The following is a 57,102-nucleotide window of genomic DNA, read 5'->3' as shown; positions in this document are numbered from 1 at the left end:
TGGCGGCGACCTCATCCTCGCCGGCCTCTTCGTCCTCGCCGAAGGCGCGCGCCTCGCCAAGTGCCACGATCACCGCGTCGCGCAAATCGGGCAGGCCCTGGCCGTGTTCGGCCGAGACCGGGATCGGTTCGCCAAGGCCGAGCTCCCAGGCCTCCAGCATGCCGCCCTGGGCGCCGCGCGCCTCAGCCTTGTTGGCAACGACGACAACCGGCTTGCCGGACTTGCGCACGATCTCGGCGAACGTCTTGTCGTCGGGCATCAGCCCGGACTTGGCATCGATCGTAAAAAAGATCAGGTCGGCCTCGCGGATGGCGATCTCGGTCTGGGCGCGCATGCGGCCGGGCAGCGTCGAGGCAGCCGCATCCTCGAAGCCGGCGGTGTCGATGACGTCGAAATGCAGGTCGTAGAGCTTTGCGGCATGGACGCGGCGATCGCGTGTGACGCCGGGCGTATCGTCGACAAGCGCCAGCTTCCTTCCCACCAGCCGATTGAAAAGGGTCGATTTGCCGACGTTAGGCCGGCCGATGATGGCGACTTTGAAGGTCATCCGACCCTACATCTGCTATGCATGTCGTTATCCCAAAACCGCTGCGCACTTTTGGGCGACATGCATTACGACACGCCGCCCGAGCCGCGGATCAGCTCGGACATCAAAGTCGCCCGCTCGCGTGTGTTGCGCGGGGCGCCGTCGTCCGCGGCGATCTGGTCGAACAGCTTCAATGCATCCGCCGCCTTGCCTTCCTTCCAGGCGGCAAGGCCAAGCGCCTCGCGCGCCGTATGGCGCAGCGTGTTGGTGTCGGCGGTGAGCGCCTCGACGCGGCTGGAGACATCGGCGAAAGAGCCGTGATCGACCAGAAGCAGCGCTGCCCTGAGGCGCGCCATGTCGCGAATGCCGGAGGGGATCTTGGTGTCGGCGGCGACCTCGTCGAAATCCTTGACGGCGGCGTCGACGTCGCCCTTGTCCGCCTTGACGGTTGCCGCGCGCATGCGGGCGAGCAGCGGATAGGCGCCGTAGCCGTCCTTCTCCAACGCCTCCAGAGCGGCAAGCGCCTCGTCGTTCTTGCCGTCATTGGCAAGCTTCAGCGCCTGCGAGAAGGCATCGCCGGAGCGGTTGGCGCGGGTCTCGTCCCAATAGCGGTAGCCGACGAAAGCAGCAGTGCCGAGCACCACCAGCACGGCCAGCACGAGCAAGGCGGGACCGAAACGGTCCCACAGCGCATGCGCCTGGTCGCGACGAATCTCTTCGTTGACTTCGCGGATAAAACTGTCGTCCGACATGGATCAAAACCATTTCCTGCCCCGGGCGGGGCGGTTGATGAGCCCGCGTTTTAGCGAAATTTTGCCGGCATGGAAGGGGTTCGGCAGGAAAATCGCCTATTCACGAGGCAGTCGCCGTCAACGGCGGCCGTACAGGTCGATCCTACCCGTGCCATATTTCATCGGTAGGCGTCGCTTCTACATTCCCTAAATCAAGTCAGATGCCTTTGCCCCGTTTGTCCCGCGTTATTGCGTTTTCCATTGCCGTGTTTGCTGCCGGCGCGGCTTTTGCCGACCCGCCGGCGCCGCCGGCAAAACCGAAGCAGATCGTCATTATCTCATTCGACAGCGCCCGCGACATTTCGCAGTGGCAGCGCAGCCGGGCGCTGGCCGAGCGCACAGGTGCGCACTTCACCTATTTTGTCTCCTGCGTGTTCCTGCTGTCGCCCGAGACACGCAAGGAATACACCGCGCCCGGCAAGACGGAAGGCAAATCGAACATCGGCTTTGCCGCCTCCAAACAGGAAGTCGCCGAGCGGCTCGAGCAGATCAACCTCGCCGCCTCGGAAGGCCACGACATCGGCAGCCATGGCTGCGGTCATTTCGACGGCAAGGACTGGAGCAAGGCCGACTGGCTGAGCGAGTTCGGCTCGTTCAAGCATATTCTCCAAAACGCCTATTCGATCAACGGCATTGCTCCTGAACCGAAGGGCTGGCGCGATTTTGCCCGCAAATCGGTGGTCGGGTTTCGCGCGCCTTATCTGTCGGCAAACAAGGCGCTCTACGAGGCGCTGCCCGCGGCCGGTTTCCTGCTCGACGCAAGCGGCGTTTCGCGTGGGCCGGTTGAGCCACCGACCGTCAACGGCATCACGCGCTTTTCGCTGCCGCAGATCCCGGAAGGGCCGAGCTCAAGGCGGGTGATCGCCATGGATTACAATCTCTATGTCAGACATTCCGGCGGCTTCGAGCGGCCGAGCATGGCGGAAGAGTTCGCTGACCGGACCTATAACGCGTTCCGCGCCGCCTTCGATGCGCAATACCAGGGCAAGCGCATTCCGCTTGAGCTCGGCTTCCACTTCACGCTGATGAATGACGGCGCCTACTGGAACGCGCTGGAACGCTTTGCCGGCGAGGTCTGCATCAAAGCGGACGTCGAGTGCATCAGTTTTCACGATTATGTTTCGCGGCGAGGCGAAAGGCAGGCGGCGGTGGGCGGCTGAGCCGCAAGCGCCCGCCGCCCGCCAGTCTTAGCTTGCCGGCTGGTCCTCAGGACGCAGCCCGGCTTGCTCACGTTCCAGATAGTGCTGATCGATCACCGGCAGCGGCTCGCCCTTGATCGTGGCTTCGAACGCTCGCAGCCGCTTGTGGACTGACAAGAGCTCAACGATCGTTGACCAGGAATTAACAAGATATTGGAACGAGCTGGTCACTTGGCTGAACGCGGAATTGACCTGGTTGACGAGACCCAACGTCAAGGTTCCGGCGACCAACGAAGGAGTCATCAAAAAAAGAGGGAATATGGTATTTAGTTGCAAGTAGAGATAGCGGACCACATTGAAATAGACGTAGTGGAAATAGAGCCGGAAGTAGTTCTGGCGCACATTTCCGAACAATTCGGAAACGGTCGGCGGCTGCGCTCGGGACTGATCGTCCTCACCATAAACAAGTTCCTTGCGGTAAGCGGCTTCGACGCGCTGGTTGCGAAACTGCAAGCCGGGCAGCTTTATGCCGGCGGTGGCAATGCATACCGTCCCAAACATCGCCCAGAAGATCGCAGCCAAAACCAACGGCTGCGGCACCTGACCGATGAAAGGCAATGCCGTAATGTGCTTTGAGTAGGCAAGCAAAATCGGCATGAAGGCGATCAAAGTCATTATCGAATCAATAAAGCTGGTCCCAAGATCTTCCATGATCTTTGAAAAGCGCATCGTGTCTTCCTGCACGCGCTGGGAAGCTCCCTCGATGCTCCGCACCCTAGGCCAATAGGACATGTAGTAGTCGTTCATCGCTGTCCGCCAGCGAAACACCCAATGGCTGACAAAGAAATTTGTCAGAACGTAAACAGTAACAGCCACCAGAGCGATGCCGAGGAAAGTTATTAACTGCGCATAAACATCATACTCTGTCGCCTTCACACTTTTGCTCACAATGCCCTGGATCAGATCCCAGAACGGCCCGTACCAGGCATTGATCGCTACACTCACCTGAACCTGAAAATAGGTCGTGAACAAGATCAGCGAACTGCCAAGGATCGACCAGCGGTCCCACGGGTGCGGGGAATACCAATGCCAGAAGGCGTAAAAGAGCAGCACACCAAGTGTAAAATAGATGTAGAACCAAAGGAACGGAGGCGACCAGAAAACGGAAACGCCAATGATCGGCGCCGCGTCCGCTGCAGGGAGGGGAAATCCGACCAAAGCGCCTAGCTGGTCGCCGCCGAGAAACCACACGGCCACCATGACCGCACTCCAGACGGCGGCCGAGGTGAAAAAGAGCTTCGGCTGCGGAAAAAACGATACGAACACTGTGGCGAAATCCTCGGTCGGCGCAAATCAGCGGCGTTGGTCAGCGGGCATAAAGTCACACATTAGTGGGAAAGAAAATGCCCGTGCCCGATGCCCGCAACCGAGCAAGACCATAATCATGGCGATTTTGGCGCAGCCGACCAGGCGATCGCGCCGGAAGCGAGCAGGACGGCGGCCGCCACGATCGAGGCAAGGAAAAAGTTGCCCGAGGCCTGCGCGAGCAGCCCGGCGACGATCGGGCCGATGATCTGGCCAAGGCCGAAGGCGGCCGTCATCAGCGCCAGCATCCGGCGTGGTGCTTGCGGAGCAAGCTGCCTGCCGGCCTGCAGGCCAAGCGCGGTGATGGCGATGAAGGTGCCGCCGACAAGAAGGCCGCCGAGCAGCGGCCCGGTGCGCCCGCCCATGACGACACTGGCGCTGACGCCGACCACCTCGACCAGGCACCCCAGGGCATAGGTGGCATAGAGCCCGATCCTGGCCGTAAGCTTCTGCCACAGCCAGACCGAGGGGGAACCGGCAAGGCCGGTGACCATCCAGACCACGGCCTCGAAGACGCGGCCGCCGCCGCCCTGGCGGACGATGGCGACCAGGAACGTTGCCGTGACGATGTAGCCGAAGCCGAACAGGCCGTAGGCGACGATGATCTTCACCAGCGACCGGTGCTTCGGCAAGGCCGGCTCGCTCCCGGTGGTGCTGTTCGCGGCCGAGGTGCCGCCGGCCAGCAAGGCGACGGCGGCAAAGCCGCAGGCAGAAATCACCGCCGACCACAGCCAGCCCGCCGCCCAGCCCGCATGTTCGGTGACGAGGAGCGCCAATAGCGCCGAGGACGCCGCGATGCCGAGGCCGACACCGCCGAAATACAGCGCCTGCAGGTCGTTTCGACCGGCCGCGGCGAGATGACCGAAAACGATGCTGGTCATGAAGACCAGGACAAAGGCGCTTGCAACGCCGGCAAGAAAGCGGATGAGGAGAAAGCCGGGCATGGTACCGGTCAGGCCCATCAGGCCGGCGAGGATCGCGGTGGCGGCAAGGCCGGCCAGCATCAGCTGGCGCTCGCGGCCTTGCGCCCAGCCGCCGGTGGCGGCAAGCGCGCCGACGAGGTAGCCGAGATAATTGGCCGATGCGATCCAGCCGGCATCGGCCGGCGACAGGCCGAGCTCTTCCATCATGCCGGGCAGGATCGGCGTATAGACGAAACGGCCGATGCCCATGGCGACGGCCAGGGCGATCATGCCGGCGATTGCCAGGCGCAAGGGCGAAGCGATGTTCATCGCGGTGCACCATAGGTGCGCCTGCCGGCGAGACAATCCGCCTTTTATTGGGCCAGAAGGGCTGCGCAGCCGCGTCGGCGGCCGGCTCACCTGAAGTGCCAGCAAGTCCTTGTTCAGCCGCAGCAGGTCCTTGGCGGGGCCGTCTCGAAGCGGGTACGACGCGCGGTCAGCCTGAACGGCATGTCGGCGAGTTCGCGCTCCGACATGGTGTCGAGCACCGGATGCGACAGCGGATCGGTCACCCAATTGATGGCCTCGCTGTCATGCCGGTGCGGCTGCGTTCCGATCGGGGAAAAGGCGCCGAGCCATGATAAAATCTTCATCGGATTTGCCTCCTCACTCTGCGTAACCCACTTAGAATCTGCCGTTCGTTAGCGTCTGGCAATTGAGATTTCCGCCGCTCCAGTTTAGAAAAACTGTATGGCTACTCTGAACCGCGTCCATCTCAACGGCTTGCGCGCCGTGGAAACCGTTGCCCGCCTGGGCTCGCTTGCGGCGGCGGCCAGCGAGCTCAACGTCTCGGTCAGCGCCGTCAGCCAGCAGATCAACCGGACAGAAAAGCAGCTCGGCCGGGCGCTGTTCGAACGAACGCCAGCTGGCCTGGTGGCGACCGAATTCGGCACCGTCTTTAGCGTGCGGCTCAGCGCAGGCTTCCGCGAACTCGCACAGGCGGTGGCGCTTGCCGACGAAAGCTCGGAGTGCACGCTGGTGGTTTCGGTGGCGCCGGCTTTCGCCTCGAAATGGCTGCTGCCGCGGCTGTCGCGGCATTTTGCCCGCCATCCGAACGTGCTCCTGCGCATCGATGCCTCGGTGCGGCTTGCCGATCTCGATCGTTCGGACATCGACGTCGCCATCCGGCTCGGCGACGGCAAATGGCCGGGCGGGCGGGCCGAATTGCTGCTGGCGCAGGAGGTGTTTCCGGTCTGCGCACCGGTGATCGCCAGCAAGCTGAAATCGATCGAGGACCTTGCTTTGACCTGTGCGATCACGGACGAAAGGTCGATGATCAGTTGGGAGAGCTGGTTCGAAGCGGCCGGAGTGGAGCCGGTCACCTTCATGAAGGGCGCGCGCTTCACCGATCCGATGCTGTGCCTGGAATCGGCGATTGCCGGTCACGGCGTCATGCTCGGCTGGCAGTTGCTGGCCGCCGACGCACTGGCCGACGGACGTCTCGTCGCGCGGTTCGGCATACGCGCCCAGAGCGGGCTCGGCTATTGGCTGGTGACCTCGGCCAGCAAGAGCGAAAGCCGCAAGGTCAGGGATTTCAAGACCTGGATGCGCGAAGAGATCGAGGCGACGATGGCGCAGTTCAGGTCGCTCGAGAGCGCCAGCTGAGCCTGCCAGCACATCACGGTGGAAAGGTCGGCAGCGCCGGTCTATGTAAGAAACAGTCCCCAATCACGGCAGGCAGGATCATGACCACACATTCGCGCGGCGTTTCCGCAAGCATCGACCCGGTGAAGCTCGACAGGCTGGCGGAGGTCGCCGTCAAGGTCGGGCTGCAACTGCAGCCGGGGCAGGATCTGGTGCTGACCTCGTCTATTGCCGCGCTGCCTTTGACGCGGCGGATCGTCGAGCACGCCTACAAGGCAGGTGCCGGCCTGGTGACGCCGATCTTCAACGACGATGAGATCACGCTCGCGCGCTTCCGCTACGGCGCCGACGCCGGTTTCGACCGCGCCGCCGGCTGGCTCTACGAAGGCATGGCAAAAGCCTTCGCCAACAATGCGGCGAGGCTCGCCGTGCGCGGCGAGGATCCGTCGCTGCTTTCTTCTCAGGACCCGGCAAAGGTAGCGCGTGCCAACAAGGCGAATTCGATGGCCTACCAGCCGGCGCTGGAGAAGATCACCGGCTTCGACATCAACTGGAACATCGTCGCCTATCCCGATCAGGCCTGGGCCAAGCAGGTATTCCCGGACGACGCCGACGACGTCGCGGTGGCCAAGCTTGCCGACGCCATCTTTGCCGCCTCGCGGGTGGATGTCGAAGACCCGATCGGCAACTGGACGGCGCACAATGCGGCGTTGAAGAGCCGCACCGAATGGCTGAACGGCCACAATTTCCACGCGCTTCATTTCACCGGCCCCGGCACCGACCTGACCGTCGGGCTGGCCGACGGCCACGAGTGGATGGGCGGCGCCTCGACCGCCAAGAACGGCATCACCTGCAACCCCAACATCCCGACCGAAGAGGTTTTCACCACGCCGCATGCAAGGCGAGTCGAAGGCCATGTCACCAGCACCAAGCCGCTGTCCTATCAGGGTACCCTGATCGACGGCATTGCGGTGCGTTTCGAGGCGGGCCGCATTGTCGAGGCCAAGGCCACGAAGGGCGAGGATGTGCTGCAAAAGGTGCTCGACACCGACGAAGGCTCGCGCCGTCTCGGCGAGGTGGCGCTGGTGCCGCATTCCTCGCCGATCGCCAAGAGCGGGCTGCTGTTTTTCAACACGCTGTTCGACGAGAACGCCGCCTGCCACATCGCGCTCGGCCAGTGCTATTCGAAGTGCTTCGTCGACGGCGCCTCGCTCAGCCAGGACGAGATCGCGGCGCGCGGCGGCAACAAGAGTTTCATCCACATCGACTGGATGATCGGCTCGGACAAGATCGACATAGACGGCGTCCATAAGGACGGCAGCCGCGTGCCGGTGATGTGCAAGGGCGAGTGGGTTTAGGCCCGGGATCTCTAAACGAAGGCCAGCAAGCAGCGGCGCCTGCTGGCCCATGCGGAGTTGGCAATGGGGCTCGCGGTAAAGCGCATCTATGAGCCGCCGGCGCCCGATGACGGGCAGCGGGTGCTCGTCGACCGCATATGGCCTCGCGGCGTCCGCAAAGAGGACGCGGCGCTGACGTTATGGCTAAAGGACATCGCGCCAAGCAATGGGTTGCGCAAATGGTTCGGCCATGAGCCGGCGCGCTATGCGGAGTTCCAGCGGCGATACCGCGATGAGCTCGACCGGAACGGCGAGGCGGTGGCGGAACTACGTGCCTTGCTCCGTGAAGGCAAGGTGACGCTGCTCTACGGCGCCCATGACGAGGCGCACAACAATGCGGTGGCACTGGCGAGCTATTTACGTGGGATCAATTAGTCACGCCGGCGGGACAGCCCCCCTCTGGCCTGCCGGCCATCTCCCCCACTTGGGAGTGTTTGGACCGGAGACATCGCGAACAGGTGTGCGAGGACATCGCGAACAGTTTGGCGCGCTTTGCGCCGGGAGGTTCCGGATGCCATTCGAGGACACGAGCGCGATGTCTCCGGTCCAAACAGGGGGGAGATCGGATGTCGCCGGCTTTCGCCAATCTCCAAGGTCGCAGTGGCGAGCGGAGCGCCTAAGCTGCCAATCTCCACCCTTGTGGGGGAGATGTCCGGCAGGACAGAGGGGCGCGCGACGGATCATGGCGGGTCGGTTCTATTTCCCACTCACCGCCTGCTGATAAACATCAGGCTTGAAGCCAACGAGAACCCTGTCGCCAAGTTCCAGCACCGGACGCTTGATCATCGTCGGTTTGGCCAGCATAAGCGCCTTGGCCTTGTTCTCGTCCAAGCCCAGTCTGTCCTCCTCCGACAGTTCACGGAACGTTGTGCTCGCCTTGTTGAGCAGGATTTCCCAGCCGACCTTGCCTGACCAGCCGTTCAGCCGATCCGCTTCAAGCCCGTCTGCCCTGTAGTCGTGAAAGCGATAGGCAACATCATGGCTCGCCAGCCAGGAACGCGCCTTCTTGACCGTATCGCAATTGGTAATGCCGTACATGGTGATCGTCAAAACGGATCCTCGGACCGGTCGATTCTAGCGGCACCGTAAAACCGCGCCTCTGACTTTTCCAGCGGCCTCGCCGGCCGTCGGCGATTTTCACGCTTGCCACGAGGAGATGGGCTTTCACGACGGCTGGGGCACGGTGGCGGATCAGTTGGCCGGCTATCTCAAGACGATCTGAGGCGACCCTGCTTCGCACTCACATTGTGGCCACGGAGCCGTCGTGGCCGTTCAACCGAACGCCGGTGCCGAGGCACCAACGCTCGCAACAAACTTGACGGTTGGCGTAATGCCAATGTTGAACGCTCAGGCGCCGTAGCCGATGATGCCCTTGATCTCGAGGAAGTCGTGGATGGCCCAGTCGGCGTATTCGCGGCCGTTGCCGGACTGCTTGTAGCCGCCGAAGGGCGCGAACGTGTCCCATTCCGGATAGTTGATCGAGACCTGCCCGGCGCGTAGCCGGCTGGCAATCTTGCGGGCGTGGTCGATATCCCCGGACTGCACATAGGCAGCCAGGCCATAGACGGTGTCGTTGGCGATCTTCACCGCATCATCATCGTCATCGTAGGAGATGACCGACAGGACCGGCCCGAAAATCTCCTCCTTCTCGATGGTCATGCCAGGCCTGACGTGGCCGAAAACGGTCGGTCGCACATAATAGCCACGGTTGAGGTGTTCCGGCCGGCCGGGGCCGCCGGTGACCAGCGTCGCACCCTCGGCGATACCGGCCTCGATCAACCGCTGGATCTTGTCGAACTGGACGTTGCTGACCACCGGCCCGAGCTTCGTCTCCTCCGAGCGCGGGTCGCCGACCTTGTACCGTTCGGCGGCCTTCCTGGCGATCGTCAGCGCCTCGTCGTGACGGGCGGCCGGTACCAGCATGCGGGTCGGCGCATCGCAAGACTGGCCGCTATTGCCGAAGCAGGCGTTGACACCCTTGCGCACCGCCGTCTCGAAGTCAGCGTCGGGCAGCACGATGTTGGCCGATTTGCCGCCCAGCTCCTGCGCGACACGCTTGACGGTCTCGGCCGCCGTCTTGGCGACGATGATGCCGGCCCGGGTCGACCCGGTGAACGAGACCATGTCTACGTCGGGATGGCCAGCCATGACCTGGCCGACATCCGGACCAGTGCCATTCACCATATTGTAGACGCCCTTCGGCGTGCCGGCGGCGTCCATCACCTCGGAAAAGATGATGCCGCTGATCGGCGCGATTTCGGAAGGCTTTAAAACGACGGTGCAGCCGGCGGCGATGGCCGGCGCCACCTTGCAGGCTATCTGGTTGAGCGGCCAGTTCCACGGTGTAATCAGCGCGCAGACGCCGATCGGCTCCTTGACCACCATGGTGGTGCCGCGCTTCTCGCTGAATTCGTAATCCTCCAGCGCCTTGATAGTGGCTTCCATATGCGCCCTGCCCGCCCAGGCCTGCGCCTCGCGCGCCCACCTGATCGGCGCGCCCATTTCCTGGCTGACCGCCTGGGCGATGTCCTCGTAGCGCTCATTGTAGACTTCGAGGATACGCTTCAGCAGCTTCAGGCGCTCGGCCTTGGTCGTTTGCGAAAAGGCCGGGAATGCCGCCTTGGCTGCAGCCACGGCCTTGTCGACATCGGCTTTCGAGCCGACCGAGATTTTGGTGTAGGCCTCTTCAGTGGACGGATCGATCACATCCAGCGTTGCCGGAACCACGGGGCCGACCCATTTGCCGCCGATGAAAAAATTGAGATGATTGCTCATGGGCCGTGCTCCGGTTTTCTGGAAATGAGTGAGACTAGCTAGGCAGCATAGGGCAGTTGGCACCACGGCGCAGGCTGATATGCGCCACGTCGCCGACGCTGAATTGAAAACCCTCTGTCCGGCGCGGCGCGTCGATCACCACCTGTGTCCCCTGCCCCAACTCTGCATGAAGGCGCAAGGTGCGGCCGTGAAAGACGATGCTGTTCACCCGCACCGGTACAGTGCCGGCCGTGGCCTCGGTCGTCGCCAAAAGATCCTCCGGACGCACGCCGATGGTGCGCACCGTGCCCTCGCCAGGCAGTTCGCCCGTCTCCGAAACCGCTTCCAGCGGCAGGGCGCCGGCGGCGAACCGCAAGCGCTCGCCATCGCGGCCGACAAAGCGCGACTGCAGAAGGTTCATGGTGCCGATGAAGCTGGCGACGAATTTGGTGGCGGGCCGGTCGTAAAGGGTCGCCGGCGGCGCAATCTGCTCTATGCGGCCCTTGTTCATGACGACGATGCGGTCTGAGATCGACAGCGCCTCGGTCTGGTCGTGCGTGACCATGACGAAAGTGGTGCCAAGCCGTGACTGCAGCCGCTTCAGTTCGACCTGCATCTGCTCGCGCAGATGCGCGTCGAGCGCCGACAGCGGCTCGTCGAGCAGCAGCACACGCGGCTCGCAGACGATGGCGCGGGCAAGTGCGACGCGCTGGCGCTGGCCACCCGACAATTCGGACACGCGGGCGCCGAGCTTCTCGGCAAGGCCGACCATGTCGAGCGCTGCGCCGACGCGCTTTGTCTGTTCGGCACCGGAGAGCTTGCGCAGCGACAGACCGAAGCCGACATTTTCGGCAACGTTCATGTGTGGGAACAGCGCGTAGTCCTGGAACACGGTATTGACAGGACGGTCGAAGGGCCTGAGCGCCGTGATGTCGCGGCCTTCGAGCAGGACCTTGCCGTTCGACGGGCTCTCGAAGCCGGCGATGACACGCAGGCTGGTGGTCTTGCCGCAGCCGGACGGTCCGAGCAAGGTCAGGAACTCGCCGCGGGCAATGTCAAGATCGACGGCGTCGAGCCCGACGATGCCGCCGGGGAATATCTTGGAGACCTTGTCCAGCCGGACGAGCGGATCAGGCGCCATCGCGAACCTCGGACGGTTTGGTCGTGTTGACCCACAGGATCTGGCAGCGCTCGCTGCCCGGATTGCGGAAGGCATGCAGCAACGTGCTCTTGAAGGCGAAGCTGTCGCCGGCCTTCAGCCCGTATCTGGTCGAATCGACCACCAGCTCGACCTCGCCCGACAGGACGAAGCCGAATTCATGGCCGGCATGGGAGTAAGCTTCGGCGGTGCCGCCACCGGCGTCAACGGTCACCAGCATGCCGGTCAGCGTGGCGGCAGGCGGCGACAGCAGCGCCTTGGCGATGCCTTCCGACTTGACCGGGATCTGACGCCGGCTGTTGGCGCGCACACAATAGAGATCGTTGCCGACATCCTTGCCGTCAGCGATCAGCGCTGACGGCTCTATATCGAGGGCGGCGGCAAGCGGCCAGATCACGCGGACCCGCAATGACGACATGCCGCGCTCGATCTGGCTTAGCGCACCTATCGAGACACCTGCCTTGGCGGCAAGTTCGGCCAGCGAGAGATTGCGCTCCAGCCTGAGCGCTCGCACGCGCCGGCCGACCCTGACGTCGGCGTCGTCCTTCGGCTTCTCAGCCGCTTCGTCCAGCATGTCCATTCGTTCGTCCTTGTTACAGTATTTTTGGCCGGCGCCGCGCGGTCTTCCCTTCTCTCCTTGTGGGAGAAGGTGGCCGAGCGAAGCTCGGTCGGATGAGGGGTGTTCCAGAAAACACCAACGCCTCATTCCTTCCAACACCCCTCAACCGTCTTGGCGCTGCGCGCCAATCCACCTTCTCCCACAAGGGGAGAAGGCAAGAGCGAACTCAGCCGCCTGCCTTGACCTTCTCGAACATCTTGGCGAGTTCGTCATTCTGCTTCATCGGTCCGGTGAAGATCGTGGTCTTCAGCATCACCTCGGGATCGGAAGGCAGCTGCAGTTTCTCCAACTCCTCCTTCGGCACAGCGGCGAAAGCCGAGCTGGTCGAGCTGCCATAGCCGTAGGCCTGGATCAGATACTTTCCGGAATCCGTTTCCAGCCGGCTGTTGATGAAGTCATAAGCAAGATCGACGTTCTTGGCGTCCTTGAGCATGACGAAGCCGCAAGCCCAGGTCAGCATGCCTTCCTTCGGCTTCATGAACTCTACAGGCACGCCCTGCTTCTTCAGCGAGGTGGCCGAGGCGTTCCAGGTCATGGCCGCGACCAGCTGGCCGCTCGCCAGTGCCTGTTCGACCGAGGTCATGTCGGTGGTGTAGTTCGAGAGCAGCGGGCGCTGCTCGCGCAGTTTCTCCGCCACCTTGTCCATCTGTTCCGATGTCATGTCGAATGGATTGACGCCGGCCAGAAGGGCCGCCACCACCGGTGTGTCGTGGACGGCATCGATGGTCGCCATGCGCCCGGCATACTGCTTGTCCCAGAGCAGGTTCCAACTGGCTTCGGGGTTCTTCACCAGATCAGTGCGGTAGAGGATCGAGGTATTGCCCCAGTCCCACGGCACCATCCAGACCTTGCCGTCGCCGGCCTGCAGGTCGGGCAGGTTCTTGAAGACCGGGAAGATCGAATCCCAGTTTTTGATGCGCTTGGTGTCGATCGGCTGCAGCAGGCCTTCCTTGTTCCAGCGCGCCACCTTGTCATAGCAAGGGTGCGCGACATCGGGGCGGAAGCCGGCCTTGACCTTGGTGAAGGCGTCATCGTCGTCGCCGAACATCGAGGCTTCGACACCATCGGGGTGCGCGGCGAGGAAGCTCTTGTTGAAGTCGGGCAGTTCATAGCCCGACCAGGTGAAATATTGCAGCTTGTCGCCGGCAAAGGCGGCAGTCGATGCAAGCGCCAGCGCGAAGGCAGCCAGTCCGGTTTTCGCTGTCTTTGCCGTTATCGATTTCAGGTCGAATGCCATTGCAGTTCTCCTCTTTCAGTTTCTTCTGGTTTTGACAGGCTGGCGGGCGCTGGCCGCCGGGTGGCGGCAAGCCCGCGATGGCGCAGGATTTCGGCGAGTGCGGCGATGACGAACGACACGGCCAGGATCGCCGTGCCGAGCGCCATGACGGTCGGCAGCGATTTCGGGAAGCGCAGCTGGCTCCAGATATAAAGCGGCAGCGTCGGCTCGGTGCCGGCAAGGAAGAAGGCGACGATGAACTCGTCGAACGAGGTCAGGAAGGCCAGCATGAACGCCGAAATAATGGCGGGCAGGCTGAGCGGCAGCATCACCCGTCTGAAGGTCGTCCAGTCCGAGGCGCCGAGGTCGAGCGCTGCCTCACGGATGGTCTTCGGGATGGCGGCGAAGCGGCTGCGCATGACCACCACCGTCGTCGGCAGCGCCACCAATACGTGGCCGAGCACAATGGCAATGCGCGACGGCCCGAGACCGGCGAGATTGACCAGGATCAACAGCGAGATGCCGACGATGACGCCGGGGATCAGGATCGGCAGCCGCGCAATGGCACTGATCGTGGCGGCCAGCGGCGAGCGACCGTAGAGGTCCATATAGGACACGGTGATGCCGCAGAGTGTTGCGCCGGTGGCGGCAATGGCGCCGATGACGAGGCTGGTGGCAAGCGCACCGGACAGCGCCGAATTGCCGTAAAGTGTGCCGTACCACTCCAGCGTGAAGCCTTGCAGCGGAAATGCCGCCTGGATCGAATTGTTGAATGAAAACAGCGGGATCAGCAGTATCGGCAGATACAGGAACACCAGATAGGCAAGGACATAGACACCCAGCCAGCCGCCGCCTTGCTTTGCGTCCAGGCGCGCCGTGTTCATGTGCGGCTGCCGTATCGGCGGTCGGCGAAGCGCACCACCAGCACCACGGCGAGAATGACCAGCATGACGGCGACGGCGAGTGCAGCGCCGAACGGCCAGTCATTGGCCTTGCCGAACTCGGCCTGGATCAGTGTGCCGATCATTGTACTGGCAGGGCCGCCGACCAGCGCCGGCGTCACATAATCGCCGACGGTCGGCACGAAGACGACGAGAGCAGCCGCCAGCACGCCCGGCATCGAATTGGGCAGCACGATGCGACGGAAGCTGGTGAACGGTTTTGCGCCGAGATCGGAAGCAGCTTCGAGCAGCGATTTCGGGATCGTGTCCAGCGCCACATAGATGGGCAGGATCGCGAACGGCGCATAAGCGTGGGCAAGCGTGACGACGACCGCTGCCGGCGTATTAAGGAAGGCCAATGTCGGCTCCGACCAGATGCCGCTTTCGATCAGCGCCGAGTTCAGCACGCCATTATAGGCAAGCACGATCTTCCAGGCGAAGACGCGCAGGAGATAGCTGGTCCAGAACGGCAGGGTCAGCAGGAACAACAGCAGCCCGCGCCGCCGCCCGGCATGGAAAGCCAGATAGTAGGCAACGGGATAGGCGGTGACGACGGTTGCCAGCGTCACCAGGCCGGCGATACCCAGCGAGCGCAGCGTCACCGTCCAGTACAGCGGATCGGTGGCCACAGTGACGAAATTCGCAAGGGTGAAACCAGCCCCCAGCAGCGAGCCGTCATTGCCGCGAAAGGCGAGAAAGAACACCAGGCCAAGGGCGAAAAGGATCAGCAAGAAGGTGACCAGCCCGCCGGGCAGCAGCATGGCGAAGCGGAAGGCCGGCGAAGACCGGGTTTCCGGCAGCAACTGCGTTACGACGATGGTCGACATCGGCTGTCCATCGAAATTTGAAATCGATTAAGCTTTTTTCATATTTGTGAAATTGTCAAGCTATTTCATGCTTGGGCATGAACGTCAGCGTTCGAACGCGTCCAGCATCCGGTACCAGGCGATCGTCGCGGCGACGCCGACCTGCCGAAACGCATGAAACGGAATCGGCCGGATCGGCGAGACCGGGAACGGCAATTGCCTGGTGTCGCCGCTCGACAGGTAGGAGGCGATGCGCTCGCCAAGCGCGGTCATCAGGCCGATGCCGCGGCCCTGGCAACCGACGACCGCCAGCAGACCCTTCTCTGGCTCGTGGATATGCGGGAGATGGTCCGGCGTCATTGCCACCCGGCCGAACCACCGCTTTTCAATGGCAATGTCTGACAGCGCCGGATAAAGCCGCAGCAGCGCGCGCTCCAGATGCGCCCAGTCGGCCGGGCCGTTCGGCAACGCCATGCGGCCGCGTCCGCCGAGCACCAGCCGGCCATCGGCACTCTTGCGGTAATAGACGAGGATGCGGCGCGAATCCGACACTGCCTGCCCTTCCGGCAGGATAGCCGCCGCGAGATTGGACGATAGCGGTGCTGTCGCGATCTGGAAGGAATGCAGCGGGACGATCGTCTCGGCGAGGCCGGGAAGCAGGCCGCCGGTATAGGCGTTGGTCGCCAGGACAATCGCCTTGGCCTTGAGTTCGGCGCCGCTTTCTGTAGAAACGTGCCAAATGCCAGCATTCTGGCTGATCTGCATCACGTTCTGGCGTTCGGCGATTTTCACGCCCGCCGCTACAGCGACGCGCGCCAGTTCCGACGTGTAGGCGAGCGGATCGATGACACCGGCGCGGCGATCGAGCCAGCCGCCGAGATAGCCTTGCGCGCCGGTCATCGTCGCGATCTCCGTCGCGCTCAGCAGCCGGACATCGGCGCCGCGGGCGCGCCACTGCCGGTCCCGGTTCGCCGCCGCTTTCAGCGCGGTCTCGGTATGCGCGGCCTGGATCCAGCCATTGCGGACGAACGGCACCGCCAGTCTTTCGTCGCGGATCAATTCGAAGACGGTGTCAGCGGTCGAGGCGGCAAAGTTGACGAGCGCTTCGCCGCGTTCGAGACCAAAATGCTCCAGCAGCCAGTCCGGATCGTATTTCAGGCCGGGAATGACCTGACCGCCGTTCAGGCCGGATGCGCCATTGCCAATTTCGCCGGCCTCCAGCACCTGGACGGCAAGGCCGAGCCGGGCAGCGTGCAAGGCTGTCGATAGCCCCATGATACCGCCGCCGACGATAACGACATCCACGCATTGGCCGGCGGGAAAAAGCGACTGGAACGCGGTGGCTGTCCGCGGCTTCTGCCAGATTGGATCGGAAAACCGTACGGGCAAGCGTCACCTGGAGATTTCAGTAGGTGAAAACCCTAGCGACGGTTTCATTATTTTGAAAGAGCGTTTTCCGTCGCCGTTGGCGCACGTCGGGCTCGATCAAGGTCCAGCGATGTGAAGACCGCTTGAAAGAATTGACAAAGCTCGCCCTGCAAGCGGGATAGACCTTTGGCGGGAATTTGTTGAAAGTGCCGCGGCCGAAGGACAAGACAACAGGAAATGTAAGCCATGACGAACGCCACACATTTGCCCGCCGAAGGCCTCTTCGTGGGCCGCGCCCGGGCGAGCGATGCTTCCCATCCGCTGGTGGTCACGGTGCGTGACGGCACAGTCTTCGACATCACGTCAGATGTGGCACCGACCGTACGCGACGTTTGCGAATTGCCGGATCCGGCAGGGCACGTCCGCTCGGCCAAGGGGCGGCCGATCGGCCCGCTCGGTGCCATTGCCGCCAACAGTTTCGAGACAGCGCGCGATCCGGGGAAACCGTACCTGCTGTCCCCCGTCGACCTGCAGGCGATCAAAGCGTCTGGCGTCACCTTTGTCGTCAGTCTGCTCGAACGGGTGATCGAGGAGCAGGCGCGCGGTTCGGCGGAAAAGGCCGACGCCATTCGCGCCGACATCGCCGGGCTGATCGGCCACGATCTGTCGAAGCTCAAGCCCGGCTCGCCGGAAGCGATGGAGATCAAGGCCAAGCTGATAGCGCGCGGCGCCTGGTCGCAATATCTGGAAGTCGGCATCGGCCCCGATGCCGAGATCTTCACCAAGTGCCAGCCGATGGCCTCGGTCGGCTTCGGCGCCGATGTCGGCCTGCATCCGGTTTCGACATGGAACAATCCGGAGCCGGAGATCGCCATGATTGCCGCCAGCAGCGGCAGGATTGTCGGGGCGACGATCGGCAACGACGTCAATCTGCGCGACGTCGAGGGGCGCTCGGCGCTGCTGCTCGGCAAAGCCAAGGACAACAACGCTTCGGCAGCACTTGGCCCCTTTATCCGGCTGTTCGATGAGACATTTTCCATTGGCGACGTAAAACAGGCGATCGTACGCCTGAAGGTCGAGGGCGAGGATGGGTTCTCGCTGGAGGGCGCCAGTTCGATGGCCGAGATCAGCCGCTCGCCGGAAGAGTTGGTCGCCGCCGCCATGGGGCCGCATCATCAATACCCCGACGGGCTGGCGCTCTATCTCGGCACGATGTTCGTGCCGTCGAAGGATCGCGGCGAAACAGGCAAGGGCTTTACCCACAAAGTCGGCGACATCGTCACCATCTCGTCGGAGAAATTCGGCGCCTTGGTCAACCGCGTGCGGCTGTCACCCGACTGCCCACACTGGACCTACGGCGCCAGCCACCTGATGCGCGACCTCGCCAGGGCCGACCTCATCTAGTCCCCCAGCCTAACATCCGATAGATTCTAGAATTCTCTGATTGGAAATTACCTGCTCGTCGGCATTCGGGAGAGTCCATTGATCGTCGCTCTTGAGGGCAAGACCCTTGTCGTTACCGGCGGAACGCAAGGGCTTGGCGAGACCATCGCCCGGCTGGCCTCAGCCGACGGCGGCGAAGGGATCGCCATTGTCGGCCGCAATGCCGAGCGTGGCAGACGCATCGCCGAAGAGCTTTCACGACCAAGCCGGCCCGTCGTCTTCATCCAGGCCGACCTTGGAGATCCGGCCGCGCCTGCAGCTGTCATGGCGGAAGCGATCAAAAGACTCGGCCGCATCGATTGTCTGGTGAACGCCGCGGCCCTCACCGACCGGGCCTCGCTGGAAACTGGCACAATCGACGACTGGGACAGGTTGTTTTCCGTCAATGCGCGCGCGCCGTTCTTCCTCATGCAGGCGGCCGTAGCCGACATGAAGACACGGCGGGCGGCGGGGGCTATCGTCAACATACTGTCGGTGAATGCGCATTGCGGTGCGCCGGACCTTGCCATCTATTCCGCAACCAAGGGCGCGCTTTCGACGCTGACCAGAAACATTGCCAACGCGCATCTTTCCGATCGCATCCGCGTCAACGGCATCAACATGGGCTGGGTAGCGACGCCGGCCGAACAAGAGATGCAGGCGCGCACGCTGGGCAAGGGCGAAAACTGGGAAAAGATTGCCGCCGCCGGCCTGCCGCTTGGTCGATTGCTGACCATGGACGAAGTCGCCCAGCTAACGCTGTTCCTGCTCAGCGACGCCTCCGGGCTGATGACCGGGACGCTTATCGACCTGGAGCAATACGTGCTCGGCGCGCCGCCGCGCGGGATTGCATGACGGTCGCAAGGCCGATCGTCGGCCGCCTGGAAAATATCAGCCAAACTGATGCAATCTGATGGGATTGCTGATGGCGCGGTGCCTTGCGCCAACGTCCATTGGCAATCGAGGCTTGCCATCGATCAAAAAAGGGAATGCTCTAATGCGCCCAGGTCGACGCTGGCAAATGCGATCACGGCTTTGGCCGCGCACGGTTTTTGGCCGCGATCGTCGTCGGAGGAGGAGTTCGGTTCAAATGGGAGGAAATCAAATGCTGACGAGGCTAAGACTGCTTGTACTTGGCTTGGTGGTGGCCCTGGCCATTCCGGCCGCGGCACAGGCCAAGACGTTCTACTGGATTTCGCATGGCGGCCCGGCCGATCCGGTCTGGACCTACTTCCTTGCCGGCGCCAAGCAATGGGCGGCGGACACCGGCAACACCGTCAACACGTCGTTCCACAATGGCGACGTGGCGTCGCAGCAGGAGGCTGTTCGCGCCGCGATTTCCGCCAAGGCCGACGGCATCACCACGACCAGCCCTGATCCGGGCAGCCTTGTCGAGATCGCCAAGGAAGCGCGGGCGGCGAACATCCCGATCATCAACTTCAACACGCCCGACCCGAAGGCGGACTTCAACGCCTATGTCGGCGGCGACAACGTCACCTTCGGCAAACATTGGGCGCAGTATCTGGTCGACAAGGGCCTTGTGAAGAAGGGCGACTTCGTCTGGATGCCGGTCGAGATTCCCGGCGCCACCTATGGCGTCCAGGAAGAGGAAGGCATCAAGAGCGTGTTCGAGCCGCTCGGCATCACCTACGAAATCACCGAAGCGACGCTCGACCAGGCCGAAGTGATCAACCGCATGGTCGATTACCTCACTGCCAACAGGGCCAAGGTCAAGGCGGTTATCGGCCTCGGCGACCTTGTCACGGGTTCGATCAAGCGGGTGTTCGACCAGGTCGGCGTCAAGCCGGGCGAAATCCCGGTCGTCGGCTGGGGTAACTCGCTCGACACCACCCAGGAAGTGCTGAACGGCTACGTCAATGCCGCGCAATGGCAGGATCCGCAGGCGACCAGCTACGTCGCGCTCTCGCTCGCCAACATGGCGGCGAGCGGTATTCCGCCCGGCTTCGACGTGATCACCGGCGCGCTCTACGAGAAGGACACCGCGGCAGTCTACGACAAGATCCTGTCCGGCAAATAAATCCGCGATCGAGTTGGTCACGGCCGCTTCTGCGGCCGTGACCGTCTCAGCATTCCGCCGAAGCCGGTTGCGGTCGCGGCCAAATCCAATCCTATCGCGGGTCCAAGGTGGAAAATCGTTCTCTTATCCAACGCTCGATCGCGCGGCCCGAGTTCGGGCCGTTTGTGCTGCTCGTCGTCGAGATCGCCGTGTTCTGGGGCATCAACCACGACTTCCTGTCGCCGCAAAACATCTCGAACACGCTGGCCTTCACGGTCGAGCTCGGGCTGATCGCGCTGGCGATGACGCTGTTGATGACATCAGGCGAATTCGATCTCTCGGTCGGCTCGGTGTTCGGTTTCTCGCCGGTCCTGATGTGGACGTTGTTCAACAGCGGCGTCGCCTCGCTGGAAGCCGCCTTCGTCATTGCGCTGGTGATCGCTGCGTTCATTGGACTGGTCAATGGCTGGTTCGTGACGCAGCTCAAGATCCCGTCCTTCCTGGTGACGCTGGGCATGCTGCTGGTGGTGCGCGGCACCGCTTTGTTCGTCACCAACGGGTTTCCGCAGCGGACCTGGAGCGCCGAGGGCAGCTGGCTGGCGGAAGCGCTGGTCGGCGATTTCTTCATCGGGCCGTTCCGTATCTACATGTCGCTGTTCTGGTTCATCGCCGCCGCAATCGCGCTCGGTTACGTGCTGACGCAGAGCCGGACAGGCAACTGGATCCAGGCAGCCGGCGGCAACCCGAGTGCTGCAAGGGCGCGCGGCGTCAATGTCAGCGGTGTCAAGATCGGCCTGTTCATCCTGTCGTCGATCCTGGCCTCGCTTGCCGGCGTCATCTCCTCGCTGCGCACCTCGGCGGCCAACCCCAACAGTGGCACCGGCTACGAGCTCGAAGTCATCGCCATGGTGGTGATCGGCGGCACGGCGCTGACAGGCGGGCGCGGCACAATCATCGGCACGGTGCTCGGTATCCTGATCCTGCGCGTGATGCGCAACGGCATCGTGCTGATCGGTGTGCCGGGCCTTGCCTATAATATTTTCATCGGCGCCATCATCCTCGGCATGATGGCGCTCCATTCATGGCTGGAACGCCGGCATCAGGCAGGGACTTGAACCATGGCCGAACCGCTTGTCCGAATGGAAAATATCCGCAAGTCCTATGGCCGCGTGCAGGCGCTGGTTGATGCCAATTTCCATGTCAACGAAAGGGAGATCGTCGGCCTGCTCGGCGACAACGGCGCCGGCAAGTCGACGCTGATCAAGGTGCTGTCGGGCGCGGTCCCGCTGACCAGCGGCGACATCTTCATCCGCGGCAAGAAGGTGAATTTGCGCAGTACCAGCGACGCCATCGCGCATGGCATCGAGACGATCTACCAGGATTCGGCGCTGGTGACGCAGCTGTCGATCGCCCGCAACCTGTTTCTCGGGCGCGAGCCGATCAAGCCGCCGCGCTTCCTCAATCGGATGGACCAGGAGGCAATGAACGTGGTTGCCCGCGACCTGCTCAAGCAGGTCGGCATCTCGAAGAACATCCCGCCGACGACGCCGATCGGCTCGCTCTCCGGTGGCGAGCGGCAGGCGGTGGCGATTGCGCGCGCCATGCATTTCGACAGCGACCTCATCATCCTCGACGAGCCGACCAACAATCTCGGCGTCGCCGAAACGCAAGGCGTGCTGAGCTTCGTGCGCAGCGCCCGCGATTCCGGCCATTCGTGCATCTTCATCGCCCACAACATCCATCATGTCTTCCAGGTGGTCGACCGCATCGTCGTCATGCGCCGCGGCAAGGTGGTCGCCGACGATATCGACCCGAAGAAGACCAGCGTCGCCGAAGTCGAACGCGTCATCACCGGCATGTCGGACAAGGAGATCCATGACGCGCTGGTCGAGGGCACGCAACGGCCCGGCTGAGCAGCCGGGGGTCGGCCTGATCGTCAAGGCACTGGATCGCATCGCCACATGGTTGCGACATGAAAGCCACCGTTTCGGATATTGCCAGGAGCTGCGGCCTGTCGACCGCGACGGTCGACCGCGTGCTCAACAACCGGCCGGGGGCCAGTGCCGCCAACCGGCAGCGCGTTATGGAGGCGGCCAAGCAGCTCGGCTATCTGCCGGTCGTCGACCAGGTCGCGTTGCCGTCGCGGCCGGCGCATCTCGAATTCTTCCTGCCGATCGGCAGCAATGCCTTCATGGCCGATCTGGCCAGGCACATCGAGGATTATGCGGCGCGCCTGCCGCTGGTCGCCTCCTGCCGCATCCACAAGCTCGCCGGCATCTCGCCGAGCGCCTTGCAGGCGGCCGTCGAAAACCTCTCGCTCAAGGCGAACGGCGTCGGCGTCATCGCCATCGATCATCCGAGAACGCGCAACATCTTGCGCGAGATCGTCGAGGCCGGCATCCGCCTGGTCACGCTGGTGTCCGATGTTCCGGGTGCGCCCCGCTCGGCCTATGTCGGCATCGACAACCGGGTGGCCGGCCGCACCGCGGCGCTGCTGATGGGACGGTTCCTCGGCGGCCGCCAGGGCCATCTGGCGATGGTCGTCGGCTCACGCTCCTATCGCGGCCATGAGGAACGCGAGATGGGCTTTCGCTCCGTGCTCGGCGAGGAGTTCCCCAACCTAACCGTCACCAGCGCCGTCGAGATCAACGACGAGCCGGAGGCCAGTTATACCGCGACCATGAAGGCGCTGCACAACGAGCCGGAGCTGCTCGGCATCTACTGTATCGGCGCCGGGCGCTCGGGCGTGGCAAAAGCATTGCTCGAAGTCAGGCCGCAGACGAAGCCGGTGTTCATCTGCCATGATCTGACGCGCGAGACGCGCGGCTATCTCGTCGACGATCTGCTCGACGTCGTCATCGACCAGAATGCGCGGCTGATCGCCGAACAGTCGGTCATTTGCCTGCTCGGCTCGATCGCCTCGTCGGCGCCCTATCTGACGCGGAAATTCATCGAGCCGCGTCTGATCTTCAAGGAAAATGTCCCGGTGCAGTGATGCCACGCGAGGGCGATGGTCGCTCGGGCCTCGATCGTTAAAATTCGGTTGATACCGCAAATCTGCACATCACCTATGCAACTTTTGTGGTTGCCGAATCATTGGGCAATCGATAGTTTTGCAGGTGTCGGCCATCTACTCCTCCCAGATGCGATGCCGACGCTGAGTGCGGTACACCTCCTCCCGTGCCGTATTCGAAATCGAGCCCGCTGCCACCTCCTCCCGGCAGCGGGCTTTTTTTGTTCCGGCTCCGGGATAGCGGGCGATGCTGGGATCGTGACTGGCACCGGACACGATTGCTGATCCGCGGATCGATGAGCTTCGCTGCGACCGCCGCGGCTTGTCGGGCAGAATCCTGTCACACTTGTCACTCTCACCGGTTCGCCGGCGGCCCTATCCTGCCTCACGACCAGCAATCAACGCCGCGCCGGCCATGATGCGGAGGATCGGCACAGAAGACGCGAGATGGCACATCGCGATGGGACGAGACATCACCCGGCGGCGCGGCCCGCAATCGAAACGCCACGTGTCGTTTCGCCGCTTGCGAGATTATCTTGCCCTGAAAGACGTGATCAGGCCTTCCGCCATGCGGACGAACTGCGCGCTCGGGCCCTCGGCGCCAACGCTTTGCAGGCTGACGCGGGCGCCCTCGAGCAACAGCGACAGCGTGTCCGCAAGAAGCTCGGCCTGGCCGATGCCGGCATCGCGACACAGCGAGACCAGCCGCTCGCGCTGCGCTTCCTTGAGTTCCTTGATCACTTGCCTTGCCGGATGATCGGCCTCGCTCAGCTCGATGGCGGCGTTGGCCATGTCGCAACCGCGACGATCCGACATCAGGCAATCGGCCGCCATCCGGACCCAGGCATGCAGCTGCGCCAGCTTGTCGCCCGGATTCTCGGCCTCGAACTTTTCCCACATCGCGTTGGCGCTGCAAGCGGTCGCCCGCAGACATTCGATGATCAGGTCGTCCTTGGACTCGAAATGCCGGTAGAGCGTCATCTTGTTGGTGCCGGCGGCCTCGGTGATGGCGTCGATGCCGACGCCGCGAATGCCATGCTTGTGAAACATGTCCCGTGCCGTCTCCAGGATCCTGTCCCGGGGGCGAACACGCTCCACAACACCGTCTGTCATCAAAACCTCCGTGATTGCGTTTCCCGAAATTCCCTCGGTGCACCTCTTGACTAGGGTGTTACCGGTCTGTAACGTTAGAGATGTTACTTACCTGTAACACCCGCATTGCATCATGTCAAACTCGCAAGTGCCGGCCACCAGCCCCGCCCCGATCGGCAAGGGGACGAACCGCACCTTACGGCCTCGGCCGGCGAGCAAGAAAACACCCGATCCGGGGCTTGCCGCGGATCGCCAAAAACCAGGAGCCGCTTCGATGTCGCAGCGCAATGATCTGACGATCGATGAAGTCGTGAGGGATCCGATGATCCGCATGCTGATGAAGGCCGACCGCGTCGACCCGCGGTCGTTCGAGGCGATGCTGCGTGCGCTGGCGGATGAGCAGGCCGAGCGCCGCAATGCGCCGCGCCGCCTTGTGGAAGATTTCGGCTTTCTCGAAGATTCCGGCTCAACGCGCAGCCGGCGGCTGTCCAGGGTGGCCAGGGCGTTTGGCCGGGCCAGAGCATCGGGCGAGGCGTGCATCTCATGGTAAACTTCTTCATTCATCGTCCGATCTTTGCGTCGGCGATCGCCATCATCATGGTGCTCGCCGGAGCGATCTGTTATTTCCTCCTGCCCGTCTCGCAGTTTCCCGACATCACGCCGCCCCAGGTCGTGGTCAGCGCCCATTACCCGGGCGCCAGCGCGCAGGTCGTCGCCGACACGGTGACGACGCCGCTCGAACAGCAGATCAACGGCGTCCAGGGGATGACCTATATGTCGTCGTCGAGCTCCAATGACGGCTCCTCGACGATCACCATCACCTTCGACGTTGGCTACGACCTGAGCACGGCGGCCGTCGACGTCCAGAACCGCGTTTCGCAGGCGGCTTCCTCGTTGCCGGCCATCGTCAATCAGGGCGGCGTGACGATCAAGAAGCAGAACCCGAACTTCGTCCTGATCGTCGACCTCACCTCGCCGGACGGTTCCGTCAACCCGGTCGCGCTGAGCAACCTCGCCTATCTGCAGGTGGTCGATCCGCTGAAGCGCCTGCCCGGCGTCGGCGACGTGCAGATCTTCGGCGAGCGGCGCTATTCGATGCGCATCTGGCTCGACCCCGACAAGCTCGCCAATCTCGGCATTACTGCCGTCGACGTGCAGAACGCCGTCGCCGAGCAGAACGTCCAGGTGGCGGCCGGCAAGATCGGGCAATCACCGGCTCCGGCCGGCACCGCCTTCGAGATGCAGGTCAACGCCGTCGGCAGGCTGAGCGATCCCAAGGAGTTCGGCGACATCGTCGTGCGGGCCAATACCGCCAACGGCTCGCTGGTCAGGCTGCGCGACGTTGCGCGCATCGAACTCGGTGCGCTGCAATATTCGTCGTCGGCCTTCTTCGGCAAGGACCCGACGGTGGTGCTCGCGGTTTACCAGATGCCGGGCTCCAACGCGCTCGATCTGCAGCAGCGTGTCAAGGACAAGATGCAGGAGCTGTCGGCCCGTTTCCCGAAGGGCGTCAGCTACGCCATGCATTACGATACGACACGTTTCGTTTCGGCCTCAATGCACGACGTGCTGATCACGCTCGGCGAAGCGCTGGTCCTGGTCGTCGCCGTGGTGTTCATCTTCCTGCAAAGCTGGCGCACCACGATCATCCCGACGATCGCAATTCCGGTGTCGCTGGTGGCGACGCTGGCCGTCATGCATATGCTTGGCTTCTCGCTGAACATGCTCAGCCTGCTCGGCATGGTGCTGGCGATCGGCCTCGTCGTCGACGACGCCATCGTCGTCGTCGAGAATGTCGAACGCCAACTTGAGGCCGGCCTCAAACCGCTGGCTGCCACGCGTACCGCGATGGCGGAGGTTACCGGCCCGATCATCGCCACGACCGCCGTGCTGATGGCTGTGTTCGTGCCGGTTGCCTTCATTCCCGGCGTGTCCGGCCGGCTCTACAACCAGTTCGCCCTGACTGTGGCGATCTCCTTCGGCATCTCGGCCTTCGTCTCGCTGACGCTTACCCCGTCGCTCAGCGCCGCCTTCCTGCGCCACCGGCCGGAAACGCAGTTCGTGCTGTTCCGCTGGTTCAACATGGGCTTCGAACGGCTGGCGCATGCCTATGCGAATGGTGTGCGCATTCTCATCCGCCTGCGCTGGATCATGCTCGGCGTGTTCGCGGCCGGACTTGTCGCGACCTATTTCGTCTGGCAGCGCCTGCCCTCGACCTTCCTTCCGGTCGAGGACCAGGGCTATTTCTTCGTCGTCATCCAGCTCCCCGACGGGGCCTCGCTGGAACGCACCGACGCGGTGGCGCAAAAGGCACGCGACATCCTGCAGAACACGCCCGGCGTCGACATCGTCGGCTCGATCAGCGGCTTGAACTTCCTGACCAGCGCCGCGCAGTCGAACTCGGCGGTCGAATTCGCCATCCTGAAGCCATGGGACGAACGCGGCCCCGACCAGAGCGCCTCGAAGCTCGTCGCCGATGTGCGCAACAAGCTGCTGCAAATTCCGGAGGCTTTTGCGCTGAGTTTCGACCCGCCGTCGATCCCGGGCATCGGCACCACCGGTGGCTTCGAGTTCCAGGTCGAGGACCTGACCGGCCGCGGCAGCGTGGCGCTCAACGATGCGACGCAAGCCGTGATTGCCGAGGCGCGCAAGCAGCCCGAGCTCAACCCACAGCAATTGTTCTCGTCGTTCTCGACCTCGACGCCGCAGTTCAACTACGATCTCGATCGCGCCAAGGCGAAGCTGCTCGGGCTCAACCTGCCGGACGTGTTCAATACGCTGCAGATCTATCTCGGCTCGCTCTATGTGAACGATTTCAACCTGTTCGGCCGCACCTTCCGGGTGACGATCCAGGCCGACAAGGATTCTCGTGCCGGTCCGGCCGACATATCGCGGCTCTATGTCCGCAATGCCTCGGGTGGGATGGTGCCGCTGAGCACGCTGGGCAAGCTTGTGCCGATCGTCGGCCCCGAGACCGTGCCGCATTACAACAACAATGCGTCGGCCCTGATCAATGGCGGCGCCGCGCCCGGCTTTTCGTCCGGCCAGGCGGTGGCGGCGATGGAACGTGCCGCTGCCACGGCGTTGCCGAGAGATTTCGGCTATGAATGGACCGGCATCACCTATCAGGAGCTCAAGGCGGGATCGATCGCATCCGTCGTCTTTGGTCTCGCGATCGTCTTCGTCTTCCTGATCCTCGCCGCGCAATATGAGAGCTGGGCGATGCCGTTCATGGTGCTGCTGGCGGTGCCGCTCGCACTGTTCGGTGCGTTCGTCGTGCTGTGGCTGCGTGGCATGCAGATCGATGTCTATTCGCAGATCGGCTTCGTCATGCTGATCGGACTGGCGGCCAAGAACGCGATTCTGATCGTCGAGTTTGCCCGGCGCCGGCGCGAAGAAGGCCTCAGCATCGTCGACGCCGCGATGGAAGCGGCGCGGCTTCGGCTGCGACCGATCCTGATGACCGCCTTCGCCTTCATCCTCGGCGTGCTGCCGCTGATGTTCGCTACAGGTGCAGGTGCCGCAAGCCGGCAGTCGATCGGCACCACCGTCTTTGGCGGCATGGTCGCGGCGACGATCCTGTCGCTGGTGTTCGTGCCGGTCTTCTATGCGGTGATCGAGCAGCTGCGCGAGCGCCGCAGCGAGAGCGAACCGGTTTCCGAAGCGACCGAACAACCAACTGCCGAACCCGCCTTCGAGCCATTGGCCGAAGCGGCCGAATAGGACTGGAGAATTGATCATGCGTAAATGGAAAATCGCGCTGGGAACGGCCGTCGCCCTTGGGGCGATTTCGGTGGCGAGCGTTCACCTGCTCGACATGGGCAGCCTCAGCCTCAACGCGGGCACAGCCGGGGCGGCGACACCCAAGCCGGAAGCCTTTGTCATGCCGGTGCCGGTGGTGAGCGTCGTCAAGAAGACGATCCCGATCTATCTCGACTACGCCGCCCGGGTGGAGCCGATCCGCAGCATCACGCTGCAGGCGCGCGTGCCGGGTTATCTGCAGGAGCAGGTCGCCACCGACGGCAGCGACGTGGCGAAGGGCGACCTTCTCTACAAGATCGCCCCTGAGGATTTCCAGGCTGCCCTCGAGCAGGCGAAGGCGCTTATCCAGCGCGACACGGCAACACTCGACTATGCGCGCTCCAATCTCGGGCGCGGCAGCGAACTCGCCAAGAGCGGCTATCTCGCCAAGGACGTGTTCGACCAGCGCACCAGCACCTTGCGTGAGGCTCAGGCCTCGCTCGCCGTGAACCAGGCCGCCTTGCGGACCGCCGAGCTCAATTTGAGCTATACCGAAATCCGTGCCCCGTTCGCGGGACGCATCGGACGCAGCCAGGCTTCCGTTGGAACGCTGGTCAGCGTTGCAGGCACGGTGCTCAATTCGCTGGTGCAGCTCGATCCGATCTACGTCACCTTCAATCCGAGCGAAACGGACCTGACACAGATCGAGGAAGCCCGGGCCGCGGGACCGATCAGTGTCGACGTCCTGCTTCCCGGTGAAACGGAACCGCGCCAGAAGGGCGATCTTACCTTCATAGACAACACGATCGATCGCTCGACCGGCACGATCACGGCACGGGCGACGATCGGCAACGGCAAGTTCACGCTGCTGCCCGGCCAATATGTCCGCGTCCGGCTGCACGTCAAAGAGCAGCCCGATGCGCTGATGGTACCGCAGACGGCACTCGGCTCAGGCCAGCTCGGCAAATACCTCTATGTCGTCGGCAAGGACAACACGGTCGACCAGCGTATCGTTTCGCTCGGACCGACCAATGGCGATCAGGTCGCCATCTTGAGCGGTGTGGCCGAAGGCGACCGGGTGATTACCGGCAATCTGCAGAAGATCGGCCCGGGAATGCCGGTCTCGCCGCTGCCCGAGAAACCGGCCACCTGATAACCCCCATCAGGTCCGGTTCCGCGGCGCCCTCGGCTCCCACGCCAAGGGCGCCGTTTTTGCTATGTTTCGTTCTACGCAACTCCTTGGGGAAAACGCAACGTACGCCGGCTTCGAGAAGCCGGTGTGATGTTCAGCGATGAAGAACGGGTCGGTCTTTGCGGCCGTGCGGCCTGACGGCCTTGCCGGCGCCGCAAGCCAGCCGGCCAAGCGGAAGTCAAGAAATCCACAACCCGCCTCTTGTTAGATTGTCGACAATCTGCTTGTCTTGATTTCGGTTCCCTGGAGCAGCCGAATGGCAAAGCTGGATTTCAGTCCGATCGCGGATACGACACGCAGGGCCGAGATCGTAGGGCTGCTCCGGCGGGCGATCCTGACCGGCCAGCTGGAACCTGGACAGAAGCTCAACGAACTCAGGATTTCCGAGCAGATGCGGGTGAGCCGCGCGCCGCTGCGCGAGGCGATGCGCGAGCTGGTGCAGGAAGGCATCCTGACCAGCATTCCCTACGCCGGAACCTTTGTCATCGACGTCACCGCCAAGGACATCGACGACGCCTATTCGCTCAACAAGGTGCTCGACGAGTTCGCCATCGCGCGGACCTGGCCGCTTCGCGACCAGCGCTTCTTCGACGAACTCGACCGGCGTCATGCGGCGGTGAAGCAGGCGACGCGCGAACTGGACACGACGCGGCAGATCGAAACAGCGCTGCAACTGCATGGCCTGATCCACGAATGGGCCGACAATTCGGTGCTGCTTGAAACGTGGCAACGGCTGACCAGCCGGCTGCAGATGTATTTCGCGTTGCACCAGCGGGCGCGCAACGAGCCGGTGCCTGCCGAAGATGCTCACGAGACCTATGTACGGCTGCTCAAGGGCAGCGACATGCGCGCCGCACAGCGCCACGCCAAGGAGCATATCGACCTGGATTTCGAAGAACTGCTCGCCTATGCGCGCGGGCTGGAACAGCGCGGCTCAAAGGGCGCCGGCGCCGATCGTGCCGGCCGACCTAGAGGCGGCTGAGCCCTACAAATTTGACGGACATCCCGGAACACAGACAACGGACAGAAAACGTGCAGATCAAAACCATCAAAGCCTACCATGTCGTGCAGCCCTTCGTTGACGGGCTTTACCGTATGTCCAAGGGGCGCGTCGCCGATGCGTTCGACGCGGTGATCGTCGCCGTCACCGCCGATAGCGGGCTCACCGGCTGGGGCGAGATGGCGCCGCTTGGCAACTTCTATTCGGCTGCCTTCGCTGCGGGTACTCGCGCCGGTGTCCTCGAGATCGCGCCGCATCTCATTGGCCATGACCCACGCGGGCTAGCCAGTATCAACAGGCTGATGGACACCGTGTTCAAGGGCCATCCCTACATCAAGTCGGCGCTCGACATGGCATGCTCGGATCTCGCGGCGCGCGCCGTCGACGTGCCGCTGGTCACCCTGCTCGGCGGACGCGAAAGCGAGACGGCCGAACTCTACAAGGTCGTCACCCACGGCACGGTCGACGCGATGGCCGCGCTCGCCAAGCACATCGTCAAGGACGGCTTTCATCGGCTGCAAGTCAAGGTCGGCGGCAACGTCCATGACGACATCGAACGCGTCACAGCCGTCGCCGCCGCCGTGCCGAAGGGCACCGTCATCTTCTGCGACGCCAATGCCGGTTGGACGCCTTACCAGGCGCGCCAGTTCGTGGATGCGACGCGCACGATCGACTACACGTTCGAGCAGCCCTGCACGACGATCGACGAATGCCTGTCGGTGCGCCGCTCGCTCGACAAGCCGATGGTGCTCGATGAATCCGTCGCCTCGCTTGATGATATGCTCGATATCCATCGCAAGGGCGCGGCCGACGGGCTGACGCTGAAGATCTCACGCCTCGGTGGCGTCACCAAAACGCGCCAGATCCGCGACCTTGCCGTCGACCTCGGCTTCATGATCACGGTCGAGGACACTGGCGGCGCCGAGATCGACACATCGGCCATGGCGCATCTGTCGCTGTCGACGCCGGAGGAGCGCCGGCTGCACGCCATCGCCTTTCACGAATGGGTGACGGTGCGCACCGCATCCAACATGCCGCCGGTTTCGGGAAGCCGTATGGGCATTCCGGATGGGCCGGGCCTCGGCATCGATGTCGTTCCCGGCCTGCTCGGTGCGCCCTTCTTCGAAATCGGCAGCTGAGCTGCAACAAGGCTGCACCCAATCAAGCTGAATATGCCGCGTCCTTCTGACTGCCGTGCGGATTGACCGCTCATCCAATCGTCTTCGGCCGATTGCAGAGCGACAATGCCCAATTGCCGGTTGAAATATTTTTCATTTGCAAATAGAAATGTTCAAAACGTTGATTTGGACGCTGCGGCGCGTCAGGAACTGGAGGAAGCGACATGTCCCATCCGCAATTTGCAGCGGAACTTCTGCAGCGCGCTGAACAGCAGGGGCCGATCACCATCGGGCTTGCCGGCGCCGGACAGATGGGCACCGACATCGTCGTCCAGGTCGCGCTGATGCCGGGCATGCGGATCGGCGCTATTTCCGAAGTCAGGCCGCAGGCAGCGATCGACGCGGCGCTGCTCGCTGGCCATGACCGTTCCGACATCGTCCAAGCCGGCAATGCGGCCGCGATCGACCGCGCCATCGAGGCCGGCAAGATCGCGGTGACCGAAGATTTGCATGCGCTGGCGGCGGCCGGCCGGATCGACGTCATCATCGACGCGACGGGCAATCCCAATATCGGCACGCTGTTCGCGCTGGAAGTGATGAAGAACGGCAAGCACATCGTCATGCTCAATGTCGAGGCCGACATCACCATCGGCCGCTTCCTCAAGGACGAAGCGCGTAAGGCCGGCGTCGTATATACCGGTGCGGCCGGCGACGAGCCGGCCTGCACACTGGAGATCATCGGCTTTGCCAAGAGCCTCGGCTTCAACATCATCGCCGCCGGCAAGGGCAAGAACAATCCGCTGAAGATCGACGCCATGCCGGCCGACTACGAGAAGGAGGCGGCCGAGCGCAACATGAATGCGCGCATGCTGGTCGAATTCGTCGACGGCTCGAAGACGGCGATCGAGATGGTGGCGATCGCCAATGCGACCGGGCTGGTGCCCGATGTGCCAGGAATGCACGGCCCGACCGCGACGCTGGAGGAGCTCGCAAGCGTGCTTTGCCCACGCGAGGATGGCGGCGTGCTACACCGCAAGGGCGTTGTCGATTACTCGATCGGCAAGGGTGTGGCGCCCGGCGTGTTCTGCATCATCGAGACCCGGCACCCGCGTGTGCTGGAGCGCATGATCGACCTCAAGGTCGGCAAGGGCCCCTATTTCACGATCTTCCGGCCCTATCATCTGACCAGCCTGGAAGTGCCGCTGTCGGCGGCGCGCGCCGTGGTCTACAAGCGGGCCGACATGGAGCCGCTCGACCATCCTGTGGCCGAGGCGGTCGCGGTCGCCAAGAGCGATCTTGGCGTTGGCCAGTCGCTCGGCATGATCGGCGAGAACGACTATCGCGGCTTCGCCATGACCTGGGGGGATGCGCGCGCCCGTGGCGCCCTGCCGCTCGGCCTTGCCGAACGCGCCAAGGTGGTCAAGCCGCTCAAGACCGGCGACTTCCTGACCTATGAAAATTGTGTACCCGACGATTCGATGGTGATAACCCAGATCCGCCGCCGTCTCGACCAGTCGGACGGACGGTTCGTTACAAACGCAGCCTGACCCCGCCGGATCTCCGCCTGATGGACGATGTCGTAATCGGGATCGACGCCTCGACCACGGCCGTGAAGGCGATTGCCTTCACCCGCGCCGGCGAGGAGCTGTTCCAGGCGCGCGAGACCTATCCGCTTTCAAATCCGAAGCCCGGCCATTTCGAGCAGCAGGCCGAACAGTGGTGGACGGCGCTGCTTGGCGCATTGAAGCAGGTCACCGAGGCGGTCGGCGCTGCGCGGGTGGCGGCGGTCTGCATCGCTCACCAGCGAGAGACCTTCACGCTGGTGGACAGCGCCGGCAAAGCACTCATGCCGGCAATCCTGTGGCTGGACGAACGCGCCCGGCCGCAAGTTATCAGGCTTTCGGCCGAACTCGGCCGCGAGGCGATCCGCGACTGGAGCGGCAAGCCGCCGGACCCGACGCCGGCGCTCTACGCTATTGCCTGGCTTGCCGAGCACCAGCCGCAAGTGCTTCGCCAGGCAGCGGCACTGGTCGACGTGCACGGTTTCTTCGTCCAGCGGCTGACCGGGCGATTGGTCACCAGCACCGCAAGTGCGGATCCGCTCGGGCTGCTCGACGTCGAGAAAGGTACCTGGCATCCCCGCCTCGTTGCGGCCGCCGGACTGCAGATGGAGCAATTGCCCGAGCTGGTCGCGCCAGGCGTGGTCTGCGGTAGTCTTTCCGCAAGCATAGCGCAGCTGACCGGCCTGAGGGCCGGCACGCCGGTCGTTGCCGGCGCCGGGGACGGCCAAGCGATGGGCCTCGGCATGGGCGTCTACGGCGAGGGCAAGAGCTATCTCTCGCTCGGCTCCGGCGTGGTCAGCGGCTGCTATTCCGGCAAGGTGAAAACCTCGGACGCGTTTCGCACGCTGGTTTCGCCGACCGGCTCCGGTTTCATGCTGGAGACCGTGCTGCGCTCGGGCATGCAGCTGGTCGACTGGATCGTGCGAACCACCGGTTCGCCCTCGGCGGCAGCGCTGGAGAAAGTGGCGCTGGATGTTGCCGCGGGCAGCGAGGGCCTGCTCATCATGCCCTATTGGGCCGGCGTCATGAGCCCGTATTGGGACGGTGCCGCGCGCGGCGCCATTGTCGGCCTGTCGCTCGATCACCGGCCGGAGCATCTCTTCCGCGCTGTCCTGGAAGGCATCGCCTTCGAGCAGGCCGTCGCCACCGAGGCCATGGAAGCCCAGGCCGGCGGACCGGCGGCGATGATTGCCGCCGGCGGCGGCACCAATTGCGCGCTGCTCATGCAGATCATGGCAAGCGTGCTCGAGCGGCCGCTCTCGGTTTCGCCGGTCAACGAAGCCGCCGCACTCGGCGCTGCCATGCTGGCGGCAGCGGCTGTCGGCTGGTTTGCCTCGCCGGAAGCCGCCGCCCAGGCAATGGCTGCCGCTCCCACCAGGCATGTCGATCCGGTCGACGGGCTTGTCGCCGCCTATCGCAGCCGCAAGGAAATCTACCGCGACCTTTATCAGGCGACGCGCGACATCCACACCCGCCTCAGCGCTCTCGGCGAAATCTAGCGGTTGAGCAGGCCCTTGGCCGCGTCTTCGTCGGTGATCAGAACCGATACCTTGGTGTTGGCGAGCGCAGCCCGCATTACCGCTACCTTCTCGCTGCCTCCCGACACCAGGATGATGCTCGGGATATCCGACAGATCCTGCAGCGGATAGGCGCAGACGCGGCGGTTGACCTCGTGGTCGACCGGGCGGCCCTCGGCGTCGATGAAATGACACAGAATATCGCCGACGGCACCGGCCGCCTGCAATTCCTCGAGTTCGCTTGGCTTGATGAAGCCGTAATTGGCGATCGGGCTGTCGTTGGAAAACGAGCCGACGCTGAGCACGGCGATGTTTGCCCGGCGTGCACGGAAGACGACGTCCTGAACGCTGCGCTGGCTCATGAAAGCGTCGCGCTGCTCCGGCCTGTCGGCATAGACCGGCACCGGCAGCAGGAAGCACTCCGCACCGATCTTTTCGGCGAAATCCCAGGCGCTTTCTGTCGGGTTAAGCGGCTGGGCATGGGTGAGGCCGCCAAGCATCGAAACCACCGTCGTCCTGGCGATGGGCCGCCGCGGCAATTCATTGATGGCGAATTTCAGTGTCCGCCCCCAGCCCAGTGCGATGACATCGCCGGCATTCACATGGTCGGCCAGGTAGCCGGCGGCGGCGTGGCCGATCATCAGCGGCGCGTTGCTTCGGTCGGCCGCCGACGGCACCACAACTGCCTGGCTGAGCCCGAACCGCTGCTTGAGGCTTTCCTCCAAAATCACGCATTCGACGACGCTGTCGCGGATGCGAAACTGGACGACACCCTCTTCGCGGGCGGCGGAGAGAATGCGATGCACCTTGATGCGGCCGACGCCGAGAATTTCGGAAATCCGCTCCTGTGTAAGACCCTCGACATAATAGTGCCAGGCGGCGCGGGCCTTGAGTTCGGCGTCGGGGAAGCGCGGGGCTCTTTCGTTCTCTACGATCGTCATCTGTTTGCCTTGCCGCAGCCGCCGGCTCTGCTCATGATATTCCAATCCGGCGACTTCGAAATGCCCAAGATTTCGGAGACCTTGCGTAAGGCAAACCGGCGGACAGCGCAAACCCGTCGTCGAATGAAGCGGCAGGCCTTGACAATTTTCCGACGAACAGTTTAGCTGAACAAAATTGCATGTTAAAGATAAATTGTTCACAGGGAGGGGCCTGGTGAGCAAAGTGGCCCGGTGATGCAGCGCCGGATTGCTGTGGAGGAGACAAAGTGGCTGTGAGCAACGACGCAAGCAATTTGAAGGCAGGCGAGTTGAAGGCAGGCTCTGGCGCGCAGGCTACGGCGGGCGCAAGGTTTTCGGCTGTCTTTGCCGGAACCATGGGTCCGCTGATCGGGCTGGTTCTGCTGTGCCTGGCGCTCTCGCTGACTACCGACACGTTCCTGACCATCCGCAACATCCTCAACGTGCTCGACCAGGTCACTGTGCTCGGCATCATGGCGATCGGCATGACGCTGGTCATCCTGATCGGCGGCATCGACCTGTCCGTCGGCTCGGTGCTGGCGCTGGCTTCCATGGTGATGGGCTTCGTCGCCCATCCGGACTATCTCAATCTCGGCCTGCCCGCCGGCATCGCCGCAGCCCTCGTCGTCGCCGGCCTTTGCGGTCTGGTTTCGGGCCTGCTGGTGACGGTCACCAAGCTGCCGCCCTTCATCGCCACGTTGGCGATGATGTCGGTGGCGCGCGGCCTCGCCAACATGATCACCGACGGCTCGCAGATCGTCGGCTTTCCCGACTGGTTCACCAGCCTGTCGATCATCCGCCATTTCGGATTCCTCTCGGTCACCGTCGGGCTGATGATCGTGCTTGCCGTCATTTTCGCGATCTTCCTGAATTATCGCGCTACCGGCCGTAGCCTGTACGCAATCGGCGGCAGCGCCGAAGTAGCCCGGCTGTCCGGCATACCAGTCAAGTCGCTGACAAACTGGGTCTATGCGATCTGCGCCGTGCTGGCCGGTCTCGCAGGCATCGTGCTTGCCGCCCGGCTCGACTCCGTCCAGCCGAGCTCCGGCCTTGGCTACGAACTCGACACCATCGCGGCGGTGGTGATCGGCGGCGCCAGCCTGTCGGGCGGCGTCGGTTCGATCGGCGGCACAGCCATCGGCGTCCTCATCATCGGCGTGCTGCGCAACGGGCTGAACCTGCTCGGTGTCTCGCCCTTCATCCAGCAAGTGGTTATCGGCGTGGTGATCGCACTGGCGGTGGCCACCGACACGTGGCGGCGCCGAGCACAATGAAGAATGGAGCACAATAAAGAATTGGGCTCAATGAGATTCGCCCCGATATTCGGGCGAAAACGGATCGGTGATCCGAAACTGGGAGTTGTTCGGCCAAGGGGCGCCGCGATGCGCGGGCAGGACAGATTGAACATCAACGGAGGAATAAACATGCTGACCAAACGTTCATTGCTGCTTGCCGCCGCGGCCGTCATCCCGCTGCTTGGCCTGTCCGACATGGCCTCGGCCAAGGAGGCCAAAAAGCTCGGCCTCGCCGTCGCCAATCTGCAGGCCGACTTCTTCAACCAGATCAAGCAGTCCGTCGAAGCCTACGGCAAGGAAAAGGGCATCGAGGTCGTTACCGTCGACGCCAAGGGCGATTCGGCGACCCAGGTCAGCCAGGTGCAGGACCTGATCACGCAGAACATCGATGCGCTGATCTATATTCCAGCCGGCGCCACCGCCGCCACCGTGCCGACCAAGACCGCCAAGGCTGCCGGCATCCCAGTCGTCAATGTCGACCGCAACGCCGATGGCGCGCCCGGCGATACCTTCATCGCAACCAACAGCGTGGCATCGGCCAAGGCGGTTTGCGACTACATCGCCAAGCAGGCCGGCGGCAAGGGCGAGCTGATCATCATCCACGGCCAGAAGGGCACGACGCCCGAGGTCGACCGCTCGAAGGGCTGCGGCGAAGCGCTGAAAGGCTATCCCGACATCAAGGTTGTCGGCGAATTGTGGAGCGAAGGCTGGCACCAGGACGAAGGCTTCAAGCTGACGCAGGATCTGTTGCAGTCGCACCCCGACGTGTCGATCGTCATCGGCCAGGCCGACGCGCTGGCGCTTGGTGCGGCACAGGCCGTCAAGGTCGCCAATCCCGGCCACAAGGTCTGGGTTGCCGGCTTCGACGGCGACGTGGCGGCGCTCAAGGCACTGAAGGACGGCGTCTTCGACGTGACCGCGACGCAGCAGACCCAGGGCATGGGCCGGCTCGCCGTCGACGCAGCAATCAAGCTGGTGGCCGGCGAGACCATTCCCGCCGAACAGCTGCAGGATGCGACGCTGACCACCAAGGACAATGTCGAGCAGTTCATCGCCAAGCATCCCTGATTGAGACCAGTCCGGCAATCGACGAGCGCAACGATGTCCACCGATCCTCGCCACACGCACAGCCCCCATAACGGGCTCGTCGTCAGCGGCCTCTGCAAAAGCTACGGGCCGGTGCAGGTCCTGGCCGATGCGAGCTTCGAGGTGCGGCCGGGCGAGGTCGTGGCGCTGCTTGGCGAAAACGGCGCCGGCAAGTCCACCGTCTCGAACATCATCGCCGGGTCGACCAAACCCGATGCTGGCACCATCACCTGGCGGGGGAACCCTTATTCCCCCGCCAATCCTGCCGCGGCGATCGACGCCGGCATCGGCATGATCCACCAGGAGCTGAAGCTCTTGCCCGATCTGTCGGTCGCCGAAAATGTCTACGTCGGCCGCCTGCCGATGCGTGGCGGCCGCATCGACCGCGCGGCAATGAACGCACGGGCATCGGCCCAGTTGAAGCGCCTCGGCCTCGATGTCTCGCCCGAGCGCAAGGTGCGCACGCTGCGTATCGCCGCCCAGCAGCAGGTCGAGATCGCCAAGGCGCTGACGCTCAATGCCGAGCTGCTGATCTTCGACGAACCGACGGCCGCCCTTGGCGGCGAGGAAACGGAGCTCCTGTTCCAGCAGATCCGCAAGCTCAAGGCGGAAGGCATGTCCTTCATCTATATCAGCCACCGGCTGGACGAGATTGCCCAGATCGCTGATCGCGTGGTGGTGATGCGCGACGGGCGTATCGTCGCCCGGCACGAGCGCGCCGACATTCCGGTGCGCACCGTCGTCGAACAAATGGTCGGCCGCAGTGTCGAGCGGATGTTCCCTACGATATCGGCGCGGGGCAACGACACGCTGCTCGAGGTCGAGAACCTGTCCTCGCCGGAACGCAGCTTTCAAAATGTCAGCTTTTCAGTGCGGGCCGGCGAAATCCTCGGCATTGCCGGGCTGATCGGCGCCGGACGCACGGAGCTGGTGCGGGCGATCGCCGGTGCCGATCCGATCTCATCGGGTTCGGTGCGCGTCGCCGGCAAGCCGGTGCATCTCAATGGCCCGGCGGCGGCGATCAAGGCCGGCGTCGTCCTGGTACCGGAAGACCGCAAGGCGCAGGGCGTGGTGCTCGACCAGACGATCGGCGAGAACCTGGCGATCGGCAATTTCGACCATGTGGCGCCGAATGGCTGGGTGTTTCCGAAGGCAGTGCAGAAATTCGCCGAGGCCGGCATTCGCCGGCTTGGCGTCAAGGGCCGGCCGAACCAGGCGGTCAGCAAGCTTTCAGGCGGCAACCAGCAGAAGGTGATCATCGCCAAATGGGTGTCGCGCCCGCCCAAGGTGTTCATCCTGGACGAGCCGACGCGCGGCATCGACGTCGGTGCACGCGCCGCGATCTATGATGTCATCGCCGACCTTGCCCGCTCCGGCATGGCCGTGGTGGTGGTGAGCTCCGACCTCGAGGAAGTGCTCGGCCTGTCACATCGCGTGCTGGTGCTGAGCCGCGGCCGGCAACGCGGCATTCTCGACCGCAGCGAAGCAAGCAATATCGCGGTGATGGAACTAGCCACGAGCTAGGACGCCCATCGAAACAAAGCGCAGCAGGTGGTATCCTCCCGGGCACCAGACCGCGCGGGGCGCCAGCAACAGAGTTGGCGCCCCTTTATTTCCGGAGGACGGCGGTTGGAGCAGAGGGACCGACGATGAAATTATTCGACCTTCATGGTGACGTGGCACTTGTGACAGGCGCCGGCAGCGGCATCGGGCAGGCAATCGCCATTGGGCTGGCCGAGGCCGGCGCCGACATAGCCTGCTTCGGCCATGCCTCGAAAGGCGGGCTGGAGGAGACCGCGCACCGGATCACGGCACTCGGCCGCAAGGCGCTGGTGCTGACCGGCACGGTGACTTCAGAGGCCGATCTCGCGGCCGCGATCGAGTGTACGGAGATGGAACTCGGCGCGTTGACCATCGCCGTCAACAATGCCGGCGTCGCCGGAGCTGAGCCGGCAGAGACGCTGTCGCTGGAGAAATGGCAGAAGCTCTATGACGTCAACGTCAGCGGCGTGTTCCTGTCCTGCCAGGCCGAGGCCCGCGCCATGCTGACGCGACGCAAGGGCTCGATCATCAACATCGCGTCGATGTCGGGCTCGATCGTCAATCGCGGTCTGACCCAGGCGCATTACAATTCGTCGAAGGCCGCGGTGATCCACATGTCGAAGAGCCTCGCCATGGAATGGGCCGATCGCGGCCTGCGCGTCAATGTCGTCAGCCCCGGCTACACGCTGACGCCGATGAACAAGCGGCCGGAGGTCGCCGACCAGGTCAGGATCTTTGAGCGCGACACGCCGATGGGCCGCATGGCGGCGCCGGAAGAGATGGTCGGCCCGACCGTGTTCCTGGCCAGCCGCGCCTCGAGTTTCGTCACCGGCATCGACCTGATCGTCGATGGCGGCTTCGTCTGCTGGTAGGAGAAAAGATGCAGAAGCGATTCCAGGGAAAAACGGCGGTCATCACCGGCGCCAGCGGCGGCATCGGCGCGGCAATGGCCAGGCGCTTCGCGGCGGAAGGTGCCGCGGTCGTCGTCAGCGCCATCGACGCGCGCGTCGAAGAGGTCGCCGCCGATCTCAAGGCTGCGGGCGCCAGGGTCGCATCGCTGCGCATGGATGTGACGAAGAAAGACGAAGTCGTCGCCCTCTATGACCTGGCCGAGCAGGAGTTCGGCCGCGTCGATATCTCCGTGCAGAATGCCGGTGTCATCACCATCGCCAGGATCGAGGCGATGACCGAGGCCGAATGGGACAAGGTGATGGCTGTCAACACCAAGGGCGTGTTCCTGTGCTGCCAGGAGGCGATCGCGCGCATCCGCAAGCATGGCGATGGCGGCCGGCTGATCAACACCGCATCCGGCCAGGCGCGGCAGGGCTTTATCTACACGCCGCATTATGCGGCCTCGAAATTCGGCGTCGTCGGCGTCACCCAGAGCCTGGCCAAGGAAGTGGCGAAGGAGAAGATCACCGTCAACGCGATCTGCCCCGGGATCATCGACACCGATATGTGGGCCTATAACGACGCCGCATGGGGAAAGTTGATGGGCGAGTACAAGCCCGGCGAGTTGATGGCCGAATGGGTGAAGAACATCCCGATGGGCCGCGCCGGCAGCGGCGAGGATGTCTCCGGCCTGGTCAGCTTTCTCGCCAGCGACGATGCGGCCTACATCACCGGCCAGACCATCAATGTCGATGGCGGCCTGATCATGTCGTGAGCGGCGCGGGCCGACGTACCATCGACCGGATATGAATGCCGCTTCGCTGCGTTCAGGCTGCTCGGCCCGCCCGAGCCAATCCATGTTCCACGAGCCGGTCGATGATTTCGGAATAGCTGACGCCGCTTGCCGCCATTGCCTTGGAATACATGCTGATGTCGGTGAAGCCGGGGATGGTGTTGATTTCATTGACCAGGAACTGCATGTCCGGCGTCAGGAAGAAGTCGATGCGGGCCATCCCGTCACAGCCGACGGCTCTGAAAGCTCTTGCGGCCACGTCCCGCATGCCTGCCTCGACCTCCGGCGGCAGATCGGCCGGCACTCTTAGCGCCGCGCCGTTCTCGTCGATGTATTTGGCATCGTAGCTATAGAAATCGTGGCTTTCGGCCGGCACGATCTCGCCTGGCCGCGAGACGAACAGGTCGCCTGCCGGGTCCTCCAACACGCTATATTCGATCTCGCGCCCACGAATGAATTCCTCAGCCAACAGCTTGCAATCGTGCCGGAAGGCTTCAGCAAGCGCTCCATCGAATTCCTGGCTGGCATGGACTTTTCCGACGCCGACAGACGATCCCTGACGCGCCGGTTTGATGAAGAACGGCAGGCCGAGCTCGCCTTCCAGTGTGGCGAGGGCGGGCGCCGCACCTTCATGGATCGTCACTGAGCGCGCGATTGGCAGCCCCGCCGCTTCCAGGAGCCGTTTGGCGATGTCCTTGTCCAGCGCGGTTGCCGAACCCAGGATGCCGCAGCCGGCGAGCGGCACCCGAGCCACCTCGGCCACCCCCTGTACCGAGCCGTCTTCGCCATGAGGGCCGTGCAGTACGGGAAACAGGATGTCGATCTGCGGCAGGTCATAGGGCGTGCCGTCGGCCGGGATCGCCATCATCCGTCCGTGCCCGCCCGGAACCAGGCAAACCTCCAAACCGCCCGCAGGCTTTGCGAGCGTACCATCCTGGAAGCTGCTCAGCAGCCACTGTCCTTCGCGCGTGACGAAGATTGGGACGGCATCGTATTTGGTGGGCAGCAGCGCACGCATGACATTGGTTGCTGAAAGCGCCGAAACGTCATGCTCGGCTGAACGTCCGCCAAAGAGCACGGCGATGCGCAGTCTGTTCAAGGAAGAGGTCTGCTGCATTGTATCGGTACCCTATCTTGCGGCTCGCATATGGGATGATCGGCAACCTTGGCTTTTTTCGAACCGATCTGCGGGTCCATGTAAAAAGACGGGCCGTGAAATTGGCACCGGCGTTATTCGTTGCGCGACATGACCGTTGGTATATATAATTTCATCTCATGAAAGTGGCTCTGGGCGAGTTGCGGAGCCAACAGCCGAGATCATGGGACTTTGATGGTTTGCCCCTCAAGACCGGCGATCGATCCGTGGATGACTGCTTTGGCAGCAATCCTTCGGCAGTCATGACGCGGCCGGTCCCCGCCACATCTTCACCAATTTGGGCACCACCCCCGTTTTGCGCCGGCATCCGCTTCGGCAGCATTGTGGCGCCTACGGCCTTGCGCAACGACCAGCTTTTCCAACACAATCAAAAAAAGACGCAAGAAGGGAACTAACGATAATTTCCACCAGAGCTTGACAGGAGAACAAGCATGTCACTTCGGAGCATGATTTCGAATTTCTCAATGGGAGCCTTAACACTTGCCGCAGCCGCACTGACATCTTCGGCCTATGCGGCCGCGCCGGAATCCAACGACCCGATCAAGATCGCGCTGTTCGATTGGACCAGCGTCAATCTGAACGCCAAGATCCTCGGCGGCATCCTCGAAAAGCTCGGCTATACCGTCGAGTATCCGACCGCCGACTATCTCTCCAGCCTGACCACCGGCCTGACCAATGGCGACATCGATGTCGGCCTGGAATTCTGGGACACGACGGCCGGCGAGGCGATGAAGGCCTCGGACGCGACGGGCCAGACCGAACGCCTCGGCAAGCTCGGACCCAAGGCCAAGGAAGAATGGTGGTTTCCCGAATATATGAAAGAGAAATGCCCCGGCCTGCCGAACTGGGAAGCGCTGAAAGACCCGAAATGCGCCGAGGCCTTCTCGACGGCCGAAACCGCGCCGAAGGGGCGTTATCTTGGCGGACCCGTGACATGGGAAGGTTTTGACGATGAACGCATCGAGGCGCTGAAACTGCCCTTCACCGTCATCCATGCCGGTACCGATGCGGCGATGTTCGCCGAACTGGACTCGGCCTATCAGCGCAAGGCGCCGATCATGCTGTGGATCTATTCGCCGCATTGGGCGCCAGCCAAATACAAGGGCGAATGGGTCGAATTCCCCGACTATACGACCGAGTGCTACACCGACCCGAAATGGGGTGTGAACCCCGACGCGAAATATGACTGCGGCAAGCCGCATGGCGAGATCTGGAAATATTCCTGGGCCGGCATGAAGGACAAATGGCCGGTCGCCTACAAGGTCGCGAAAAACTACACGGTCGATACCGACGAGCTCAACAAGATGAGCGGCGAGATCGATCTCGAAGGCAAGACGCCGGAAGACGTCGCCGCCGCCTGGATCGCCGCCCACGAAGCCGACTGGAAAGCCTGGGCCGAGTGACCGTCTGACTGGAAACGCGACGACCCGGCCATTCAGGGCCGGGTCTCGATCCCCTATTCCAGAAGGACGATTGCATGAGCGATACGATTGAACAGGCGGTGAAAGCAACGGGCAAGGATGCCCGCCCGATAAAGCTTGCCTGTCGCAATGTCTGGAAGCTGTTCGGGGCGGACGCGGCCAATTTCATCCGCCGGCGCGACGGCAAGGCCAGCCTGGCGGACATCGCCGCTGCCGGACTGGTTGGCGCGGTGCGCGCCGTCGATCTCGAAATCCGCCAGGGCGAGATCTTCATCATCATGGGACTTTCGGGGTCCGGCAAATCGACGCTAGTGCGCTGCATGTCGCGGCTGATCGAGCCGACCCACGGCAAGGTCGAGTTTGAAGGCAAGGACCTGCTCAAGATTTCCGATGCCGCGCTGATCGAGCTGCGACGCCACCGCATGGGCATGGTGTTCCAGAATTTTGCCTTGCTGCCGCATCTCAACGTACTGGAGAACATTGCCTTCCCCCTCGGCATCCAGGGGCAGGACCGGCCGACGCGCGAGGCGCGCGCGCGGGAAGTGATCGAGCTGGTCGGCTTGCGCGGCCGCGAGCATTTCTATCCGCGCGAGCTTTCCGGCGGCCAGCAACAGCGTGTCGGCATCGCCCGCAGCCTCGCCACCAAGCCGGAAATCTGGTTCCTCGACGAGCCGTTCTCGGCCCTCGATCCGCTGATCCGCCGTGAGATGCAGGACGAGCTGATGCGGCTGCAGACCATGCTGCACAAGACCATCGTCTTCATCACCCATGATTTCGACGAGGCCATCCGGCTGGCCGATCGTATCGCCATCATGAAGGACGGCGAGGTCATCCAGATCGGCACGCCGGAAGAGCTGGTGGTCAACCCGGCGACCGACTATGTCGCCGAATTCACCCGCGACGTCGACCGCGCCAAGGTGATCTCGGCGCGCAGCCTGATGCGCGCCTGCGACGGCGCCGAGTACGGCGGCACGGTCGCGCCGGATGCCAAGATATCAAGTTTTTCGGCTGATATCGTCTCTGCCGGCAAGCCCTTCGCGGTGGTCAACGGCACCGGCAAGCCGATCGGCGAAGTCACGCCGCAGGCGGTGATCGATCTTCTCGCCGGCATCGAGCGTCGTGGGGCCGGCGCATGACGGTCACGGCAAGCGCTAGCGCAGCGAGGCCCCGGCCGGTTCAAACCTGGCTGGCGATCTGGGCCTGCGCGCTCGCCGCCGTGCTTATCGTCTTCCTGCTGCAGGAAAGCCTGCCCTGGGCGGTCAATTACCCGGCCGGCGCGATCGTTCCTGTCGCTGACTGGGTCGGTGCGCTGATGAACTGGGTGAAGTCGAACTTCTCCTGGCTGACCCGCTCGATCACTGCGGTGCTTGGCGTGCCGCTCGATTTCGCGCTCGCTCTTCTGGCCAAGAATTTCAAGATCGGCCATGGCGCGGATATGATCGTCTTGCCGCGCCTGTCCTGGGTCGGCGTCTGCGCTGCCGCCTACCTTGCCGGACGCGCCGCTGGCGGCTGGAAGCTGGGTGCGCTGGTCGGCGGCTGTTTTCTCTACGTCGCGCTGTTCGGGCAGTGGACCAGCGCCATGCTGACGCTGGGCTTGATCTCGATCGCCGTGCCGTTTTGCATTGTTACCGGGCTGTTCACCGGCATCTGGGCATGGCGCAAGCCTTGGGCGGAGAGGTTGTTGATCTCCCCTGCCCTCGATCTGATGCAGACGATCCCGACCTTCGCCTATCTGATCCCGATGCTGCTTCTGTTCGGCAACAGCCCGGTCTCGGCAATGATCGCGACGGCAATTTTCGCGACGCCGCCAATGGTGCGGGCGACGATGCTCGGCCTGTCGCGGGTGCCGTCAGAGATCGACGATTTCAGCGAGATGGCCGGCTGCACGGCACGGCAGAAGCTGTGGCGGGTGCTGTTGCCGTCGGCGCGGCCGACATTGATGGTCGGCGTCAACCAGGTCATCATGCTGGCGCTCAATATGGTGATCATCGCCTCGATGATCGGTGCAGGTGGGCTCGGCTATGACGTGCTTTTGGCGTTGCGCGCGCTCAAGGTCGGCGAGGCGATGGAAGCTGGCCTCGCGATCGTCGCACTGGCAATTGCACTCGACCGGCTGAGCCAAGCGATCGCGCACAATCACGCCAAGGGCAATGTCCGCCACCAGGCCAGCACCAGTTTCTGGCGGCGCTATCCCAATCTGACGCTGGCCGTTGCCATCCTCGCCGTCGCCACGCTGCTCGGCCTGTTCGTGCCGGCGTTCGCCACGGTGCCGAAGGCGATCACCTTCACCACCGCGCCTTTGTGGAAGGCGGCGGTGAACTGGATCACCATCAACTTCTTCGACACGATCGAAGCGTTCCGCGTGGCGCTTATCCTCAACGTGCTGAACCCGGTGCGCGCCTTCTGCGAGGGCTTTCCGTGGCTGGGCGCGGTGTGTCTCCTCGGCCTTGCCGGCTACCAGCTCGGCGGCTTGCGCCTCGCCGCCCTGGTCGCGGCTTTGACAGCGTTCTGCGCCGTCACCGGACTTTGGGAAAAGACCATGGCGACGGTCTATTTGTGCGGCATCTCCGCCTTTATCGCCTGCCTGATCGGCATCCCGATCGGGCTGATGGCATCGCGCAGCGACCGCTTCGAAAAGACCGTCACGCCGGTCATCGACACGCTGCAGGTGCTGCCGTCGTTCTGCTTCATCATTCCGGTGGTGATGCTGTTCAGGGTCGGCGACGTCACCGCGATGATCGCCACCGTCGCCTTCGCCGTGGTGCCGGCGATCCGCTACACCAATCACGGCATTCGGCAGGTGCCGCCGGCGCTGATCGAGGCGGCGAAGGTTTCGGGCTGCACCAGGCGCCAGACCTTCTTTCGCGTGCAGCTGCCGCTGGCGTTGCCCGAGATCATGCTCGGCGTCAACCAGACCATCCTGATGGCGCTGGCGATGATCATCATCTGCGCCATGGTCGGCACGCGCGATCTCGGCCAGGAGGTGTTCATCGCCCTGTCCAAGGCCGATTCCGGTCGCGGCATCGTCGCCGGCCTAGCCATCGCCTTCATCGGCATCGTCGCAGACCGGCTGTTCAACGCCTGGACGGCGAAGGCTCGGGCAAGGCTGGGATAGTCCGGAATAGGACGGCCTCAGGAAGCTGCCGCCAAGCGGCCGTTAACGAGGCACCGATCCCTACGTCTAAAGACATAGCCATTCGGGATTATTGCTCGTTTTTGCCTCACATCGTACGGCTGCCATGGGACGGGTAGGCTCAACAGGAGAGCGGATAATGTCTAAACGCGTTCCCTTTACTACCGGTGATCTGGCAGATCATCAGTGGGGTATCGATGACGCCCTCACAGGCGATCCGAATACGAATATCTTGACCGGCGACGCTGGCGGCAGCCTGCTCGATTTCTCAAGAGGCGGCAACGACACCTTTACGGAAACCGCACCGTCGACCTACACCTTCTACGGCGACGCGGCTCGGAGCTTGTTCAATTTTGCTCGGGGCGGTGACGACACCTTCACGGTGTCGAGCTCCTCCACCACCACTGCTTACGGTGACGCGGGCGACGATATGTCGGACCACAGCAAGGGCGGCAACGACACTTTCACGGGCGCCGCGCAAGCCAGCAACATTTTCTTCGGCGACGCCGGCGGCAACATGATCGGCCATGCTCAGGGCGGCGACGACCGTTTCACGGCCTTTCCCAACTCCTTCAACACTTTCTACGGTGACGCCGGCGTCGATATGTCCGACCACAGCAAGGGTGGCAATGACACCTTTGAGGGCACCAGCGTGGCCGTCAACATTTTCTTTGGCGACGCCGGGAACAACATGTCTGGCCATGCTCAAGGTGGCGACGACCGTTTCACGGCCAGGAGCGACTCCAGCAACGCTTTCTACGGGGACACCAGCGGCGATATGTCGGACTACAGCAAGGGCGGCAACGACACTTTCAATGGCGCTAGTGACGCCAACACTATTTTCTACGGTGATGCCGGTCGCAGCATGTCTGGCCATGCTCAGGGTGGCGACGACCATTACACAGACTTTGGTGGCACGATTCAGACCAAAAGTTTCTTTGGCGACGCGAGCCTACATATGTCCGACTTTGCTAAGGGCGGCGACGACACCTTCACGAGCGTGGGTGGGTTCGTGATAAGTTTCTATGGTGACGCGGCCGGCATCATGTCCGACTCTGCTAGCGGGGGCGATGACGTGGCCGTGCTGCAAGGCACCCATAATTTCGCCTATGGCGACGCTGGCGCGATGGCCGGCAATGCTGTGGGCGGCAATGATATCCTAACCGGCGGCAATAAGAGCTCTGGTCCTGATGTTCAAAGCGAGTTGTATGGCGACACATTCGCTATGTCCGGGTCCGCCGCGGGCGGCAACGACATTCTTACCGGGGGCCACAACAGCGAAAGCGGCCAGGTCCGCAACTTCCTGTGCGGCGACGCTCTGCAAATGTCCGGTTCGGCTCTGGGCGGAAACGATACCCTGTACGCCGGGAGCGCGGCACCCGGCTGCACCGTCGTCAACGACATGTGGGGTGACGGGCAACTGAGCGAACTGGCTCAGGGCGGCAGAGATCAATTCATATTCAAGGACGATGGTTCAATGACGGTCGGAACCCAAAACACCATCTACGATTTCAGCCAGACCCAAGACGACACCATTGTATTTAGTGGCGTGGAGGGCGTGCAATCGTTCGATGATCTCACAATTGCGCAAAGTGGAACCGACACCATCATTACCGCAGGAGTCGATCAAGTTACTCTCGCAAACTTTACAAGCCCGCTGACGACGAGCGACTTTTTGTTTGTCTGAAAGCGAAGCTCTTATCGCATTCGAAGAGGGGGAATGCGTGAGAATTCGTTGAGCATCGTCGCGCGGCCGGTCGCCCCAATAATGCTCGACCGGCCGATCGACAATCCAAGCCGCAGTCATGGATCAGGCGGCCAGGAATCTCTCGGTCAAACGAGCCCAGAGCGCTGCGCCGACGGTCAGATTGCCGTCGTTGAAATCATATTTCGAGCTGTGCAGGATGGCTGAATCCTCGCCGTTTCCGAGGCGCAGGAAGCAACCGGGTTTGTGTTCGAGGAAATAAGAAAAGTCTTCGCTGCCGGGGATCAACGGGCAGACGGACACCTTGTCCTGACCGACGAGTTCGACAGCGATGTCTGTCGCAAAGGACGTCTCGCGCTCGGAATTGACCACCACCGGGTAGCCGCGCTCGTAATCGATCTCGACCGTTGCGCCATGCGCCTGCGCCACAAGTGCTGCGATATTGCGAATACGCTGCTCGAGCGTGTCGCGGATCTCGGCCGAGAAGGAGCGGACGCTCAACGTGATTTCGGCGTGTTCCGGAATGACGTTGGAGGCCGTGCCTCCGTGAATCGTGCCGACGGTGACGACAGCGGTCTCGATCGGGTTGACGTTGCGCGACACAACCGTCTGCAGGGTCATGACGATGTTGGCGGCAGCGACGATCGGGTCGACCGTCAGGTGCGGACGCGAGGCGTGGCCGCCACGCCCGGCGATCCTGATGGTGACGGTATCGCTCGCCGCCATCAGCGGCCCGGCGCGCATCAGGAACGAACCCGTCGGCGCGCCCGGGTGGTTGTGCAGCCCGAATATCGCATCGCAGGGAAAGCGCTCGAACAGGCCGTCGGCGATCATCGCCTGCGCCCCGCTTCCCTTGCCGGCTTCCTCGGCCGGCTGGAAGATGAGGTTCACCGTGCCGTTGAAATGCCGTGTGCGCGCCAGGTATTCGGCGGCGCCGAGCAGCATCGTGGTGTGGCCGTCATGACCGCAGGCGTGCATCTTGCCGCTGGCCTGGCTGGCATAAGGGAGATTGGTAGCTTCGGTGATCGGCAGGGCGTCCATGTCGGCACGGATGGCGATGCTGCGGCCGCTGCCCTGGCGCAGGCGACCGACGACGCCGAACCCGCCGACATTGCGCGTCACCTCATAGCCCCAGCTTTCGAGCCGTTCGGCAACGTATACAGCCGTTTCGCGCTCCTGGAATGAAAGCTCGGGATGCGCGTGCAGGTGCTGGCGGGCCGCTGCAAGCTCGGCGGCCTTGTCGGCGAAGTCGGAAATATCGGCGAACTGGTTGGAGGTCTTTGGCATGGAAGGTCCTTTGCCGGCCGAGCAGGTGCCGCGCCGGCTTTGCTTTTAGATGAAACGGCTCAAGAAAGCCCGCGTGCGCGGGTGCCTGGGTTTGGCGAGAACCTCGTCCGGAGGCCCGGCCTCGATCACATTACCGTCGTCCATGAACACCACCCGATCCGCCGCTTCGCGGGCGAAGCCGATCTCATGCGTGACCACGATCATGGTCAAGCCCTGCCTGGCGAGATCGCGCATGGTGGCGAGCACCTCGCCGACCAGCTCCGGATCGAGCGCCGAGGTCGGCTCGTCGAAGAGCATCAATTTCGGGCGGATGGCGAGCGCACGGGCGATGGCGACGCGCTGCTGCTGGCCGCCTGAAAGCTGGCGCGGATAGGCGTCGATCTTGTCGGCAAGACCGACACGGGTCAGCAGTTCGCGGGCGTAGCCGATCGCCTCCTTGCGGTTCTCCCGGTGAACGCCGACCGGAGCCTCAATGACGTTCTGCAGGGTCGTCATGTGCGGATAGAGATTGAACTGCTGGAACACCATGCCGATCTTGCGCCGCTGCGCGGCGATCGCGCGGTCGGAAAGCTTGTCGAGGCGGCCGTCGTGCAACCGGTAACCGATCTGCTCGCCGTCCACCTCGATCGACCCCTGGTCGATCGCCTCGAGATGATTGATGCATCGCAGGAAGGTCGACTTTCCGGAGCCGGACGGTCCGAGAATGACCACCACCTCGCCAGGCGCGACGTCCAGATCAATGCCCTTCAGCACCTCGAGCGGGCCGAAGGCCTTGTGAACGTTGCGCGCCCGGACCAGGGGCGTGTCATGCGCGCTCATTGGCGGCCTCCAGGGTGGCGGTCGCCGTCTTCTCACGGGCGCCGCGGTCGCCGCGGCTGTAGTGGCGTTCGATCGAGCCTTGCGCGACATTGAGGACCGAGGTGATCAGCAGGTACCACAGCACTGCAACCATCAGCAGCTGAATGATTTCGAAGGTGCGGTTGTAGATCGACTGCACCGAGTAGAGCAGGTCGGCCATGGCGATGACGCTGACAAGCGACGTTGCCTTGATCATGCTGATCAGCTGATTGCCGGTCGGCGGCACGATCGACCGCATCGCCTGCGGGATGATGATGCGCCGCAAGGCCCGCGCGCGGGTCATGCCGAAGGCTTCAGCCGTTTCGGCCTGTCCCTTGTCCACCGACAGCAGCCCGCCACGGATGATCTCGGCCATGTAGGCGGCCTCGTTCAGCGCCAGACCAAGAACGGCGGCGGTCAACGGCGTGATCAGGTCGTTGGTGTTCCAGCTGGCGAAGCCGATGGAAATGCGCGGAAACAGCGTCGAAAGGTTGTACCACAGGATCAATTGCACCAGCAGCGGCGTTCCCCGGAAGAACCAGATGAACAGGCCGGAGAGAAGGGATGCCAGCCTGTCGCTCGACATGCGCGCGATGGCGAGCAGCAGGCCGAGCACGATGCCCAGGATCATTGCCACGACCGTCAGGCCGAGCGTCACCGAAAGCCCCTGCATGACCGTCGGATCGAAGAAATACTGGGCGACCACCGGCCAGCCGAAATTCGGGTTGACTGCAACGATATAGGCGAAGCCGGCCGCCACGGCGACGGTGAACGCCCAGAGCGCCAGCCGGACGAGCGGAAACGGGCGGTGGGCTCGTTTGACGTCGCGCAGCGCGTCGTCGGGACGTCGCGGCAGCCCGGCCGCGTAGGCAGCGGTGGCATCGGTCATGGCAGCCTCTACTGGCCCTGGTTGATGCCTGGCGCGTCGATCATGTTCTTCTCGAGGCCCCACTTCTTCATGACCGCGGCGTAGGTGCCGTTCTTCATCAGGATCTTGAACGCGTCGAGCAGCACGCCGCCCAGCGGCGAGCCCTTCTTGACGACGGCGCCTTGATAGATGTCCTTGAAGCCGTTGGCCTGGCCGACCCCGGCGAGTTCCAGCTGGCCCTTCGCCTGCTCGACGAAATAGGTCAGCGGCGCCTGCGAGGAGAAGAATGCGTCGGAGCGTTTCGACCGGACGGCCAGTATCGAGCTCGGCTGGTCGGTGAAGGATTGCACCTCGACGGCCGGCTTGTCGCCCTCGGTGCATTTCTGCGCCTGCTGCTTGATGACCTTTTCGGCCGAGCCACCCGACATGACGGCGATGCGCTTGCCGCACGCGGTGTCGAGCGAGGTGATGCCTTGCGGGTTGCCCTTCTCGACGGCGCAGACGACGTATTCGCGCACCCAATCGATGAAGTCGTTGGACTTCTGGCGATCGGGATAGTCGCCGACAGGACCCATCGCGAACTGATAACGGCCGGCATTGATGCCGCTCAGCAAAGCCGGCAGGCCGGCGACCGAGGCATGATCGATCTTGACGCCGAGCAGCTGGCCGATGGCATCGGAAATGTCCCTGGTCGCCCCCGACAGTTCGGTGCCGGTGACGATCTCATAGGGCGGGAACGAGCCGTTGTTGACGGCTGTGATCTTTCCCGCCGTGCGGATCTCTTCCGGCAGCCGGGCCCGCAAATCCTCGTTCACCGATTGCTTCTGGATATCCTGGGCAAAGCTGGCCTGCGCCAGCATGGTGACGAGTGAGGCGAATATGAAGCTGATTGTCCTCATGGCATTCTCCTTCGTGTTCTTCGTTGTGCGTTGTCAGGCTGCGGTGGCCCGCGATCTGGCCTCGAAAGGAAACAAGGCTTCGGCGGAAATCGGTTCCGCCAGAATGCCCTGGGCATGGAGCTCGGTGACGAAATCCTCGATCATGCGCCGGTTGGCCGGCAGGCCGCTGGCGTTCCAGGAGGCAGGCAGGTCGCGCCCCGCATGAAGCAGCTCCTCGAGGATCCAGGGCGAGGTATCGGCATATTTTCGGCGCTTTGCCGTCCAGACGCGCTGGCTTTCGTCGATCAGCCTGGCGAGTTCCTGCGGCAGCCAGGGGTGCTCCCTGACCAGGGCGGCCTTGACGGCGACCAGATGCATGCCCGGGATATAGCCGACGTCGGCGAAATAGGCGCGTTCGGCCGCGCGAAAATCGCGCAGCACTTGCCGGAAGCCGGAAGCCGGGCCGAAAAAGCCGTCCGGCATGAAGGGCGTGAAAACGGCGTCGAGCTCGCCTTGCGACAGCAGCTCCATCATCGGGCGCTCGCCTGGTGCTGCTTCGATGCGCCCCGGCCTGCCGAATCCGTCGAGGCGGTCGGCGATCGGGTGCCCCGATGTCAGCCTGCCGGCGAACCAATAGGCATCCTCGACGCCGACGCCTTCCCGGCGAAGCGCCGCGCGCGTCCATGTGTTACCGGAATCGCGCCAGCCGGTCACGCCGATGCGTTTGCCGGCAAGGTCGGAAAGCCGTTCCAGCGGGCTGGCCTCGACCGTTATGATGCAGCGATGGCGAAAGCCGCGCATGATGAAGCACGGTAATCCAACCACCGTATCGACGCCCGAAGCCATGGCCGACACATAACGGCTGAATGAGACCTCCGCCGCATCGTAGTTCGGATCGGTACCGAGGTCCGGAATGAGCGTGGCGACGCGATCAACCTTCACCGACAAGCGGCTCGAAGTGACGTCACCCAGCACCAAAGGGGTGAGATAGTCCCAATCGCGGGTGGCTATAGTGATGGAGACGGGCATCGGCATGAACTTCAAGACTATGTTTGACCGGCGATTGGTAAATGTTTATTTTTGGCCGATCAAATGTTATTATGTTATTGAACATTAGCTTTAACGGTTGCGGGTGCCGATGGATTTCGATGCAGGATGGTTCGCCGAGCGCCTTGGCGACCGCACGATGCGCGGCATCGCACGCGAGACCAGTGCGCTGATCAGAAGCGGCGCGCTGCCTGTCGGCGCAAAGCTTCCGCCGGTGCGCGATCTGGCCTATATGCTTGGCGTCAGCCCGGCGACGGTCTCGCAGGCGTGGAGCGAGTTGCGGCGCTACAAGATCATCGGCGGCCGCGGACGCAACGGCACCTGGATCATGGGCAACCGCTTTGCCGCCCGGCCCGAGCGCCACATGAGCGGCGGCAATTACGGACAGGATGTTCTGAACCTGGCGATCGCGGAGCCCGATGTGAGGCTCTTGCCGCCGCTCGACATCGCGCTGGCGCATGGTGCGCGCGCCGAAAAGCTCAACAGCTACGAGCGGGTGCGCATCCTGCCCGAGCTGGAGGCGGCAGTGCGCCCGTCATGGCCGTACGATCCCGGCGCGTTCCTGGCCACCAATGGCGGTTACAACGCCATCTACACCTTGCTGCATGGGCTGGTCCCGCCGGGAGCGCCGGTGGCCATCGAGAACCCGACGGCGCTTCGCCTGCTCGACATCCTCGAGGATCTCGATGTGCCGATCATCCCGGTAGACTGCGACAGCGACGGTCCCTTGCCGGATGCACTTGCCAACGCTCTGCGGCAGCGGCCCGTCGCGTTCCTGTTCCAGCCGGGCGTCCATTCGGTTACCGGCGCCTGCATGTCGTCGGCGCGGCTGGAAGTCATCGGCGACCTGCTCGCCGGCACCGACGTGCTGATTGTCGAAGATGACGGCGTCGGCGATATTGCCTCGGCGCCGCGCATTTCGCTTGGCCGGCGTTTTCCCGATCGCGTCGTCCACATCCTGTCCTATTCCAAGACCCACGGCCCGGATTTGCGGCTCGCCGTGCTGTCCGGATCGGCGACGATCGTCGAGCAGATCCAGTCCTACCGCAGCTTCAGCTCGGGATGGACCAGCCGCATCCTGCAGGCGGCCACCGCCTGGCTGCTGCAAGACCCGGCCACGGCCGCCCTGGTGGAGCAGGCGAAGGAGGTATACCGCGGCCGTCGCGAACGGCTGGCCGGCGAACTGGCCAAACGCAATGTCGATATCGACGCCGGACACGGTCTCAGCGTCCTCATTCCGGTTGCTTCGGAACCTTACGCGATGGTCACGCTGGCCGCCCACGGCATCGCGGTCCATGCCGGGGCGAAGTTTTCGACCGGAAAGACCAACGCCGTGCGCGTCGCGACCAGCATCTTGAGTGAGGAGCACCTCGAGCACGTCGCGGATTCCCTGGCGCTGGCAGCCGACCCGGCACGGGAAATTGTCTGAGGCAAGTCAATCGCCGTTCGGACTGCCTACTCCGCCGCGACGCCCTTCACCTCGAGATAGCTCTCCATTGAATCGTCCATCGCCTGCAGCCAGGGCGTATGGTGCAGCGGCGCCATCGTGCCGGTCATCAGCGAGCGGTAGGCATGGTCGCGGAAGCCCATAATGTCTTGCGCCTTGTGGTGCTCCCACTCCATGAAGGTCTGATTGACAGCCTCGACATCGAAGCCGGGATAGTCGGTCTGCTCCATCAGCTCCCTGGTGTAGTCGCCCTGGAACCAGATCATCTGCTCGGCGTCTTCAAGCGTTTCCTCGCGTGCCCGCCATTTCCGGCCGTGCTCGGCCATGGCTTCGGCCGAGGGCAGATTGATGCGGCCCATGATGACGTCGCGGGCGAACCAGGCCTGCGCGTCGAACATGTTGAAGGTGTAGAACTGGTCCTGCATGCCGATATAGGACAGCTTCGGGTTTTTCTCCCAGACGACGCCCTCGTAGAGCCCGTCCGGCCACATGCGGTTGGCGGTCTTCAGCTTCAAATCCTCGGTGAGGAACGGGAAGGAATGGAGGTAGCCGGTGCACAGGATGATGGCGTCGACGTCTTTGGTGCTGCCGTCCTTGAAATGCGCCGTCTTGCCGACGACCTTCTGCAGAAGCGGCACTTCCTTCCAGTTCTCCGGCCATTTGAAGCCCATCGGCTTCGAGCGGTAGCTGGAGGTGATCGATCTGGCGCCGTATTTGTAGCATTGCGAGCCGATGTCCTCGGCTGAATAGGAGCGGCCGATTATCAAAATGTCCTTGCCCTTGAATTCCATGGCGTCGCGGAAATCGTGGCTGTGCAGGATACGGCCGTTGAAGGTCGAAAAGCCCTCGAAATAGGGAACGTTGGGCACGGAGAAATGGCCCGAGGCGACGACGACATGGTCGAACTCTTCCGAGTAGGTGACGTCGCTGGTGCGGTCATGCGCGGTGACGGTGAATTTTTTTGTCGTTTCGGAGAAGGTGACCATGCGCACCGGGCTGTTGAAGCGCACCCATTGGCGCACGCCGGATTTTTCGACGCGGCCCTTGATGTAGTCCCACAGCACGGCGCGCGGCGGATAGGAGCCGATCGGCCGGCCGAAATGCTCCTCGAAGGTGTAGTCGGCGAATTCGAGGCATTCCTTCGGGCCGTTCGACCAGAGGTAACGGTACATCGAGCCGTGCACTGGGTCGCCATGCTCGTCGAGGCCGGTGCGCCAGGTGTAGTTCCACAGGCCGCCCCAGTCGGACTGCTTTTCGAAGCAGACGATTTCGGGAATGTCGGCGCCCTTGTCGGCGGCCGACTTGAAGGCCCTGAGCTGGGCCATGCCGGACGGCCCGGCTCCGATGACGGCAACACGATCTTTCATTGCGGGCCTCCCGATCTCATTTCCCTAACGAAACAAATTTCACTGACAGGACAGTAATTGCCCCTTCGATGCTGTCAACAGGGCTTGTCGCGAAACCGCGTTTCGCCCAGCTGGATTTCCAAGCGACGCAGTAGCTCGGGCGAAATCCAGACATTGCGCAATTCGACACGGGTGGCTTGCCGTGGCAGTTGCGCTTCTGTATCGGCACCGAATATGTTCACCGTGAGTGAAATGAATCGGCAAGGTCCGGGGTGGCAACATGGCGAAAAAAGCATCCAGTCTAAAGCCCGCTGCGGCCGTCGTCGCCGCCAAGGCCAAGCCGTCGGTCGCTGCAGTCGATCCGCGCAAGATACGCGCGCCGCTCACCCAGAACCCGCACGCCATTCGCGACACCCGCGAAAAAGTCCTGGAGGTCGCGATCGGCCGCGAGGTGCGGGCCTTCCGCAAGAAGCTCGGCATCACCGTCGCCGATCTGGCTGCCGCCACCGACATTTCGCTTGGCATGCTGTCGAAGATCGAGAACGGCATCACCTCGCCATCGCTGACCACGTTGCAGGCGCTGTCGCGGGCGCTCGGCGTTCCCGTCACCGCCTTCTTCCGCCGCTTCGAGGAAGAGCGCAGTGCCGTCTTCGTCAAGGCCGGCGAAGGCCTCGACGTCGAACGCCGCGGCACGCGCGCCGGCCACCAGTACAATCTGCTCGGCCATATCGGCTCCAACACCAGCGGCGTCGTCGTCGAACCCTATCTGATCACGCTGACCGAGGATTCCGACGTGTTCCCGACCTTCCAGCATGAAGGCATGGAATTCCTCTATATGCTCGAGGGCGAGGTGGTTTACCGGCACGGCAGCAATCTCTACCCGATGAGGCCTGGCGACAGCCTGTTCTTCGACGCCGATGCGCCGCACGGACCGGAAGTGCTGAGCGTCCTGCCGATGCGGTATTTGTCGATCATCTGTTATCCGCAGAGCAGCGCGGGGTGAGCCGGAGATGAGGGCGCGCAAGCAATCCTGGATCGCTGCACTCCACGGCCACGGTAACGGCATGGATCCTAGGGTCTCCGCTACGTCCGTAGCGGAGACCCTAGGAT

General features: G+C 63.2%; 50 protein-coding genes (1 of these 50 only partly in view). 28 read left to right on the top strand and 22 right to left on the bottom strand.

Features of this window, described 5'->3' with window-relative positions; genetic code table 11:
• Positions 1-547, bottom strand: partial view of a ribosome biogenesis GTPase Der gene (der, locus tag NKH99_RS27515; protein WP_353016751.1) — the beginning only. Its footprint begins 887 nt before the window's first position; 547 of the gene's 1,434 nt are visible here — the first part of the coding sequence; the start codon lies at positions 545-547; the stop codon falls past the left edge of the window.
• Between the two features lie 65 nt (positions 548-612).
• A complete protein-coding gene (locus tag NKH99_RS27510; RefSeq protein ID WP_353016748.1) occupies positions 613-1,278 on the bottom strand; it encodes a tetratricopeptide repeat protein in 666 nt (221 codons plus the stop codon).
• 206 nt (positions 1,279-1,484) lie between these two features.
• On the opposite strand from NKH99_RS27510, the gene NKH99_RS27505 reads away from it, so the two are divergent.
• Positions 1,485-2,477: a polysaccharide deacetylase family protein gene (locus NKH99_RS27505; RefSeq protein ID WP_353016765.1), complete on the top strand. Its 993-nt coding sequence runs from the start codon at positions 1,485-1,487 to the stop codon at positions 2,475-2,477.
• 27 nt (positions 2,478-2,504) lie between these two features.
• Here the strand turns inward: NKH99_RS27505 and sbmA are convergent, their stop codons facing one another.
• The 3 genes from sbmA to NKH99_RS27490 form a co-directional block, all read right to left on the bottom strand.
• Positions 2,505-3,782, bottom strand: coding sequence for a peptide antibiotic transporter SbmA (gene sbmA, locus NKH99_RS27500; RefSeq protein WP_352449943.1), 1,278 nt, complete (start codon positions 3,780-3,782; stop codon positions 2,505-2,507).
• A 116-nt stretch (positions 3,783-3,898) separates the two neighbouring features.
• Complete coding sequence (locus NKH99_RS27495) at positions 3,899-5,053, bottom strand: YbfB/YjiJ family MFS transporter (RefSeq protein ID WP_353016745.1); 1,155 nt, start codon at positions 5,051-5,053, stop codon at positions 3,899-3,901.
• Positions 5,054-5,166: 113 nt separating this feature from the next.
• The gene (locus NKH99_RS27490; RefSeq protein ID WP_352473371.1) at positions 5,167-5,376 is read right to left on the bottom strand and encodes a hypothetical protein; all 210 of its coding nucleotides are present in this window, start codon (positions 5,374-5,376) and stop codon (positions 5,167-5,169) included.
• Between the two features lie 97 nt (positions 5,377-5,473).
• On the opposite strand from NKH99_RS27490, the gene NKH99_RS27485 reads away from it, so the two are divergent.
• From NKH99_RS27485 to NKH99_RS27475, 3 genes are all read left to right on the top strand, one after another.
• A complete protein-coding gene (locus NKH99_RS27485) occupies positions 5,474-6,388 on the top strand; it encodes a LysR substrate-binding domain-containing protein (RefSeq protein WP_353016742.1) in 915 nt (304 codons plus the stop codon).
• An 80-nt stretch (positions 6,389-6,468) separates the two neighbouring features.
• Entirely contained in the window at positions 6,469-7,725 is a 1,257-nt protein-coding gene (locus NKH99_RS27480; protein ID WP_352969398.1) for an aminopeptidase, read from the top strand.
• A 57-nt stretch (positions 7,726-7,782) separates the two neighbouring features.
• On the top strand, positions 7,783-8,139 hold the full coding sequence (locus NKH99_RS27475; RefSeq protein WP_353016740.1) for a DUF488 domain-containing protein: 357 nt from the start codon (positions 7,783-7,785) through the stop codon (positions 8,137-8,139).
• A 321-nt stretch (positions 8,140-8,460) separates the two neighbouring features.
• Here NKH99_RS27475 and NKH99_RS27470 read toward each other — a convergent pair whose 3' ends face one another.
• From NKH99_RS27470 to NKH99_RS27435, 8 genes are all read right to left on the bottom strand, one after another.
• Positions 8,461-8,814, bottom strand: coding sequence for an ArsC family reductase (locus NKH99_RS27470; protein ID WP_352821810.1), 354 nt, complete (start codon positions 8,812-8,814; stop codon positions 8,461-8,463).
• 297 nt (positions 8,815-9,111) lie between these two features.
• Positions 9,112-10,539, bottom strand: a complete 1,428-nt coding sequence (locus NKH99_RS27465; protein WP_353016737.1) for an aldehyde dehydrogenase family protein — start codon at positions 10,537-10,539, stop codon at positions 9,112-9,114.
• Positions 10,540-10,573: 34 nt separating this feature from the next.
• The gene (locus NKH99_RS27460) at positions 10,574-11,659 is read right to left on the bottom strand and encodes an ABC transporter ATP-binding protein (RefSeq protein WP_353016734.1); all 1,086 of its coding nucleotides are present in this window, start codon (positions 11,657-11,659) and stop codon (positions 10,574-10,576) included.
• The gene (locus NKH99_RS27455) at positions 11,649-12,257 is read right to left on the bottom strand and encodes a cupin domain-containing protein (RefSeq protein WP_353016731.1); all 609 of its coding nucleotides are present in this window, start codon (positions 12,255-12,257) and stop codon (positions 11,649-11,651) included. The genes NKH99_RS27460 and NKH99_RS27455 overlap by 11 nt, the downstream gene beginning before the upstream one ends.
• A 205-nt stretch (positions 12,258-12,462) precedes the next feature.
• The gene (locus NKH99_RS27450) at positions 12,463-13,533 is read right to left on the bottom strand and encodes an ABC transporter substrate-binding protein (RefSeq protein WP_353016729.1); all 1,071 of its coding nucleotides are present in this window, start codon (positions 13,531-13,533) and stop codon (positions 12,463-12,465) included.
• Positions 13,518-14,396, bottom strand: coding sequence for an ABC transporter permease (locus NKH99_RS27445; RefSeq protein ID WP_353016726.1), 879 nt, complete (start codon positions 14,394-14,396; stop codon positions 13,518-13,520). The genes NKH99_RS27450 and NKH99_RS27445 overlap by 16 nt, the downstream gene beginning before the upstream one ends.
• Positions 14,393-15,280: an ABC transporter permease gene (locus NKH99_RS27440; RefSeq protein ID WP_353016723.1), complete on the bottom strand. Its 888-nt coding sequence runs from the start codon at positions 15,278-15,280 to the stop codon at positions 14,393-14,395. The genes NKH99_RS27445 and NKH99_RS27440 overlap by 4 nt, the downstream gene beginning before the upstream one ends.
• Positions 15,281-15,364: 84 nt before the next feature.
• On the bottom strand, positions 15,365-16,648 hold the full coding sequence (locus NKH99_RS27435) for an NAD(P)/FAD-dependent oxidoreductase (RefSeq protein WP_502900110.1): 1,284 nt from the start codon (positions 16,646-16,648) through the stop codon (positions 15,365-15,367).
• A gap of 225 nt (positions 16,649-16,873) precedes the next feature.
• Between NKH99_RS27435 and NKH99_RS27430 the strand changes: the two genes are divergently transcribed.
• The 6 genes from NKH99_RS27430 (at position 16,874) to NKH99_RS27405 (ending at position 23,061) form a co-directional block, all read left to right on the top strand.
• Complete coding sequence (locus tag NKH99_RS27430; protein WP_353016717.1) at positions 16,874-18,031, top strand: fumarylacetoacetate hydrolase family protein; 1,158 nt, start codon at positions 16,874-16,876, stop codon at positions 18,029-18,031.
• Between the two features lie 78 nt (positions 18,032-18,109).
• Positions 18,110-18,904: an SDR family oxidoreductase gene (locus tag NKH99_RS27425; RefSeq protein ID WP_353016714.1), complete on the top strand. Its 795-nt coding sequence runs from the start codon at positions 18,110-18,112 to the stop codon at positions 18,902-18,904.
• A gap of 250 nt (positions 18,905-19,154) precedes the next feature.
• Entirely contained in the window at positions 19,155-20,087 is a 933-nt protein-coding gene (locus tag NKH99_RS27420; RefSeq protein ID WP_352473388.1) for a substrate-binding domain-containing protein, read from the top strand.
• 107 nt (positions 20,088-20,194) lie between these two features.
• Complete coding sequence (locus NKH99_RS27415) at positions 20,195-21,181, top strand: ABC transporter permease (protein ID WP_352821826.1); 987 nt, start codon at positions 20,195-20,197, stop codon at positions 21,179-21,181.
• 3 nt (positions 21,182-21,184) lie between these two features.
• Positions 21,185-21,979 carry an ATP-binding cassette domain-containing protein gene (locus tag NKH99_RS27410; RefSeq protein ID WP_023674040.1) on the top strand — a complete coding sequence of 265 codons (795 nt, stop codon included), beginning with the start codon at positions 21,185-21,187 and terminating at the stop codon, positions 21,977-21,979.
• A 59-nt stretch (positions 21,980-22,038) separates the two neighbouring features.
• A complete protein-coding gene (locus NKH99_RS27405; RefSeq protein ID WP_353016711.1) occupies positions 22,039-23,061 on the top strand; it encodes a LacI family DNA-binding transcriptional regulator in 1,023 nt (340 codons plus the stop codon).
• Between the two features lie 549 nt (positions 23,062-23,610).
• On the opposite strand, the gene NKH99_RS27400 is transcribed toward NKH99_RS27405, so the two are convergent.
• Positions 23,611-24,192: a TetR/AcrR family transcriptional regulator gene (locus NKH99_RS27400; RefSeq protein ID WP_031211029.1), complete on the bottom strand. Its 582-nt coding sequence runs from the start codon at positions 24,190-24,192 to the stop codon at positions 23,611-23,613.
• A gap of 253 nt (positions 24,193-24,445) precedes the next feature.
• Here NKH99_RS27400 and NKH99_RS27395 point away from each other — a divergent pair, with 253 nt between their 5' ends.
• From NKH99_RS27395 to NKH99_RS27365, 7 genes are all read left to right on the top strand, one after another.
• Positions 24,446-24,721: a hypothetical protein gene (locus NKH99_RS27395; protein ID WP_352489531.1), complete on the top strand. Its 276-nt coding sequence runs from the start codon at positions 24,446-24,448 to the stop codon at positions 24,719-24,721.
• The gene (locus NKH99_RS27390) at positions 24,715-27,894 is read left to right on the top strand and encodes an efflux RND transporter permease subunit (protein ID WP_352473392.1); all 3,180 of its coding nucleotides are present in this window, start codon (positions 24,715-24,717) and stop codon (positions 27,892-27,894) included. The genes NKH99_RS27395 and NKH99_RS27390 overlap by 7 nt, the downstream gene beginning before the upstream one ends.
• A 16-nt stretch (positions 27,895-27,910) precedes the next feature.
• A complete protein-coding gene (locus NKH99_RS27385; RefSeq protein WP_352466107.1) occupies positions 27,911-29,065 on the top strand; it encodes an efflux RND transporter periplasmic adaptor subunit in 1,155 nt (384 codons plus the stop codon).
• 295 nt (positions 29,066-29,360) lie between these two features.
• Positions 29,361-30,086 carry a GntR family transcriptional regulator gene (locus tag NKH99_RS27380; protein ID WP_352473393.1) on the top strand — a complete coding sequence of 242 codons (726 nt, stop codon included), beginning with the start codon at positions 29,361-29,363 and terminating at the stop codon, positions 30,084-30,086.
• A gap of 50 nt (positions 30,087-30,136) precedes the next feature.
• Positions 30,137-31,243, top strand: coding sequence for a mandelate racemase/muconate lactonizing enzyme family protein (locus NKH99_RS27375; protein WP_352681074.1), 1,107 nt, complete (start codon positions 30,137-30,139; stop codon positions 31,241-31,243).
• 203 nt (positions 31,244-31,446) lie between these two features.
• The gene (locus tag NKH99_RS27370; RefSeq protein WP_352569398.1) at positions 31,447-32,769 is read left to right on the top strand and encodes an NAD(P)H-dependent oxidoreductase; all 1,323 of its coding nucleotides are present in this window, start codon (positions 31,447-31,449) and stop codon (positions 32,767-32,769) included.
• A 20-nt stretch (positions 32,770-32,789) separates the two neighbouring features.
• Positions 32,790-34,283 carry a xylulokinase gene (locus NKH99_RS27365; protein ID WP_352473398.1) on the top strand — a complete coding sequence of 498 codons (1,494 nt, stop codon included), beginning with the start codon at positions 32,790-32,792 and terminating at the stop codon, positions 34,281-34,283.
• Here NKH99_RS27365 and NKH99_RS27360 read toward each other — a convergent pair.
• Complete coding sequence (locus NKH99_RS27360) at positions 34,280-35,242, bottom strand: sugar-binding transcriptional regulator (protein ID WP_353016705.1); 963 nt, start codon at positions 35,240-35,242, stop codon at positions 34,280-34,282. The genes NKH99_RS27365 and NKH99_RS27360 overlap by 4 nt on opposite strands.
• Before the next feature lie 308 nt (positions 35,243-35,550).
• Between NKH99_RS27360 and NKH99_RS27355 the strand changes: the two genes are divergently transcribed.
• The 5 genes from NKH99_RS27355 to NKH99_RS27335 all read left to right on the top strand — a co-directional run bounded on the left by NKH99_RS27355 (position 35,551) and on the right by NKH99_RS27335 (position 40,849).
• The gene (locus NKH99_RS27355; RefSeq protein ID WP_198023514.1) at positions 35,551-36,534 is read left to right on the top strand and encodes an ABC transporter permease; all 984 of its coding nucleotides are present in this window, start codon (positions 35,551-35,553) and stop codon (positions 36,532-36,534) included.
• Between the two features lie 150 nt (positions 36,535-36,684).
• Positions 36,685-37,623 (top strand): sugar ABC transporter substrate-binding protein, encoded by a 939-nt coding sequence (locus tag NKH99_RS27350; RefSeq protein ID WP_023674026.1) that lies wholly within the window; start codon positions 36,685-36,687, stop codon positions 37,621-37,623.
• Positions 37,624-37,656: 33 nt separating this feature from the next.
• Complete coding sequence (locus NKH99_RS27345) at positions 37,657-39,165, top strand: sugar ABC transporter ATP-binding protein (protein ID WP_353016702.1); 1,509 nt, start codon at positions 37,657-37,659, stop codon at positions 39,163-39,165.
• A gap of 125 nt (positions 39,166-39,290) precedes the next feature.
• Positions 39,291-40,055, top strand: a complete 765-nt coding sequence (locus NKH99_RS27340; protein WP_352978525.1) for an SDR family oxidoreductase — start codon at positions 39,291-39,293, stop codon at positions 40,053-40,055.
• Between the two features lie 8 nt (positions 40,056-40,063).
• Positions 40,064-40,849 carry a glucose 1-dehydrogenase gene (locus NKH99_RS27335; protein WP_352918011.1) on the top strand — a complete coding sequence of 262 codons (786 nt, stop codon included), beginning with the start codon at positions 40,064-40,066 and terminating at the stop codon, positions 40,847-40,849.
• A gap of 52 nt (positions 40,850-40,901) precedes the next feature.
• Here NKH99_RS27335 and NKH99_RS27330 read toward each other — a convergent pair whose 3' ends face one another.
• Positions 40,902-41,984: a D-alanine--D-alanine ligase family protein gene (locus NKH99_RS27330; protein WP_502900109.1), complete on the bottom strand. Its 1,083-nt coding sequence runs from the start codon at positions 41,982-41,984 to the stop codon at positions 40,902-40,904.
• Positions 41,985-42,454: 470 nt separating this feature from the next.
• Here NKH99_RS27330 and NKH99_RS27325 point away from each other — a divergent pair, with 470 nt between their 5' ends.
• The 4 genes from NKH99_RS27325 (at position 42,455) to NKH99_RS27310 (ending at position 48,264) form a co-directional block, all read left to right on the top strand.
• On the top strand, positions 42,455-43,426 hold the full coding sequence (locus tag NKH99_RS27325; protein ID WP_352768881.1) for an ABC transporter substrate-binding protein: 972 nt from the start codon (positions 42,455-42,457) through the stop codon (positions 43,424-43,426).
• A 74-nt stretch (positions 43,427-43,500) separates the two neighbouring features.
• Positions 43,501-44,580: a quaternary amine ABC transporter ATP-binding protein gene (locus NKH99_RS27320; RefSeq protein WP_353016695.1), complete on the top strand. Its 1,080-nt coding sequence runs from the start codon at positions 43,501-43,503 to the stop codon at positions 44,578-44,580.
• Positions 44,577-46,559, top strand: coding sequence for an ABC transporter permease (locus tag NKH99_RS27315; RefSeq protein WP_353016692.1), 1,983 nt, complete (start codon positions 44,577-44,579; stop codon positions 46,557-46,559). Before NKH99_RS27320 ends, NKH99_RS27315 begins: the two co-directional genes overlap by 4 nt.
• 157 nt (positions 46,560-46,716) lie before the next feature.
• Positions 46,717-48,264, top strand: a complete 1,548-nt coding sequence (locus tag NKH99_RS27310; RefSeq protein WP_353016689.1) for an autotransporter outer membrane beta-barrel domain-containing protein — start codon at positions 46,717-46,719, stop codon at positions 48,262-48,264.
• A 123-nt stretch (positions 48,265-48,387) separates the two neighbouring features.
• Here the strand turns inward: NKH99_RS27310 and NKH99_RS27305 are convergent, their stop codons facing one another.
• From NKH99_RS27305 to NKH99_RS27285, 5 genes are all read right to left on the bottom strand, one after another.
• Positions 48,388-49,569 carry a M20 aminoacylase family protein gene (locus tag NKH99_RS27305; protein WP_352768889.1) on the bottom strand — a complete coding sequence of 394 codons (1,182 nt, stop codon included), beginning with the start codon at positions 49,567-49,569 and terminating at the stop codon, positions 48,388-48,390.
• A gap of 45 nt (positions 49,570-49,614) precedes the next feature.
• Positions 49,615-50,388 carry an amino acid ABC transporter ATP-binding protein gene (locus NKH99_RS27300; protein WP_023674014.1) on the bottom strand — a complete coding sequence of 258 codons (774 nt, stop codon included), beginning with the start codon at positions 50,386-50,388 and terminating at the stop codon, positions 49,615-49,617.
• Positions 50,375-51,295, bottom strand: coding sequence for an amino acid ABC transporter permease (locus NKH99_RS27295; protein ID WP_353016686.1), 921 nt, complete (start codon positions 51,293-51,295; stop codon positions 50,375-50,377). Before NKH99_RS27295 ends, NKH99_RS27300 begins: the two co-directional genes overlap by 14 nt.
• Before the next feature lie 8 nt (positions 51,296-51,303).
• Positions 51,304-52,134 carry an ABC transporter substrate-binding protein gene (locus NKH99_RS27290; RefSeq protein WP_502900111.1) on the bottom strand — a complete coding sequence of 277 codons (831 nt, stop codon included), beginning with the start codon at positions 52,132-52,134 and terminating at the stop codon, positions 51,304-51,306.
• 72 nt (positions 52,135-52,206) lie between these two features.
• On the bottom strand, positions 52,207-53,181 hold the full coding sequence (locus NKH99_RS27285; protein ID WP_353016762.1) for a substrate-binding domain-containing protein: 975 nt from the start codon (positions 53,179-53,181) through the stop codon (positions 52,207-52,209).
• A gap of 109 nt (positions 53,182-53,290) precedes the next feature.
• Here NKH99_RS27285 and NKH99_RS27280 point away from each other — a divergent pair, with 109 nt between their 5' ends.
• The gene (locus NKH99_RS27280; protein ID WP_353016680.1) at positions 53,291-54,628 is read left to right on the top strand and encodes an aminotransferase-like domain-containing protein; all 1,338 of its coding nucleotides are present in this window, start codon (positions 53,291-53,293) and stop codon (positions 54,626-54,628) included.
• Between the two features lie 26 nt (positions 54,629-54,654).
• Here NKH99_RS27280 and NKH99_RS27275 read toward each other — a convergent pair whose 3' ends face one another.
• Entirely contained in the window at positions 54,655-56,013 is a 1,359-nt protein-coding gene (locus tag NKH99_RS27275) for a trimethylamine monooxygenase (protein ID WP_353016677.1), read from the bottom strand.
• Between the two features lie 259 nt (positions 56,014-56,272).
• Between NKH99_RS27275 and NKH99_RS27270 the strand changes: the two genes are divergently transcribed.
• The gene (locus tag NKH99_RS27270) at positions 56,273-56,995 is read left to right on the top strand and encodes a helix-turn-helix domain-containing protein (RefSeq protein ID WP_352502037.1); all 723 of its coding nucleotides are present in this window, start codon (positions 56,273-56,275) and stop codon (positions 56,993-56,995) included.
• Positions 56,996-57,102 lie beyond the last annotated feature (107 nt).

This window comes from Mesorhizobium sp. M0854, assembly GCF_040319815.1.
Classification (GTDB): Bacteria; Pseudomonadota; Alphaproteobacteria; order Rhizobiales; family Rhizobiaceae; genus Mesorhizobium.
Note: the sequence above shows the minus strand (reverse complement) of the source record. Positions and strands in the feature narration are given on the sequence as shown.

What these genes read in the sequence shown, in the direction of transcription:
- NKH99_RS27510 (WP_353016748.1), bottom strand. Translation starts at nt 1,278, where the DNA reads ATGTCGGACGACAGTTTTATCCGCGAAGTCAACGAAGAGATTCGTCGC.
- NKH99_RS27495 (WP_353016745.1), bottom strand. Translation starts at nt 5,053, where the DNA reads ATGAACATCGCTTCGCCCTTGCGCCTGGCAATCGCCGGCATGATCGCC.
- NKH99_RS27490 (WP_352473371.1), bottom strand. Translation starts at nt 5,376, where the DNA reads ATGAAGATTTTATCATGGCTCGGCGCCTTTTCCCCGATCGGAACGCAG.
- NKH99_RS27485 (WP_353016742.1), top strand. Translation starts at nt 5,474, where the DNA reads ATGGCTACTCTGAACCGCGTCCATCTCAACGGCTTGCGCGCCGTGGAA.
- NKH99_RS27480 (WP_352969398.1), top strand. Translation starts at nt 6,469, where the DNA reads ATGACCACACATTCGCGCGGCGTTTCCGCAAGCATCGACCCGGTGAAG.
- NKH99_RS27465 (WP_353016737.1), bottom strand. Translation starts at nt 10,539, where the DNA reads ATGAGCAATCATCTCAATTTTTTCATCGGCGGCAAATGGGTCGGCCCC.
- NKH99_RS27460 (WP_353016734.1), bottom strand. Translation starts at nt 11,659, where the DNA reads ATGGCGCCTGATCCGCTCGTCCGGCTGGACAAGGTCTCCAAGATATTC.
- NKH99_RS27455 (WP_353016731.1), bottom strand. Translation starts at nt 12,257, where the DNA reads ATGGACATGCTGGACGAAGCGGCTGAGAAGCCGAAGGACGACGCCGAC.
- NKH99_RS27450 (WP_353016729.1), bottom strand. Translation starts at nt 13,533, where the DNA reads ATGGCATTCGACCTGAAATCGATAACGGCAAAGACAGCGAAAACCGGA.
- NKH99_RS27445 (WP_353016726.1), bottom strand. Translation starts at nt 14,396, where the DNA reads ATGAACACGGCGCGCCTGGACGCAAAGCAAGGCGGCGGCTGGCTGGGT.
- NKH99_RS27440 (WP_353016723.1), bottom strand. Translation starts at nt 15,280, where the DNA reads ATGTCGACCATCGTCGTAACGCAGTTGCTGCCGGAAACCCGGTCTTCG.
- NKH99_RS27430 (WP_353016717.1), top strand. Translation starts at nt 16,874, where the DNA reads ATGACGAACGCCACACATTTGCCCGCCGAAGGCCTCTTCGTGGGCCGC.
- NKH99_RS27420 (WP_352473388.1), top strand. Translation starts at nt 19,155, where the DNA reads ATGCTGACGAGGCTAAGACTGCTTGTACTTGGCTTGGTGGTGGCCCTG.
- NKH99_RS27410 (WP_023674040.1), top strand. Translation starts at nt 21,185, where the DNA reads ATGGCCGAACCGCTTGTCCGAATGGAAAATATCCGCAAGTCCTATGGC.
- NKH99_RS27405 (WP_353016711.1), top strand. Translation starts at nt 22,039, where the DNA reads ATGAAAGCCACCGTTTCGGATATTGCCAGGAGCTGCGGCCTGTCGACC.
- NKH99_RS27400 (WP_031211029.1), bottom strand. Translation starts at nt 24,192, where the DNA reads ATGACAGACGGTGTTGTGGAGCGTGTTCGCCCCCGGGACAGGATCCTG.
- NKH99_RS27395 (WP_352489531.1), top strand. Translation starts at nt 24,446, where the DNA reads ATGTCGCAGCGCAATGATCTGACGATCGATGAAGTCGTGAGGGATCCG.
- NKH99_RS27390 (WP_352473392.1), top strand. Translation starts at nt 24,715, where the DNA reads ATGGTAAACTTCTTCATTCATCGTCCGATCTTTGCGTCGGCGATCGCC.
- NKH99_RS27385 (WP_352466107.1), top strand. Translation starts at nt 27,911, where the DNA reads ATGCGTAAATGGAAAATCGCGCTGGGAACGGCCGTCGCCCTTGGGGCG.
- NKH99_RS27380 (WP_352473393.1), top strand. Translation starts at nt 29,361, where the DNA reads ATGGCAAAGCTGGATTTCAGTCCGATCGCGGATACGACACGCAGGGCC.
- NKH99_RS27370 (WP_352569398.1), top strand. Translation starts at nt 31,447, where the DNA reads ATGTCCCATCCGCAATTTGCAGCGGAACTTCTGCAGCGCGCTGAACAG.
- NKH99_RS27365 (WP_352473398.1), top strand. Translation starts at nt 32,790, where the DNA reads ATGGACGATGTCGTAATCGGGATCGACGCCTCGACCACGGCCGTGAAG.
- NKH99_RS27360 (WP_353016705.1), bottom strand. Translation starts at nt 35,242, where the DNA reads ATGACGATCGTAGAGAACGAAAGAGCCCCGCGCTTCCCCGACGCCGAA.
- NKH99_RS27350 (WP_023674026.1), top strand. Translation starts at nt 36,685, where the DNA reads ATGCTGACCAAACGTTCATTGCTGCTTGCCGCCGCGGCCGTCATCCCG.
- NKH99_RS27345 (WP_353016702.1), top strand. Translation starts at nt 37,657, where the DNA reads ATGTCCACCGATCCTCGCCACACGCACAGCCCCCATAACGGGCTCGTC.
- NKH99_RS27340 (WP_352978525.1), top strand. Translation starts at nt 39,291, where the DNA reads ATGAAATTATTCGACCTTCATGGTGACGTGGCACTTGTGACAGGCGCC.
- NKH99_RS27335 (WP_352918011.1), top strand. Translation starts at nt 40,064, where the DNA reads ATGCAGAAGCGATTCCAGGGAAAAACGGCGGTCATCACCGGCGCCAGC.
- NKH99_RS27330 (WP_502900109.1), bottom strand. Translation starts at nt 41,984, where the DNA reads ATGCAGCAGACCTCTTCCTTGAACAGACTGCGCATCGCCGTGCTCTTT.
- NKH99_RS27325 (WP_352768881.1), top strand. Translation starts at nt 42,455, where the DNA reads ATGTCACTTCGGAGCATGATTTCGAATTTCTCAATGGGAGCCTTAACA.
- NKH99_RS27320 (WP_353016695.1), top strand. Translation starts at nt 43,501, where the DNA reads ATGAGCGATACGATTGAACAGGCGGTGAAAGCAACGGGCAAGGATGCC.
- NKH99_RS27315 (WP_353016692.1), top strand. Translation starts at nt 44,577, where the DNA reads ATGACGGTCACGGCAAGCGCTAGCGCAGCGAGGCCCCGGCCGGTTCAA.
- NKH99_RS27310 (WP_353016689.1), top strand. Translation starts at nt 46,717, where the DNA reads ATGTCTAAACGCGTTCCCTTTACTACCGGTGATCTGGCAGATCATCAG.
- NKH99_RS27305 (WP_352768889.1), bottom strand. Translation starts at nt 49,569, where the DNA reads ATGCCAAAGACCTCCAACCAGTTCGCCGATATTTCCGACTTCGCCGAC.
- NKH99_RS27300 (WP_023674014.1), bottom strand. Translation starts at nt 50,388, where the DNA reads ATGAGCGCGCATGACACGCCCCTGGTCCGGGCGCGCAACGTTCACAAG.
- NKH99_RS27295 (WP_353016686.1), bottom strand. Translation starts at nt 51,295, where the DNA reads ATGACCGATGCCACCGCTGCCTACGCGGCCGGGCTGCCGCGACGTCCC.
- NKH99_RS27290 (WP_502900111.1), bottom strand. Translation starts at nt 52,134, where the DNA reads ATGCTGGCGCAGGCCAGCTTTGCCCAGGATATCCAGAAGCAATCGGTG.
- NKH99_RS27285 (WP_353016762.1), bottom strand. Translation starts at nt 53,181, where the DNA reads ATGCCCGTCTCCATCACTATAGCCACCCGCGATTGGGACTATCTCACC.
- NKH99_RS27280 (WP_353016680.1), top strand. Translation starts at nt 53,291, where the DNA reads ATGGATTTCGATGCAGGATGGTTCGCCGAGCGCCTTGGCGACCGCACG.
- NKH99_RS27275 (WP_353016677.1), bottom strand. Translation starts at nt 56,013, where the DNA reads ATGAAAGATCGTGTTGCCGTCATCGGAGCCGGGCCGTCCGGCATGGCC.
- NKH99_RS27270 (WP_352502037.1), top strand. Translation starts at nt 56,273, where the DNA reads ATGGCGAAAAAAGCATCCAGTCTAAAGCCCGCTGCGGCCGTCGTCGCC.